We start from the raw sequence: 57,671 nt of genomic DNA on the forward strand, positions 1-57,671 counted from the left end.
TCAGACAAAATGGATTTGATAAAATAACTGAAAATAAAATTGCATTAAAGAAATAAACGGTTATTTCATTTATCTTTTCATAAATAATCATTATATCCCACTGCTGTTCGAAGTTTAGCGATAGCGTAACTTCGAACTTTTAATGAAAAGTAGGGATTGTATCCCCGGTATAATTTAAAAGTTTATCCATTGAAGAAAGGTCTTTCAAGGATTACGGGAATTTTTTTCTCAACGCTCTCTCTCAGGTGTTTATGAGTATCTGAATCAAAAAAGGAAAAAAGGTCGAAAAATTCAAAAGCAAATTGCTATTTTGGACTCGTATTTAATCATGAAAACTGATTGTGTAACTAACTAACTTTCTGGTAGTAACAAATCTATGCGCAAAATTATCTCAATTTAACAAAATGATACCAGTAAAAAAGGACATTAAAGAGATCGCAGAACTTTTAGATTGTGGAGAAATCTGCTTTTATCACAAAATCAATGGAACTATTGAACATCACCCAGACCCTAATAGTGATTTTTTCGAACAGGACATGTGGAAAGAAACAATGGAAAAAATAGAATCTGAATATTGTAACTATCTTCGGTTTGAAAAAATGGATTCTAGAAAGGCTTTTAGTGTGATGGAAAACTTCACAAACTGCTTAAATGACCAAGAATTTCAAAACAGATTACTTAAGCTCCTATCCCAACCTCAACCATTCAGAAATTTCAAATGGACAATAGAAAACTCAGATTATCGTCAACAATGGTTCGATTTTAAAGCTCAAGCTTATGTTGAATGGGTAAATGAACAAATAATCGAAAATGACTAATATCTACTGTACAATCAAACTTGAAAAGTTAATTGGTAAAGGCTTAATATCCACAGAAGAAATTTCACCATCTCCAATAGGTAATTGGAATGCTAACCTTTTTTCTCTTAATGGAAGAAAGTGCATGATATTAATGAATGACATTTCATATTACTCTTTGATCTTTCTTGACATTCTAAAAAAGGATTTAATCAATTTTCAAGAACTTTTTTACCATAGATTAGTCGACCAATTTAACTATGACAACTTGAATTTCTCAACAGACCTCTCGCCTACCCTCTTAAATACTTGCAAACCTAATTTTATTCGAACGAATAATAACCGCAAAGTTCTTGGTACTATGAATGAATTTATTCATGATATTAAATACTTGTTTCACAATGAATACAACTCGAATCTAAAAAATATTGACATCAACGAATTAAACCATAATCTAACCAACAATCTTGTAGGAGCACTAAAACCGAAACAAGGAGATTTTGGTAAACCAATTGAAATAATGAATATACTATTACAAAATATGTCTGACAAGTTGTAGAAAGCATTGCGAGTTCAGCATATCTGTAGCTGAGTGAATCGTTTCATCTCTACGTTGTTAGAAGTTTAACGATAGCGTAACTTCGAACTTTTAATGAAATGAAGGGATTGTATCCCGATCTTTATAAAAAGTATCTATATTGAAAAAAGGTCTTTCCAGGATTACGGGAATTTTTTTCTCAACACTCAATCCCACTCTCACCTACACTGGCGCGCGTAGCGAAGCAATACGCGTGCCTATGATAACAGCTCCACCTTTAACAACCCCTTTTTATGATCACAATAATCTCTTGCTAAACTATACCAATAATTTTCAGCTTCGTCTACAATTTCAGCATTTACGGGATTGTCATGTATATAGTCAAGTTTTTGCTCCATAATTAAACTACTATCCAATTCTATGGGATGATTACCATCCATCCAGATTTTATAAGAAGCAATTCTTTTTAATTTACTTCCTGCACGTCTAAAAGCTTTTAACAACCATTCACTTCTGCTTTCATTTATCCTGCCTATTTCAGTTATTAACCGCTTATTACTAAACTTTTTAAAATCTCTCATTATAGCTGATAGACTTTCTCCATCTTTATTCACACTTATTATCATGTGGATATGACTTGGCATGATACAATAGGCATGAATTTTTAATCCTCGTTATTCTTGATAATAATTCAATGTATCCAAAAGAATATGTTTGTATTCTTTCCTGGTAAAAAGATCTATCCAATATACTATTGTACATGTAACAAAATAAATCCCTTCAGGATTATTAAATTTATACTTCTCAGACATTGGTTTTGGTTGGTCTATAGTTGATACTGGAAAAATAAATCAGCTAGAGATTATATCAAAACTAATAATGGATTGAAGTAGACTAAATTATAGTGGCCTATCCTATTTAACTGTCAACTTATTTTAGGACCATACATAATTTGTATAGCATGCGTTATGCTGAAAAAGCAACGCGCGCCAGTTGGCATCAGTTTTGGTTATGTAATAGTTGATACTGGAAAAATAGATCATATAGAGATTTTATCAAAATAAATAATGGATTGAAGTGAACTAAATTATAGTGGCCTATCCTATTAAACTGTCAACTTATTTTAGGACGATACAAAATGAAAAGGCCTAATTTGTGCAGCACGCGTTATGCTGAAAAAGCAACGCGCGCCATTTGCAAAAATCATAAGCAGTTATTTAATAAAAACCCTTTGTTTATAAGTGAAACAACATTATTTTGAATGGGATTGATAAATCATTGAATATAATCAACCAATGATTTATCTGAGATAAGTGTAATCACATTGCGCTTCTCCCTTTGTTTTGCTCAATAAACTTGTACTAAATTGAACTCAGACCAACAAAAACTCCTACGAAGCAAACTATTTCGTCATCTTGATGGAATTGTTATTTCTCCCACTGCCTATGCCTTAAAAAAACAGGGTATAACGGATTTTTTATTAGAAAAAAAGAAAGTAGAACTGAGCGAACTAACTACAAAATTCAGGGCAAATGAGGGGTATTTGAACGTAGCACTACGAGGACTTTGTTCTCAAGGATGGCTCACTCAAAAAATTGACAACCAGACCGATACTATAATCTATGAAACCAATGAAGCATCAGAAATAGCATTCAATTATTTTCATCTCTATGAAGATGTCACCGATTTATTGAAAATGACCGAAGATTACCATTCGCGGAAATTTGAAATCGAGCCATTTCTTAAACTGGAAAGCATTTACAAAAAGTACAAAACCAACTATGGGTTGGAATTGTCAAAAGATAAATTACGGAGAAAAATTGAGGACCAGATATTAACCCACATTGAAGGTGTAATTGTGGGGCCGACAATTGTAGGACTGGGTATTACAGGTATGTTTCATAAGTATTTTATGCAGTCGAGATTCAGCCCGGAAGAATTCCATAAAGACCATATTGAGTTTGACAGGCTGCTTGTAATATTAACTGACCTTGGATGGTTTGACAAAAAAAACAACACCTACTCGTTCACCAATGTTGGTTTATTCTTTGCAAAAAGAGCCACTGCATACGGTGTTACCGTTTCATACATCCCTACTCTAAGAAAACTGGACGATCTCATTTTTGGCGATCCATTGATCCTTAAAAATATTACCCCGGGATCTGAGGAAAAACATGTTGATAGAGAAATGAATATTTGGGGAAGTGGCGGGGCGCATAGCGCATATTTTAAAGTGTTGGATGAAATTGTCATTGACATTTTCAACAGACCAATCGAAGAACAGCCTGAAGGCATACTCGATATGGGTTGTGGAAATGGTGCATTTCTTCAGCATTTATTTTCTGTTATAGAAAGGCATACACTTAGAGGTACATTATTAGATGAATACCCTTTAAAAATAGTCGGTGTAGATTACAATGAAGCGGCTATAAAAGTTTCTAAAGCAAACCTTATTAATGCCGATATATGGGCAAAAATTATCTGGGGAGACATAGGAAACCCGGAACAATTGGCCACTGATTTAAAAGAAAATTACGAAATCGAACTGAGCGAATTACTCAATGTAAGAACCTTCCTGGATCATAACCGAATCTGGAATGAACCGCAAACTAAAACAACTAGAATTAGTTCATCGACCGGTGCGTATGCTTATGAAGGCAAAAGGATCAACAACAATTTAGTTGCAGAATCATTAAAGGAACACATTGAGAAATGGACTCCGTATGTAAAGAAGTTTGGGTTGTTACTCATTGAGCTACATACAGTGAATCCCGAGCTTGTTGCGCAAAATATTGGTAATACTGCAGCCACGGCATATGACTTAACCCATGGATACTCCGATCAATATATACTTGAAATAGATGAGTTCCTGGAGGTAGTTCAGGAAGCCGGTCTAATTCCGGATATGTACAAGTTCAGGAAATTTCCCAACACCGATTATGCCACCGTTTCGATTAGTTTATTAAAAGCAAAGGATTGAAAAGCCATCTTTCAAGTATATAGGACACTTTGAATTGTTAGGACACCTTGCATGGACTATTTAGACTCCTTTTCTGGCGCAAGAATCTTATTGTGCCTCAGCTCTAGTTTCTAAAATGACACAATTATTCCCATGGCCTGTCCCTTACCAGACAAAAATTATTTATCAAATTGCACAAGCTTTAAATCAGTAAATGGTTTGAATTTAACTAGATTGGACTTATTATTAGTTTATTAATAACACCAATTCACAAGCATACTTAGAAAAAAGTGCAATAGTTTCATGCTTATCTACCTATTGTAGTTCATTTTAAGAAATAAACCTTTTGTAATTAATATTTACCACAGTATGAAACAAGTTGTCTTAATTATATCATTTGCTATATTTCTCAGTTTTTTAACAAATTTGACTTACGGTCAGGCTAATGGAAATCAACTGTTAGATAGATGGGAGTTTTCCGAAAGTGAATTGAATTCAGCCCAATCGGACTACGCCAAAGGGAAAGGAATCAAGTTCTATCATTTCACATTTTTAAGCAATAATAAAAAAGTTAACGGATATCTGGCAGCCCCGGAAAATACAACCAACAATCCGACGATTTTGTGGAATGATGGCGGCAGCACAAAATACTTTCCATTCAATGCAGAACATGTACCACGGAAATTTGGCAAGTTGGTAGAAAGCGGATATGCTGTAATAGCCTGTAACTATAAAGACGAAAGCAACGGCGAAGTGAAGGATGAATTTGGCGGAGAGGACGTTGAACATGTGGTTAACCTTATTGATATACTCCATAGCTTTCCGGAAATCGATACCTCTGCGGTAGGAATGTTTGGATGGAGCAGAGGTGGGATGATGTCTTATATGACCTTGGTCAGGACCAACAAAGTTAAGGCGATGGTTGTAGGCGGAGCAATTTCTGATCTGTTTTTAAATGGCCAGAACCGACCTGATATGGAAATATATGTCTTTGCGGATTTAATGCCCGACTATAAAATCAGCCGTACGGCAGCATTAAACCGAAGGTCTGCCGTCAAATGGGCGGACCAGTTTCCCAAAGATGTTCCGATACTGATCTTGCATGGGACATCAGATTGGCGCGTAAGGGCTGAGCACTCTCTCCTACTTGCCCAGGAACTGAGCAAATATCGGGTGCCTTATCGTCTGATTTTATATGAAGGTGGTGATCATGGTATTTCAGAATACCGTGAAGAGCAGCAAACAGAAACCCTTGAATGGTTTAATCGCTTCCTAATCAGAAAGGAAAAATTACCTAATATGGAATTTCACGGAAGATAATTTAAAGACTCAGATGAAGGGCGTATTGATTGCAGGGTACTCTGTGTCCGTGGTACCCATGCTGTTCAAAGTTTAGCGCTAGCATAACTTCGAACTATTAATGAAAAGCAGGGATTGTATCCCGGTCTTTGTAAAAAGTATATCCATTGAAGAAAGGGCTTTTTAGGGTTACGGGATATTTTCACTTATTATTCACTCCCACTCTCACTCTCACTCTGTTTTTTCCTTCCCGTGCCCTATCCCCTGACAGGACACAAATTATTAATCAAATTTCACAAGCTATAAATCAATAAATGATTTGATTTCAGTTAAATCAGTCTTATTTTAGGGTTTTAATAGGATTTATTAACAACATAAGAACATCATAGTAATTATTGAATAATAGCAATAGAGTAATGCATATTCTTTGGTTAGATGTTATTTCTCAAAAAAAACATGGATTTCAAGAACAAATCATTCAAAACAAGCTTTATAGTCGGTTTCGTTTTCTGTAGTGTTGCAATTATATTTTTGCTTGTTGGGCTATCAGATTTAGGGATGGGTTTATTTTTCTTCTTGCCCTTAGCTATCGGAATAAGTTCAGGACTTTTACCCAATCTGAAGCAAGCAATTTGGGGTACACTTGCAAGTTTAGGACTGTTCTCTATATTTCTCATTGTTACCAACATTGAAGGTTTTATATGTGTATTACTTGCCCTTCCGATATTATTAATCTCCGCTTTGATAGGTTGGTTTATTGGCCGGCTATTTAGGAAAAAGAATAAGGATGAAACCAATTTAAAAGTAACTGTGCTACCTTTTTTGATATTTATAGCGGCAAGCTTTCTTGAATTATTCACGGGTAATCCTTTTGTGAAAAATGAAGTGAGTACAACATTTAAGATTAAAGGGACACCTGAGCAAGTTTACAATTCAATAATTCAAGTCGATACAGTAGATGTAGAAACCAATTTATTGCAGAAAGCAGGACTACCAATACCAAGAAAATGTATACTGACAGAAGAAAAGGTTGGCGGACTAAGGCTATGTGAGTTTGAAGAAGGAAGAATAGTGGAAACTATAACTGAGATTAAGAAAAATGAGCTATTAAGAATGGATGTAACAGAAAGTAAACTTGGAAGAGAACGCCATTGGTTGAAATTTCATGAAGACATTTATAACATTAACCCAATAAATGATGAATTGACACAAATCACCAGAACAACTAGTTATTCTTCAAATTTAAAGCCTAGAATATATTGGGAAATCATGGAGTCACTTACCATTAGAATAGAGCAAGATTTTGTTTTTAGAAATCTCGTAAAAGATGTCCGTAATCTGCAATGATCAATTATACAAAACTAATTTCAAGAACTTTTGGGTTGTTTAAAAACATACCTTTTTTACCAATATTAATTGATGAACAACTTAAAATTCTCACTCTTTTTACAAGACCAGGAGTGTTTTCAAGCATGATTGAATTAAATAAGTGGATTAAAACACTTGATAATATCAAAACTAAATACCATAAATATGGTGGGCTTGAATTTACTATCAATTCTAAAGAAATATGTCATATACATGGTGATGGCTTGGTTGATGTTAAGCTAAATACTATTTTAAAAGGTAGGTATTTATTAAAAGCAGGAGTTGAACCGCATCATGAACATCCGAAAAGTAATATGATAAGCTATCAATTAAAGAGTAATGACTCCCTGAAATTGATTAAAGCAATTATTTATGATGCATACAATATTAGATCATGCTCAGGGCACAAAAACTGAATCATGGTTTTTAATTACCGTGTAAATGTGCAGGTTTATAAAGTTTGTCCCCCTCGCGATATGGAGTTGATCGCTAACCTAACTTCATACTATCAATGAAAAGCAGAGATTGTATTCCGGTCTACTTTAAAAGTATATCCATTGAAGAAAGGTCTTTCAAGGATTAAGATAGATTGATTCATTATTAAATATGTGTTGTTGACTTTGCAACCGGTCTGACTAAACAAACAATCAGTTCATCCTTAAAAATCAACAATTCAGTATAATATTTTTCTTCATGCGAGAATTTTCTCTCACATTTACGAAGAACTTTTAACTTAAACTTATGACAACTAAAACTTTGAAATGGATCGGGAAAACACTTTTGATAAGTGTAATTATTTACACTTTAGTTTGTCTCGTTCTCATTTACTGGCCAATAGAAATTGAAAAAAATGTAATGAATTATGATTATAACTCCATAAATACCAACACAGAAGTTTCTCTTGGAACCGAACAATGGGTGAAAATGGAAGATGGTAAAGAGATTTTTTCAAGAGTTTATGAAAGTGATAGTAAAAATGTTGTGATCCTAATCCATGGCTCTGGTTCTGATAGTAGGTATTTAGCTAATTTGGCTAATGCAATAGCTGATCAAAATATTGGCACTGTAATAACGCCCGATATGAGAGGACATGGAAGAAACAATGGAGATAGAGGTGATATTGATTACATCGGACAACTTGATGACGACATCAATAAATTTATTCATTTTAGTAAGAAAGAACTAAATGCAGAAAAGGTCATTTTAGCTGGACATTCTTCCGGAGGTGGGTTTGTTTTGAATTTTATTGGAAATCAAAAAAACAGTAAGGTGGATAAGGCTATTTTAATTGCTCCGTTCTTAGGATATAAGGCACCGACAGTAAAACCCAATAGCGGAGGATGGGTTCAAGTAGCTTTAAAGAGAATAATCGGACTTTCAATGTTAAATAATCTTCACGTAAAAGCCTTAAATCATTTACCTGTATTGTTTTTTAATCTCCCTGATAATCTTAATGATAGCTTACAGGTTCAATCATATTCATACAATATGATTATGAATTTTGATTCAAAAGATTATCAACAAGAAATAAAAAACACAAATATCCCTTGTTTAGTAGTAGTCGGAGATGAAGACGAAAGTTTTTATCCTGAACAATTCCCGATAGTTTTTGAGCCGGCCAGGAATTTATTCCAGGTGGAAATTATTGAAAAACTAAAACATTTGGATATTGTGAAAAACGATAAAGTATTTGAATTAATTAAAGAGTGGGATTTAAAAAATTAAAGTTTGTGTGGTAGAATCTTACCTCTCCCTCCCCGGCTGTATGAAGTTATGCGCTAGCATAACTTCATACTTTAATGAAAAACTGGGATTGTATTCCGTTCTATTTAAAAAGTATATCCATTAAATAAAGTTTTTATGAGTCTTATTGGATGTTATTTCTCAACACTCACTCCCACTCTCACTCTGTTATTTCACCTGAATTTCGAAAAGATCTACTTGTGCGATTGTAATATTGTATTAACTTATATATTCGAATCCGTTCAAGTAACTTGACAACCAGCTATAAATCATAAAAAAGATTTGATTTTGACCAAAATAGCCTTATTATAGGTTTATAGTATGGATTTATTAACAATATAAAGCACCAAAACATAAACTGGATATGAACAATTGATTCGCACTTATCCATTCATTACGATTATTTCTCCTATTTTCAAGTTAAATAATCAATTTCTGATATTGTTACTCCTGAATTAATGAATATTAAACATGGGTATTATGTTTAAATCTCTGTTATTCAGATATTTGCGAATAATTTTATTCATTGTTATAAATCAATAAATTAAGGATTCAATATACAAAGCAAATACATTTATCAATCAAACCCAATATCAATTATCATGAAAGAAACCGATCAAGAAAATTGCAATTCAAAAGAACCACAAAAATCCTCGGTGAAGCCCTATAAAGAATGGCACAAAAATTTACCAGAAGGGGGACCTTATAAAGGAGCCCAGTTTGGTATCTTGTCTAAGCTCCATGGAACATGGGTCAACTGGAAAGACGGCCCCACTGGACTTCATACAACCCCTATGCCTTCACCAGGTACATCTTCAGAAACTGTCTTTGGTGTCTTCCACTTTAAATCTCAGGAGTACAGGGAACAACTTAAGTTTACACAGGTTAATGCACCAGTGCGTAACCGTGGTGGGTCTAATGAGCAGTTTAATGCCGCAGTAAAATATGAAACTGCCATTATTGATAATGAAAATCTTCTTCAGCATTTTGAAGATGGAATGTACCTCTGGTTGGGAGACAATCAAATGCCCTGGAGTGAAGAAAGCCCTACTCAACATCCACCAAATTTGTTTAAACATACCTCGGATGAAGAATCTGTAAAAGAAGATGGAGCTGAACCTGTAATGGGTCCGGGTGAACTTGGCCCTCAATTTATTCCTCCTTATCAAATATCTCGATCAGGAGTAATTCCACATGGAACTACCATTCACATCACAGGTAATGCTGCACAGACAGTGGAAGGTCAAGCTCCACATATTGCAGATCTTTGGGAGCCACAATATCTTTCAGTATCACCTACTATGGGGATAAAACCCGAAAAAGATCTAATTAAAGGATCACGTCAGAAGCCGGAATGGACAAAACTCCCTCGTGAGGATCAAAACCCTGATGGTGGTCCAAGAGAAAGTGGAGTAAACAGTGGTCGGGCTTACTTTGAAAAAATATTCAATTATGATAAGTCCGGTGCTAAATTCCCATATACTGTTCAACCGAACCTGAAGTTGATAGATGCCAACGAAAATGTTAAGTTCATTAAGTATAATTTGATTGAGCTGGATTCTTTTCATGACACAGGTCATCAAGGTGGTACAATTAACAATGTGATGATTAATCGGTATTGTAAGGTCACAAGAATGCGTCTTCGAATGTGGCTGGAAGAGGTTTACGATGATGAGTTTGGTGGAAATATCGATCAGCTTCAGTATGAGCAAATCGTAGACTTTGAATTTATGTTTGGGTCTGATGGTGGTACGACTAAATGGCCACATATCCAGGTTAATACCTTACGAAGGGAGAAGGATATTCCAAAAGATAGACTTTTACCTTCAATTATAATACCTAAACAACCGGATGATGAAGTAAGCGGAGGACCTGCTCCAATTGTTACTCCTATGGGACATTCAAAATAAATTAACTTTCTTATTTGTTACTTCCCGAACGGATCTTTTGTAACTATTCAAATAAATTGAAAGGGCTATCTATTATTTAGATAGCCCTCTCTTTTTATTATGATTTTATTTAATTAAATGATTTAAACTCCAGACTTTGTTTCCAGCAACAACTTTGATAACGTAAAGTCCACTTGGTAAAGCAGGTATTTTAAGCTCTGCAATACCATCCTCGCTATTTAGGGTTTCAGAATAACTTATTCCGCCTTCCATGCTGTGAATATACACTTTGGCTTCCTGAATATTATCCTTAAACCTTAGCTTGGCAACACTTCCTGCTGGTGAAGGATTCGGAAAGATCTGTAAATCTGATTCCAGACTTTGCGACTTCATTGTATTAGCATCTGATTCTGCAGACATCGAACCGAAACTACATGCACCTAATAGGTTCCATACTCCCCATTCTCCGGTCTGAGTTGGGTTCTCCCCTTGTGTCCACCATTTAGCTTCATATGTATTTCCTTCATATGATACCTTCATCCCTTGCGTGTAAATAGCTGATGCACTCCATTCTGGTTCTGAACAACTGACATTGCCTACAGTGATTTTCACTGATGCAGAAGATGTATTTCCCTCGTTATCAGTTGCAACCGCTCGAAGCTCATAGGCTCCATCTGCCATAGGTGTCCAGTTAGCACTATAAGGTGCTGTAGCATCTTCTACAATTAAGTTTTGACCGGCATAAAAGGCTACCTTTATTACACTACCGTCTGAATCACTGGCATTTGCTGAAATAGTCACGCTACTGCCAGATGCAAAATTAGCATCTGGTGAAGGTGAAGTAATGCTTACTGTCAAACCTGTACCACCGCCACCACAAGGCTTAATTACTTCATTGATTGCACTAAGCAAAGAGTACTGTCCTTCAGTATCCTGGCTTATTTCCCAGATCATAATTCCGCCTCCTTGCTGTGCCCCTAGTTCTGCCTTGGCTTTTATGGTGTTGATACCGTTGTAATAGACTCCATTAAAAACATCAGCATACGGATCGGCTCCTTCTGCCAATAAGGTCTTGTATGACTTCCAGGTTGGTCGACCATAAAATGGCACCCCAAGTATGGCTTTGTTTGCCGGTAAACCTCTGCCTAACCAATAGTTCATTGTTAATTCTGCATAGTTGTAAGGGGAATGGGCTGACCCGTTGCCTCCATCATAAGCCATCAGATTTAAAAAGTCTACATCATTAAACACACTATTTACTACTGCGTCTGCATTATAACCATAAGCGGCTACAGCAGCTGAAAGTTCCTTGCCTCTGGCATGGAGGGCAACAGCCATCTCGTGCATCAGTGTGGCAAAATTCGCAGGATTTTGCCCCCCGGCAGGATATTCCCAATCCATATCTACTCCATCAAGATCATAATTGTCTATAAGCGATAGTAAGTTATTGATGAAATTCTGACGGTAGGTAGCATTAGCTGCCATTGTTTCAAAATCAGTATTATTCAGGTCACTCCACCCTCCTACGGCTATAGCTACCTTTACACCATTCTGGTGGGCAAGAGTTACAATATCACGTAGCTTTTGTGGATCTTCTACTGCTGTTAATCCTCCTGTAGTGGTAGGACGAATAAAGGAGTACATGATATGGGTAAGCTTATTGTATTGAATAGCTTGAGCTGTACCAGACCAACTCGGCATATAACCAACTATACGCTTGCCGCCTACGCAAGGATCTGGATCTACAATCACATCGCTCTCAACCTTAATATTTATAGCTTCAGAGGTGGTAACAGCATCTTTATTATCAGTAGCGCGGGCCGTCAGACTGTAGTTGCCTTCTACAACGTTGGTCCAACTGTAAGAATAAGGAGCTGTGGTATCTTCTCCAAGTTTAGTGGTTCCGTTAAAGAACTCCACTTTAGAAATAGTACCGTCCGAATCATTAGCCGAGGCTGTTATGTTCACAGTGGCACCTTTCTTATAGGTAGCATTGTTTGCAGGTGAAGTCAGACTTACTGTAGGCGCCTGATTTCCATTACCACAAGGCCCAATCAATGCCCAGACTCCATATTCCGCAGACTGTGCAGGGTTTTCTCCCTGTGTCCACCATTTCGCTTCATAGATATTGCCATTATAAGATACACGATCTCCGCCATTATAAACCTTCGCTGATTCCCAGGTTGGTATGTTACATTCACTTCCCGAGTTTTCTTCTATCTTAACCATTACAGCTTCTGAAGTGGTCGAAGCTCCTTCATTATCTGTGGCTATTGCTGTCAGTGTGTAGTTTCCTGCTTTGACATTATTCCAGACATATGTATAGGGTGAGTTTGTTGCCTCACCAGCTAGTGATCCATCTATGAAAAACTTCACTCCAACTATGCTTCCGTCGCTATCGCTGGCTGATGCTATTATATTTATAGCACTTCCTTCTTTAATAATGGAATTATTGGCAGGAGAAGTGATACTTACCATTGGTGCAATATTATTGGTTGAATCACCAATCTTAATATTTACACTTGCTGAGGTCGCTGTAGCACCTTCATTATCAGTAGCCCTGGCAGAAATGCTATAGCTTCCATCTGCTAAATCTGTTACCGTAAAGTTATAAGGAGAGCTTGTGTCAGTGCCAACAATAGATCCATTTACAAGAAATTCAACCTTTGATACAGTACCATCACTATCGCTGGCACTAGCCTCAATGGTTACCGGACTGCCAGAAGGATAGGCTGTATTTTCTTCAGGGGATAATAAGGTTACAGTTGGTTTGCGGTTTCCGGTATTTCCATCTGCAAATACTTTGTTTATAGTATTTATTAAAGGTGCTTTAGTATTGGGACTGTAGACTAATTTCCCTCCATAGGTTGTGGTATTAGAAGCAAGATCCATCCAGTCGCCAGATACATGCCAAACAATTACACCACCCAGTTGCTCCTGGTTGATATACTTTGCTTTTTCGGTTATGGAACGTTCGTTGTCATAACTCAGAAAGAAATTACCTTTAGTTTTGTAAGGTACTTTTGCTTCATCATCCCAGTGTTCTTCCCAGTCACCAGTATTAGCAACTACGGCATTGTAATTCGGTGTTCCGTCCCATACATTTTTAGCCCAGTTTGTGAAATCGGCAGCCGTCATAACTGGTCCGTCAGGTTCAATAGTAGTCTGAACTTTTACGGTAGGCGCATTTAAGGCAGCAGGACCATTGGTCACAACTCCTCTACCATAGAATGCCATTCCAATGTTAATTTTATTTAGTGGAATATTAGTTGCTTTCATCGCCTGTGCAGCTGCGTCAATTGAAAAATTAGCATATTCAGCACCAGAATAATCGTATAACGGGGCGTTATGGCCTGCAATATTAGACCAACCTCCATTGAAGTCATAAGTCATGATGTTGTAATAATCCATTGATTGGTCAATTCTCGACCAGTCAAAGCCTACTAACTTAGCTGGATTTGCTGAAAAGCAAGAGGTAATAAGTTTATCAGGACCAATGGCAGCCCTGATTTCTTCTACCAAAATTGCAAAGTTTGTAAAATCTGCTGGCGTACCGGTGAAATTCATTCCCTCGTGGCCAGGATATTCCCAGTCCAGGTCAATCCCATCGAAGCCAAGGGCAATAAGCTTTTTACAGTCTTCGATGAACCTCGCTCTTTTTGCAGGATCTGCCGCCATTTCCGGGAAATGCTTACACATGCTCCACCCTCCAATAGAAGCCATTGCTTTAACTCCATTTTCTTTACACAAGGCGAGCATTCCCTTTGGTCCGCCCTCTTTATGAATTGATAGTGGAAATGCCCCTGACTCACCGGTTTCAATATTTGTCCATCCGCCATTGGCATTACGATAGCCTTGGTTATATGCGGGGCTCCCGTCAGAAATATGATAAAGAACCTCTAATTCTCCATATAAAATAAATTTGTCCCAGCTACTATAAATATCCTCATTAATCAGAGGGGCAGGTTGCTGAACAACACCGTCCTGATAAATGTTACGATTACGGTAGTCTCCACTGTGAATAGACCCGTCTACAGCAACGCCAAAAAATGAAAAATTAAGAATTGTATACTGTGAATAGTCTACATTCAATTGATTTTGGCTTCCTTTTGGAATGAGTCCGGGAATATCCTTCCAGGGGCCCCATTGGGTGAGATAACCGATTACCTGTTTGTTGTGGTCAGAAGTAGTGGCAGGTACCTGTGGGTTTACCTGTGCGCTGCTCAAATACGGAAAGAGCAGTACAATGAGTACAAATGCAGCCCGACTATACCAGGAAATTCTGCATAGTCTGCTTAAGCGATTTTTGATTGAAAAATGTTTCATTTTGATTGGTTAAAAGAATAATAATTAAATTATGATTAGGCAAAAGGATAAGCCTGATCATTTACAAGTATTTATATATAACTTTCCTTTTCGTGATAATCTGAAAACAGACTTCGGAGTCTGATATCAGGTGTTTTGGTATTTTTTAATTTGTGTGAAATGATAAAAAAATCCTAAGCATCAGATTTTATTTAGCTAAACGACATTGTTTTGTAGCTGTACGACAGGGTTTTAAGGTGCTTTAGGGATGGTTATTACTACAAGTTGGTTGTTATTTCGGATCCGGGTAAGTGAATTTGATAGGCGCTTTCGATATGGCAATCTTCTGTCTTATCTCCCACATTCGGGTAGGTTCTTATTTGTGCTAAAATGGTTTGTTCCCACCGTATCCTGTCTCCTATTCAGAACGCAAATCATTGTCAGGGCCCGTCAAGAGAAAGGTAATGGAATAAGATTTATAAGATTACGATTACATTTCGGCTACTAAACTATAAAAGTGGATATAAATCAATAAAAGATTTAATTATAACTAAATCAGCTTTATTTTAGGCTTTTAAATAGATTGATTAACGATTTAATACATCAACACTTTTGTAGGAGAAATAGAATCATACTAATCTCTTAATTACCAACCATATAGAAACCAACAGGATGAATAAAACGATTATAATACTACTATTTTTATTAATAGGGGTTAATCAATTAAAGTCACAAGATTCCGAACAAATTGTAATCGGCAGTAAACATTTACTCCACTCTAATATTTTGGATGAAGATAGAGAGTATTGGGTTAGTCTACCTGATTCTTACAATCAGGAAGAATCGTCTTACAAGAAATACCCATTGCTTATCGTGCTTGATGGGAATGTACACTTTATATCGATATCAGGAATGGTCAACTATATGAGTTCCGATTTATACCGGAGTTGGAAAATTCCGGAAATGATTGTAGTTGGTATTCGAAATGTTGACAGAAGACGAGATTACACTCCTGATAAAATTGTTACAGTAAGGGAGAATAATTCTGGTGGTGGAGAAAACTTTTTAAGCTTTCTGGAGGATGAATTGATTCCCGAGTTGGATCAAAAGTACAGAACAAACTCTTACCGAATCCTTTTTGGACATTCTTTGGGCGGATTATTGGCTACTCATGCCTATATGAAAGAAGAAACACTTTTTAATGCATTCATAGCCGTTGATCCAAGCTTTGGCACATGGGACGAAGAAACCATGGATAATAAGTTAGATACAGTGACAAGTCGATCTTTTGAAAGGTTTATTTATATGGCCACAGCAAACTGGGACAAAAGAAATATCAGAAATCGTGATCGTCATATAAGGTTATATGAGGCCTTGAATAGTAAATGTGAAGGTGAATTTCATGCAAAACTGGAATACTTTGAAAATGAAAACCATGCCTCTGTTCCACCAATAGCCTTTTATAATGGAATTTCAACCATTTTTGAGGGTTATGGAATTTCCTATCGCAATGTGGAAAGCATAGAAAAGTTAACTCAACATTTTGAGTCATTATCACAGAGACTTTCATGGAATTTTAGTCCACCGGAACATCTGGTAAATCAAATAGGTTATCGAATGTTACAAAGTAATAGTGAAATTGACAGATCCGGGGCATTAGCATTTTTTATCTTGAATACAGAAAATTTTCCAGATTCATTTAATGCTTTTGATAGCCTGGGAGAAGCTTATGAAGCTCTGGGTGATAATAAAAAAGCTGTCGAAAATTATAAAAAATCACTTGAGCTATATCCTGATAATGAACATGCCAAATTGAAAATAGAAAGCTTAGGCAATGGTGAATAATTATGAAAGGTAATATTGTGTGAGAATAATTTTAATGACTCCTTGTCAAGCTTTGATTCTAGTTGTTGCTGAAAACTTTATTTATGGTTATAATCAGGATTAATAAATCATATATAATTAAATGATTATCAGTTGATTATTTATGATTAATTTTAATTTAATTTTTAAGGATCGACTTAGGAATTACATTCAGTTTTTATTCTCGTTCAAATTCGAATTTAACATAGGAATCATCAAGATTTCCGTCATCATCTAAGTCAAAGAAATCTTCTATAGGTCCTCCGGAGATATATAATTCCCCATTATCCAGTGAGATTCCCAGATAGAAATAATCATCCTCGCCATCAACCTGGACTACCAGTAAATCTTCATCAAATCCAAGTTGCCCGGTATAGACTAATTCTGGTTCATTAGGGACTTCTATTTCCATCGTAAATCTCCCATTCGATTGAATATCCAGATATACTTCTCCCCCATTTGATATCACTTCAAATTCTGTGACTGGTCCTGAAGCAGCATTTTCAAATAATGCATAATATGCTTCCCAATTTCCTTCAATATCATCCATTGATAATTCTGTACCGACGAGTGAAAATCGATCATCTTCTTCATCGTCATTACAGGAAAATACCAAAAGACAAATCATTAATAATACTGCAGACTTTTTAATCATAATTATCTTTGTGGCTCTTTCCTAATTTACCTAATTTAGAATTATTCTAATATTTAATGATAATGTTTTGTTCTAATGTGGGGTGTTAATTGGTGAACTATCTTCCGGGAATGTCTAATTGAACTCTTCGGTTTTGTTATTTATCTTTTGCCGTATAAACATATTATAAGTTTTCCGGATAATATTTTTAAAAACATCAAATCTTTACTAAATACAAGCTAAGCTATTATTTAATCAATCAGGAATAACATGTATGCATAAAGAAAATCATGATAATCATTCGGAACATGACCATCAAAATCATCATGCCCATATGATTGAGGATTTCAAAAAGAGATTTTGGGTTTGTGTTGTGTTAACTCTGCCCGTTATGGTACTCGCTCCAATGATTCAGGATTTGCTTGGGTATTCCTTTACTTTCAAAGGAGACAGGTATATACAGTTTGGATTATCTTCAATAGTATTTTTCTATGGTGGCTGGCCTTTCTTAAAAGGAATGGTTGATGAAATAAAGGATAAATCTCCAGGCATGATGACCTTAATAGCATTGGCTATATCAGTTGCCTATTTTTATAGTAGTGCGGTGGTTTTCGGGCTTGAGGGCAAGATCTTTTTCTGGGAACTTGCCAGCCTTATTGTGATAATGCTTTTAGGGCATTGGATCGAAATGAAATCTGTGATGGGAGCATCTAATGCTCTGGAAGAGCTGGCTAAATTAATGCCATCTGAGGCAAGATTGGTAAAGGAAGGTGGTGAAACCAAGGATATAGAAATATCAGAGTTAAAAAATGGTGATATAATTTTAGTCAGACCCGGAGAGAAAGTGCCTGCTGATGGAGTAATAATTGAAGGTCAATCACATGTAAATGAGTCGATGATCACCGGTGAGTCTAAACCGGTGGCAAAATCTGTGGATGATGTTGTTATCGGTGGCTCCATCAATGATAATGGTTCTATTAAGGTTAAAGTAAAACATACTGGTGACGATTCTTATCTCTCTAAGGTAATCGGAATGGTTAATGATGCTCAACAAACGAAATCTAAAACCCAAAATCTGGCAAACCGGGCTGCAGGCTGGTTGTTTTATATTGCCTTAGGCTCTGGAATAATTACCTTAATAGCCTGGTTATCCTTAGGAAAAGAATTCGATTATTCCCTGGAGCGAATGGTGACTGTTATGATTATTTCTTGTCCTCATGCCCTGGGACTGGCTGTACCCCTGGTCGTTGCAATAAGTACAGCTATGAGTGCTAAAAAAGGACTACTTATTAGAAATAGAACTGCCTTTGAGAACTCTAGGAAAATCACAACGATAATTTTTGATAAAACTGGCACCTTAACTAAAGGTGAATTCGGTGTGACTAGAATCAAAAGTCTGGATGACTCTTTAACTGAGGATGATATATTGAGAATTGCTGCTTCTGTTGAAAGTAATTCCGAACACCCAATTGCAGCTGGAATTGTTAAAAAGGCAAAGGAAAAGGAACTGGAACTTTCTGAACCAAAAGACTTTGAGAATATTACCGGAAAGGGAATGCAGGCTAAATTAGATGGTAAAAAAATTGAAATTGTAAGTCCTGGTTATCTTAAAGAAAAGGATATCGAAATTCCGGAAGGATCATTTAAGAATGAATCTGAAACTGTAGTGTTCCTGTTATCTGAACAATCATTGAAGGGATTTATAGCTCTCGCTGATGAAATAAGGGAAGACTCTTTTGAAGCTGTCAAGACATTAAAAGAAAGAGGATTAAAAGTAGTAATGGCTACCGGAGATAATGAGAAGGTTGCAAAGGCTGTAAGTGAAGAACTGGATTTGAATGATTATTACGCTGAAGTTCTTCCTGAAGACAAACAAAAAATTGTAAAGGATCTTCAAAACGATGGTGAATTTGTTGCAATGACAGGCGACGGAGTTAATGATGCCCCTGCTCTGGCTCAGGCTGATGTAGGTATTGCTGTTGGCTCGGGTACTGATGTAGCAGCAGAAACTGCAGATATTGTCCTTGTTAATAGCAACCCGAAAGATATTGCCAACATTATTATATTTGGTACTGCCACTTATAAAAAAATTATGCAAAATATATGGTGGGCAGCAGGTTATAACATTGTTGCAGTTCCATTGGCAGCTGGTGTACTTGCAGGTGCCGGAATCATTTTAAGTCCTGCCATCGGAGCAGTTTTAATGAGTCTGAGTACAGTTATTGTAGCTATAAATGCTCAGTTATTGAAAAAAAGTATAAATTAAGGGATGGAAAATAAGCCTCTCCCCCAATTTATCAAAGATCAAATTCCTTCGGGTATCGAAAGCAAGTATATTGATGTCGATGGATTTAGCATTCATTATCTGGAAAAAGGAAAAGGAATACCTGTATTTATGATGCATGGAAACCCTACATGGAGCTTTCTTTATAGAAATATAATGAATGAGCTTGATCCTGAGATATATCATTGTATTGCTCCTGATTTACCAGGACTTGGATTTTCTTCAAAACCTGATAGCCCAAATTTCCATACTCTTGGAAATCATCAAAATATCATTACTTCATTTTTGAATAAGGTTATTGACCAGGATTTTATTTTTGTTGGTCAGGATTGGGGCGGGCCGATAGGTTTGCTGGCATCAATGAATAATAAATTTAAAATGAAAGGAATGGTTTTACTAAATACAATGATAAGACCTCCTAAGAAAGACTTTAAGCCAACCCTTTTTCATTCATTTAGTCGTATTCCCTTATTAAGTGATGTGGTTTTTAGGGTTGCGGGGTTTCCCCAGAAGTATTTAGGCATGGTACAAGGCGATAAGAAATCAATAAAGGGAGAAGTTTCGAAGGCATACTCGTGGCCATTGAAAGATTTAAACTCTAATCAGGCTCCACTATTATTATCTAGGATGGTTCCAAATAACCATGATCACCCAAGTGTTAAATATTTGAAAATGACAGAGGAGTTTGCATCTGCATATACCGGACCGGTATCAATTTTCTGGGGAAAGAAAGATCCAGTATTAGGTCGTTTAAGTTCTGCACATCATAATTTAATGCCACATGCTAAACTAACCATTACTGATGGTGGACATTTCATTCAGGAGGAATACCCAAAGCTTATCGCTGAAGAAATCAAATCTTTAAAAATTTAAGATATTGACCATCACAAAATAATCGTGTAGATTATATAAACTTCAAAATGAATGTGAATGTCAATAGATGCAATTATTACATTAGTTGTAATTGTTATTGCCCTAATTCTTTTTGTAAAAGAGGTATTTCAGATTGATCTGGTTGCTCTAGGGTTAATTGTGGTATTAGTTCTTTCAGGAGTTATTACTGTTGAACAAGGACTTGCTGGGTTTTCTAATGAAGCTACCCTAACAGTCGCGGCCATGTTCGTTTTGAGCAGCGCTCTAATTAAAACGCAGGTAATTAACTACATAGGCCCATTATTGACAAAAACCTTGGATAGAAGTTATAAAGCAGGGATGTTGGGCTTAGGTGCTTTTGTTGCCGGACTGTCAGCATTTGTAAATAATACTCCAATTGTAGCCACATTAATTCCTTTAGTAAGTACTACGGCACGTAACCTGAAAGTTTCACCTTCAAGATTTTTAATGCCTCTATCCTATTTTGCCATTTTTGGAGGAACATGTACCCTAATCGGAACCTCAACCAATCTTTTAGTAAAAGGAATGGCTACAGAACGAGGAATTGATGAGATATCAATGTTTACTTTTACCCCTTTTGGTATCATCCTTTTTATTGCCGGGACTACTTATTTGGTATTATTTGGTAAGAAAATTATTCCGGAACGTAGTTCTCCCGATGAATTAAAAGATCAGGAGGGTGTAAAAAGGTTTTTGGCTGAGGTTAGGACTAAATCAAAGCCAGAAGAAGAGTCAAAAATGATATCAAATGTATTTGAAAATGAAGAAATTAAAGTCAAGATTTTAAAACGGGGTGATCAGGTATTTGAAAATCCTGACCCGCATATGAAATTACAGAAGGATGATGAGTTGTTGATTGAAGGAAATCTTAAGAGAATCAGAAGCCTCGTCGAGAGGGACTATTTTAGTATTACAGATTCTTTTGATGAAAAACAATTTCCGGATGAAGAAACCCGGTTAGTTGAGATAGTCCTGCTTTCAAATTCTTCAATTATAGGTAAAAGGCTATCTGACGTTGACTTTTTATTTCATTACGATTCAGAAGTAATAGCAATAAGGCAAAGAGGTAAAAAGCAGCTTTCCAATCTAAAGGAGATCAAACTAAAGGCAGGAGATATTCTGGTATTGCTTACCAATAAAAAGGGCTATGAATTAATTCAACAAAGTCAGACTCATGTTAATCAACCTTTTATTTCTCTTAGGGTTGAACAGGTTAATAGTATTAATAAAAAGGATATCCTTATTGTAACTCTTGTGATACTTATTGTGATTTTATTAGCTTCTTTTGGACTGGTATCTGTGGTGATTGCTGCCTTTGGAGGAATTATTGCATTAAACCTGATGGGTATTATAAATATGGCAGATGTTTACAGATCAATAGACTGGAAAGTAATCTTTTTATTAGCAGGGTCATTGAGCCTGGGAGAAGCCATGAGTTCCAGCGGACTATCTAATATAATAGGTGAAAAGTTTGAACTAATAGTTTCTAGTTACGGAGGTCCGGTAATGCTTGTCGGGTTATTTTATCTAACAACAGTTTTATTAACAGAAATGGTGAGTAATAATGCTTCTGCTGCATTAATGGTTCCAATTGCCTTTTCTGTTGCAGAAAGTATGGAGGTTAATGTTTTGCCATTGCTCCTTACAATTGCTTTCGCTGGAAGTGCCAGCTTTATGACTCCGGTAGGATACCAAACAAATACGATGATTTATAGTGCAGGAAACTACTATTTTAGAGATTTTACTAAAGCGGGTGCTCCATTAAGTATATTGTTTTGGATTTTGGCAATGATTTTTATTCCTCTGATTTATCCATTTCATTAAGTTTTTCAAACTCAGCCCGGTCATAAAATCGACTAAGTTTTTTTTGTAGTACTGCGTACCTTAAAAACCCAAATGTAATCAGAACTGCACTTATTCCGAATAACAGATATGCCATCCATTTTAGGGTTTCAAGATTTTCTATTTTTAATATACCTATACCCGCAATAGTTAGATAAAGCCCCGTCCTTATGTAAGCAAAGAAGGTTCTTTCATTCGCCAGAGTAGTTCTTTCCAGTGCCAAAAAGTCCCTGAGTATTATTTTTTCCCTTACTTCGAAATTACTTGTTAATCTTCTGAATCGTTTTTTCATATTAGAACTTAAGTATTTTGAATTAACATAAAAAATTATTCCTGAGTATAATAAATAAATAATAAATGTGTGTAATCTGATAATACAATTAATTATATTAATAGTGCATATTGTCTTTCGCCATAAATTGTAACCTATGAAAAGAATAATTATACTATCGATATTTTTGTTATGTAGTTTTGTAGCAAATGAATTGAATGCCCAAATTCGAATTAATGGATATGCAGGCTATGTTTTTAAAGATAAGGTCGATTCTTACTATTCTAATAATGCATATTTTGAAGGCAAGATTCAGGATGGTTTAAGATGGGGCGTGGGAGTTGAATACAATGTCCCTGATTTAATGGCTATTGAGCTTCAATATAAAAGGCAGGAAACGAATTCACCCACTTATTACAAAGACAATAAGTTCGGGTCTGAAATACAGTTCACTGATTTCGATGTTAATATTAATTGGATAATGGTTAATGCAACCAGGTATTTTCCGGTTTCAGAGCTTGTCGAACCATTTTTCGGTGTTGGAGTTGGAGCCGGAATTTTTGATATCACCAATCCTGATAATGGGCGGTCTGATTCAGCAACTAAATTTTCCTGGCAATTCAGAGGTGGAACCAACCTCTGGTTAAGTTCAAATATAGGATTGAGGCTTCAGGCTTCCTTATTTTCTGCTACACAGGCATTTGGAGGTGGATTATATTTTGGAACCGGAGGTATTGGTGGTGGTGTAAATAACTATTCTTCTATGTATCAATTTGGGTTTGATGGTGGTTTGGTACTAAAACTTGGTAATTAATTGTGTAAGAAATCTCCACAGCGATAACAATGTATTGCATCATCTGTATGTCCTTCTGCACTGCATGATGGACACGAATCTGTATTTGTAGAAACATGTTTTGCCTGCCCCGACATTTCTGCTGTTACAATTCCTGTAGGAACTGCGATTATACCGTACCCTAATATCATAATTAGTGTTGCTATTCCTTGCCCTAGAGGAGTTTGAGGAGCAATATCTCCATATCCCACAGTTGTAAGCGTAACTACTGCCCAATATATACTTTTAGGAATACTTGTAAATCCATTTTCCCCTCCTTCTACCATATACATTAATGTACCAAGAATCACTACCAGAATAAATACTCCTCCTACAAAAACGATGATTTTAGGTCTGCTAGCTTTTAACGCACCTGTGAGCTGCGAGGCCTCTCCCAGAAACCTGACCATTTTCAATACTCTGAACACTCTTAACAATCTTATGCTCCTAAGTATTAAGAAGCCTTGCGCTCCCGATATAAATAGCCCTATATATGATGGAAGGATTGATAAAAGGTCAATTATTCCGAAAAAGCTTGTAGCATATTTAAGGGGCTTTTTGACTGACCATAACCTTGCTACATATTCAATTGTAAATAGAATCGTAAAAAACCATTCTATTTTATATAATTCACTACCATGTTCTTGCTTGATTTCTGAAACTGTTTCAAGCATTACAACTACAATGCTTAATAGAATTGCAATCAAAAGTACAACATCAAAAAACTTACCCCAGAAGGTATCTGCCTCAAAAATTATTTCATGAGCCTTTTTTCTGAAAGAGCTCCAATGATCATCTGCTTCAAGGTTATCATCTTTAGAAGTATTTTTATTCATAGGTTTTATTTTATAGAATTTAAAAATAAAACAATTCATTTTTTAAACATAATATCAGGAGCATTAACTAATTTAAGCATTAATCATACGAAATATGGATATCAAACCTATCGATACAATTCAAAATGCGTACGACAATGCTTTTCAGGTAAAAGTTGATATCAAAAGCCTCAATGCAATTATATTTTCTGATTTACATAGAGGGACAGGTGATAAAGCTGATGATTTCAGATTTGCCAGTCATACTTATCAACAAGCTCTGGAGCATTATAATTCTTTAAATGCTACCTTGGTTTTACTGGGCGATATTGAAGAGTTATGGGAAAATGATATTAAAGATGTATTACATAGTTATCAGAATATTGCTGAGTTGGAGATGAATTTTGAGAAAGATAACCGGTATTTGAGATTGTATGGGAATCATGATTCTGACTGGAAAAACCAGGATTTATGTAAAAAGCATTTAAAGTTATTTGATCCGGTATATGAGGCTGTCAGAGTCATAGTCACTGGTAATGATATTGAATTAGGTGAGATCTTGCTTATTCATGGGCATCAGGGCTCGACTTTTAGTGATGAATATGCCAGAATTAGTAAATTTTTTGTCAGGTATTGCTGGAAGTATTTTCAGAAAATCTTTAACAAACCGCTAAGTACTCCGGCAACAAGTACTCGAATGCGTTCGAAGCATGACGAAAAGTATTATAACTGGGCAAAAAATCATGGAGATAATATTATAGTAATTACAGGGCATTCCCATGAGCCAGTTTTTAATTCCCTAACTTATGCCGATCAATTAAAAGTTGATTTGGCCAGATTTGAAAAGAAGGTTTTCGAGGGAGGAATGTCAGATGAAAAGGCAGTTGAATTAGAAGAAATAAAGAAGCGGATGGCAACTTTGAAAAAGCATGATGCTACCGAATTAAACCCTGAAGGACATGCTATCCCTTGTTATTTTAACTCAGGTTGCTGTTCATATAGTGATGGCCGAATTACTGGTATTGAGTTTGCCGATCAGGAAATAAGATTAGTAAAGTGGGAAGCCGGAGCCAAACGGACTGTTATTAGAAAAGAAAGGTTAAAAAAGGTATTTGAATTATTAGCATTAGGCGAAAGGTCATTAGTTTGAAATTAATGACCTTCCTCCTATTAAAATTATTTTACAATTTTTTGATTTGTGATTTCTTGATCTGACACTATTTTTACAAGATAAATACCTTTCTTCCAATCACCAGTGTAAATTTCAGCCATAGTACCCTGATTAGGTATTTCATAGATGAATTCACCGGTTTCATTAAAAATCTGAATTTGATTGTATTTTGTATTTATCATTAACCAGTCTTTAAATGGGTTAGGAAAAATAGTTACTTGTTCTCTGTGAAAACTGATGCGTTGTATGCTAAATTCTTCATAATCACCATTGAAGTCCACTTGCTTGAGGCGATAATAAAATGTTCCTGAATTATCCGGTTTGTCAGTATATGAATAATTTACAATGTTAGTTGTATTTCCATTTCCTGCCACCTGACCAACACTATACCAATTAGTACCATCCTTTGATCTTAGAATTTCAAAGTAATCATTGTTTTTTTCATTAACCGTAGCCCAGGTTAGATAAACTTCATCTTCATTAATATCAATCTCAAATGAAATCAATTCAACAGGAAGAATGGTTATCATTTCATCAACATAGGCATGTAAACCAGGGTTATTCGCTAATAAGTCATTTTCATCTCCTTCCTCTCCTACCTGAGTAAAGGTTCCTGTATTACCATAAGTATAGGAATCTCCTGAATCTGTACCCCAATCAAAGCCTCCAACATCTCCTTTTACTACAACTTCACCAGAATTATAAATAGCGCTAAACCAAGAAGTACTTGCATTTCCCAGAACAACTAATAACCCATTATTTTGGACGGTTGAAAAATAATCCACATATAAATCTCCATTAATTACTAAGGTATCTTCCGGATTGATAACCAAACTACTATTGCTTAAGTAAAAGTCTCTTTCTGCAATAGTGGTACCATTTATTATGGTAGTATTATTTGTAAGTGATAAAAGATTACCCGTAATACTTCCTGGTATACCGGTAACCCAATGAGAAGGATCTTCCCAATTTCCTTTCTGATCATTTACAGTTGTTTGTCCTTTGGTTGAAAAAGTAAACAGAATTAATGGTAAAAGTATTAAAAATCTACAAAGCATAGTGTAAAAAATTATAATCTGTACTTGTTAATACTCAAAATGGAATTTGGTAACCCACTTATAGATTAAAAAATACATTCTCTCGATTACTAATGCCTAATCATAGATTAAATACTTAAATACCAGTAATTATGTAAATAATAATATTGTCTAGGGCTATTTATTTTATTTTGGCTAAGAACTTATCTATTGCAAACTTGGTCCAATATGCATATTGGTCAGGATTATTATTCATGTCATTTTTAATATCATCAATATGAATCCATTTAAATGAAGCAACCTCATCAGGGTTAGGAATAGGATCATTATTATATCGGCCTAAATAAACATGGTCAAACTCATATTCTGTAAGACCATTACCAAATTCAGTTTTATAAATGAAATCAAATATTTTTTCTAAGTGACAGTCAAATCCCATTTCCTCCTGTAATCGGCGATGAATAGTGATTTCCTGATCCTCCCCTTTAATTGGATGGCTGCAACATGTATTTGCCCATAAACCAGCACTGTGATACTTATGTAACGCTCTTTGTTGAAGAAGAAGTTCATTTTTATCATTCAAAACGAATATAGAAAAAGCTCTATGTAGTAAACCTTCTTTGTGAATAGGCATTTTTTCGCCATAGCCCACAATTTCATCCTTTTCGTTAACTACTATTAATTGATCTTCCATTATAGTTTTATTGTCTTAAAAAAAATTGCCATATCAATTACTTTACAATATCCATAATTGTTTTGTTAATGACCATATTTATTTTATTGATATTAAAGATTAGATATAATTTCATCTATTATAATCTGTTAATTGCAATATTAATTTTTACAATAAATAGTAAAGAAAATTTAAGTGATGAGAAAAATGTTTACCCAGTGATTATTAATTATATAAGTCAAAATTCTTGATAATTCTTCAAAAAATGCAATTAAATAATTTTTTATTTATAAATAATACCCGTATAATTGTACTATAAATGGAAAAAATAAAATTTATCAATTTAAATCATTTCTAACCTTATGAAAACCCACAAGTCAAAATTAGGCTTTTTATCACTAATGATGATTGGACTATCAATCGTCATATTGCAAAGCTGTAGTGATGGAGAGCAGGTTAAGCCCCTGAAAGGAAAGCAAAATGCAGGTAAATCAATGAATTATGATCTAATGGATTATGAAGTTGATGCACCGGCAGCATGTAAAGAAGTTTGTTTGGTAGCGGGACAACATATGTTGGCCGGTACAGTTCAAGTTGCATATGAAGGTGGAAACCTTTATGTAACATATAATGTAACTCAGCCTGGAGTTTATTTAGAAGAAATTCATTTAGATTTATTTAATAGTGTTGAAGAATTCAAAGCTGCTAAGAAAATTTCTGGTGGTGGAGCAATCCCTGGAAAGTTTGAATTCAAGAAGTCATGGAGTGCAGAAAGCATGGTAACATCTTACACAGCTGTTATTCCTTCTTCATATGTTGATATGTTTGGAGATTGCTTTTTCGTAGCTACTCACGCTGCTCTTTCTAACGGAGAAACTGCTTGGGGTGGTGTTTGTGATGAGTCAGATAAAGGTGTTACTCTTGATGGTGCTAAGCAGTTCCCTGGAGCAAACTGGGGTGTGTTCTTTGAATTCTGTAAAGAAGAGTGTGAAGATCCGACAATTGACTTCACTTATGCTTGGGAAGACTTATTAGATAATGCGAATGATGCAGACTACAATGACCTTGTTGTTCAGTCAGCAATAATCAGAACTGCTTCAGAGTTAAAAATCACTTTGTTTGCAGCTGCCAGAGGTGCTTCTCTTGATCATAGTTTCAGATTTATGATTCCTGCTCAGGGTGTAGTAAGTATTTTGGGAGCATATGATTATGAATTGGTTGGTGATAAATATATGGTAACAGTATTTGAAAATACAACTGATGCAATTCCTGGTGATCCATTTGCTAACACTGTAAGTGCTGACGGATGTTATCCTGGTGCTAGTATGATGATTACTATATCAACTGACGATACATTCAATTTCAATCCTGCAGCACCTTATGATCCATTCTTAAGAGTTTATAACTGGGGATATGAAGCTGCTCCGGATGTATTCTATGATCTGTATATCTGGGAATTACCAGGTAATCAGCATGCGGCTAATACATGGATTGCTTCAAATGGAAAAGAGTATCCAAATGGTATTTTAATTCCATTTGATTGGAAATGGCCTGAAGAAGGACAAATGATTATGGGCCCATACGCAGATTTCATGTCTATCACTGATGGATGGAATCCTAACTGGGCTGATAACCTGACTGATGTTAACTTGACATTTGACAGAACAGTTTGCGGACTATAAGATTTTTATAACCAATTTGAAGCCCGGCAATTTTTGTCGGGCTTTTTTATTGATATCTTGGTTTATATCATAAAGAAATTGGAATTTTATTAACTAATGAGTTTTGGACTCGTTTACCAATTAAAATATTATCTAATGGACGAGAATTTTATTAAAAATCTATTTAATGAACATCGAGAGGCTGCTGAATGCCCCTCACCAAAAGCCGTTAAGGACTTTTTTGTTTCATTAATGGGGTTTTTATTTCCGGAATATGCACATCAAGAAATTAGAGACTATGATCAGTTTCGTTCTTATGCTGAAGATTTGCGCAAATCATTTCAGGACATAATGGATAGAAATAAGGGGTTGTGTATCGATGAAGGAATTGATGTTTCGGATGAGTTTTTTGATTCGTTGGCTGATATAAAAGGTAAATTAGAGAAGGATATTAAGGCTATGTATCTTGGCGATCCGGCAGCAAATAGTTATACGGAGGTAGTTCGGACATACCCGGGGTTTTATGCAATTGCAGCACATCGTATAGCACATCGATTGAATGAATTAAAAGTTAAGTTGATTCCAAGAATAATCTCTGAACATGCCCATAGTGTCACCGGAATAGATATTCATCCGGGAGCAAAAATTGGAGACTTTTTCTGTATTGACCACGGTACTGGTATTGTAATTGGAGAAACAACGGTAATTGGTAATAGAGTAAAAATATATCAAGGTGTTACACTTGGTGCTTTAAGCGTTGATAAAAAGCTGGCTAAATTAAAGCGACACCCAACTATTGAAGATAATGTGATTATTTATGCTGGAGCTACGATCTTAGGAGGTGACACTGTAATAGGAAAAGATTCTGTTATTGGAGGAAATGTATGGTTAACTAAATCAGTGGCAGAAAATTCAAAGGTTTACTATAAAGCAAAAATGACAAATAGTGAAGGAGGTCATGATATGATAACCTTTAAGTCATAAATAGTTTTTGATAACTTCTGAAATAAAAAGAGACACTGATAAAGTGTCCCTTTTTATTTTTTTTGTAGTAACTATTTTACCTTCATTAGATTTCCATCAGTACTAAAAAACAGTTTTTTATGTTTTTTACCTTTCTCGATGTTAACCTGAATATATTCCTTTCCATGATCATGCCTTTTAACACGATAGAATTCATCAGAGACAATTGTATAGCCCTCAAATTTACCTGAAGTGGCCTGATTAACAATATCTTGTGGTAAAGGGAATTGTTCCGTGAAAACTTTTGACTCAATTAATTTTCCATCTTTATCATATAGTGCATAAATGTAGCTATCATCATTAGGGCTTTCAAGCTTTACAGTATAATGGTCGGGACCTTCTTCATCCATCATATAGTGATCTTCTTCAAGGGTCCAATGAGTGTTGATATGATCAGCTCGCGCTAAATGATAACTAACTACCTGGCTATTTGGAAAGTCCCTTTTTACTGCAGCCACAATATGCTCAGGAGTATTTCCTTCAGGAACCTCTTCAGCATTGATCATGATAGACTGGGTGTTTTGACCATAGACTACCATTACCAAAAGAGAAAAGATTATTGTCAATAACTTTTTCATAATAAATAAAATTTTTGTTTTGAAATTGTTCGATCTTTTGTGTTGTCTTTATTAATGACTAATCATCAGTCATTTGTATTATTAATTTAATAATAATTAATCTTATTAAATCAATATTGTTTAAATAAATTGGTAAAATTTTACCTAAAAAATATGTTACGGTTGTGAGTATGTGTTTTATTATTGATAGATAATAGAATATTACCTATTTCAGGGTATTTTTAAGATAACTATTTAGTCTATTATTAATGAAATACTCCCACCCTTGTTTGCAGCTTTCTATTTTAAACTCTGGAATTTCAGATGGGAAAGAATCCAAACCCCGATGAGTTAATGTTAATGAGCATGCCTTATTTTTTGTTGTGAGGTAAAATATCACCATACTTTTTCCAGGGTATTCCTCATAACTCCAATCTAAAACAATCTTTTCTTCAGGAATTACATCAATGATTTTCCAGACATGTGTAAAGGTACGTGTATCTGATTGAACAGGAAACTTAGTCTTAAAACCTATTTCAGGCTTAAAATCAGGGATGTTTTCAAAAAACCACTTTACCATTTGTTCATGCTTAGTGATTACATCCCATAATTCTGATTTGGAGCAATTAAACTCTTGGCTTACTTCTACTATTTGTGGTTCAGATTTCATGCTTTTGAGTTTTAATTGGCAATATAAATTTCAGGATTGCCCTCTACCCTGCCTTTTTTAAATCTTTCTGTTGTAATTTTAACAGGATCATAAATAGAGTCTTTTTCGACGTAATAATAAATGTGCCTCAAATAAAGGTGTGAACTATCTTCAAAGCTCATAGGTGGATAAACAACCCATCCATCAGACTTATTATTTTTAGTCATTTCATGAGCATGTTCATAGGCTTTTTGATGAGATACATCTATCAATATCATAGAATCATAGTTTTCCAAACTACTAATATAAAGTTTATTAATCTCCAGCTTTTCTGATTTTAAATGATTGATTGTTTTGTTAACTGCAACATTAATAATTGAATCAGGAGAAGTAAATCCCATTAGTTTAGGAGATTTTATTTCAACTATATTAGATTCATTAATAGAATCACTATTACAAGCAGAAAATATAAGAGTAAATAATATAATAATGGTTAGTGATAGATAAATAGACTTATTCATAGTTGGTTTTTAATAGACCTCTTTAAATTAGGTGATTTTTTTGCTTAATGAAAGAATCATATTGTGCATTGGAAGATGATATTAACCGCAACATCTTTTATATTTCTTACCACTATTACATGGGCATGGACTATTTCTGCCAATATTTTGATTTGGAATATCTAAATTTCTCTCAGACATATCATGCATAAATATCATTTCGAGTTTTTTATAAAGCTTGGGGTGCTTCTTTTCCATTAATTTTGGTCTCTCAAAGAAGTATTCTGAAGCAACAGAAAAAAACTCAGCATTATTTGTTCCGCCATAAGGATTTATGTCAGATTTCCTGTCTTCAATTTCTCCAATTTTCTTATTTATCAGATCTAACCATGGAATAGTATATTGTTTGTCTAGTAATAATGAAGGAACACCGTCTATTACTCCATCAGCCTTGTCAATTAAATGAATGAATTCATGGATAGCAGTATTTTTTTTATCTGATTCATTTTCAAAGCCAGTGATTAAGGCATTTCTGGATAGAATCATTTTCCCTTCCATATATCCTGTTCCTACCATTCCAAGAATTCTACGATCACCTCCTTCTGTATTAAAATCATGATCAAAGCTATTCGGATAAAGTAAAACCTCTTCAATATTTGGGTATTGCCAGTTTTTAAATGAAAATACCGGAATTATTGCACTTGCGGCTATCAGAATTCTATCTATTAATTCAACCTTAGTTTTGACACCGGTTATTTTACATGATGATAAAAAGTCGTAAACTCTTACTTCGAAGTTAGTTTTTTCCTGGGCTGAAAGAGCATTGTAGAAAGCAACATTTTTCTTTAGAATGCTTTTCCATTCATCAGGAATCAGAATTGCTTTTTTTGCCTTCCTCCCTGCTGTGTTTTTGTTTTTATTCAAGATCAAACCAATAAGGATGATCATGATTACTACAATAAAAATTGCCATTGTAAATATGCTCTATAATAAAGGCCTTTAAATTTTATTTATAATGCTTTCTCAAAAAAGTTAATTCATGAGAAATGTCAAGGTTGTCATGCAGATCTTTCTTGATTATGACATTGATATTGTACTTAATGTTGTATAAATCCAGAACTTCATTTAATTCCTCTCTCTTCTTTTCTGCAACTTTAATTCCTTGAATATATTTATTTAACGGGCCAGAAGCTAATGGTAGCACTCCTATACCAACGGCAATTACTATAATGGGAACAGTCGATAAAACACCTTTATCAAAAATATAGACTCCTAGATAAATTCCAGTTCCAATAAAGGCAATACTTACAACTAAAAAGAAGATAAAATTTCCAATTGATAATGATTTCGATCTTTTTACGAGTTCATATTCGGTATTAATTTCCTTTATTGTATTATCAAGTTTTTCATCAAATTTGATTTCAGGGCATTTCTTTTGAAAAGAAGGTTCCTGGTCTGTTAATTTACATTTTGTACCAGTATTTATATCATATTGACGATTTTCACAAAGTTGACAGTGTTTTGATAAATTCATATAGTAAATGAAAAAAATATTGATTTAACATCTTTCGATAAATTCCAAAAATTGCTCTAAAATATTTAAAAGAAGCAGCTCTTGCAAATCATAATATGAGATATTAATAGTAAGAAACTATTAAGTAACCTATTTGAATATTTATTACTAGTTTGAAAACTATAATTCTTAAGCTATTTTCGTGAATATGGAACTTTTTTAATAAGGCTAAATGCTGGTTAATATTTAGTGCATTTAATCCGGTGTAATTCAACTATGGAACCAATAATTTATCTGTTTATATTCATAATTGGCTTAACCTCTTATAAGGGGTTTACTGATTATTCTTATCAGCAAAAGTATGTATTTGATATTGATAGAATCTTAATCAACAAGGAGTACTATAGGATACTTAGTTCTGGTTTTTTACATGGAGACTGGTTTCATCTTGGGTTTAACATGATTGCACTTTCCTCTTTTGGATCTTATGCAATATTTGCGTTTGGACTGTCGGGTTTCTTGCTAATCTATTTTGCAGGATTGATCGGTGGCAATTTACTTGCTCTTTTTGTTCATAGAAATCACGGCGATTATAAAGCTCTTGGTGCTTCAGGTGCTATTTATGCTGTAGTGTTTTCAACAATTGTTATTGATCCATTTTCTGAAATATCTTTTATAATAATACCCTTTGGTTTTGATTCCTGGCTCATGGGATTATTATTTGTGATTTTTTCTATCTGGGGAATAAAAAAACAAAAAGGAAATATAGGTCATGAAGCTCATTTGGGAGGTGCAATAGTTGGGATGATAATTCCTGTACTACTTATTCCTTCGGTTTTTATTGATAATTTATGGGTTTATGGTCTTTTAGGCATTCCTGCTCTGGGGTTTGTGTTATATATCATTAAACACCCTACATTTTTATTGTATGAATCATTTGGGATTCCAATACGGCAACCATCAAAAGTTGCTGAAATAAGTAACCAGGAACAAATTGATTTTTTATTGGATAAGATTAGTGATAAAGGATATAGTAGTCTATCTGAAAAGGAAAAAGAGAGGTTGAAGGAATTATCTAAATAGTTAAGTATTTAAAAGGATTTGTAATTAGGATCATTTTTACCATCCTTTACCTGATGTAATACTAGAACTAAATACTTGTGAAACTAAATTGGTTTAATAAGTAATGATAAATCAAAACACTCTCCTCGCCTTTTCGTAACATTACTAAAACTATCAATACCGATAAAAATGAACATCGAACATCTTGTTGGAAATACTCCTTTAGTTGAAATAAGACATCTCAATAAAAATAAAAATGTTAAAGTTTATTGTAAGCTTGAGGGTCAGAATCCCGGTGGCTCTGTAAAAGATCGGGCTGCCTTCGGTATGATCTCTGAAGCACTTAAGCGTGGAGATATTAAGCCAGGAGATAAATTGGTCGAGGCAACTTCAGGTAACACTGGAATCGCTCTGGCTATGATCGCAACGTTGAAGGGTTTGAATTTGACCTTGATCATGCCTGATAACAGCACTGAAGAGCGAGTTAAAACGATGAAAGCTTATGGTGCCGAAGTTATCCTAACTCCTGCTGAAAAGACTATAGAATATTCCAGAACTCTTGCTGAAGAAATGGCTGAAAAGGAAGGGTATTATATTCTAAACCAGTTTGGAAATCCGGATAATTATAAAATGCACCAGCGTACTACCGGTCCTGAGATCTGGCGTGATACTTACGGTAAGATAACTCACTTTGTGTCTGCAATGGGTACCACTGGTACAATTATGGGGGTATCAAGATATTTAAAGGAGGTTAATCCCGAGGTGCAAATTGTTGGAACCCAACCAAAAGATGGCTCTAGTATCCCCGGAATCCGGCGTTGGTCTCCGGAATTTTTACCAAAAATTTATGATGCTAACCGAGTTGACAGAATCATTGATGTAAGCCAGGAAGAAGCTACTCAAATGACAAGACTTATGGCTCAGAAAGAAGGGATTCTTGCCGGAATGAGTAGTGGTGGTGCACTACATGCCGCACTGAAACTTGCAGAAGAGTTAGATGAAGGGGTGATCGTATGTATTACTTGTGACCGTGGTGATCGATATTTGAGCTCTGAATTGTTTGAATAAAATATAAAAGCCTCTATTGAGGCTTTTTTTAATCTTCTAATATTCCACTAAACCAGGAATAGACTATAGTTAAAATCAATAATGCTGAAATTGATTTACCAGCTTCACCGTTTAATACAAATGCATTAATAACCTCGAAAGCCCCTAAGCCTATAAAAGCTAAAACGATACCAATATTTATTATTGATTTGATTGTGTTGCTGATGGTGTCAATTTTATAAATAGGAATAGTTGCCAGCATTATTGAAAATCCTAAAACTAAAAAAGAAGTGTCTATAGTGAAACCCGCAGTCAAACTTACTATTGCTATTAAATAGAGACCAGCATTGATAATAGCTGAAACATATGTTTTCTTCTCAAGCAGGTTTCTGGCATATTTATCTATTAGTAAAATCACATCTGAAACGGGTCCAATAAACCATGTGCTAAATATTAAAACCAAATAAAATGGAATTAATACAGGAACTACCTGAACAATTACAACTAATCCAATTAGAAATGCAATTCGCACACCTTTTGATAATGTCGATAGCCATATTTGGTATTTCAGAATCCATCTATATAAGAAATTCGATGACTTTACAGCCTCAAGCATTCCGCTTTTCGCTACTTCACTAGTTGGATCTATCATTAAAGCAGTGGCATAATGTTCCTTTGCTTTTTTATAGTTTCCTTTGGCTAGTTCCTGATAACCTGCATTTACATGGGCGAAATCATTTTCAGGATTTTGTTCTAGAAGTCCATCGATATGATTTTTAGCAATATCTTTCTTTCCGGTAATGTTATATATTAGAGCTAATAAATTACGGCATTCTTCATTTTCAGCATCAAGTTCAAGCCCTTTTAAAGCGGATTTTTCTGCTTCTTTATACTTCTTTTGCTTAAATAATATAGCAGTAAGAAGGCTGAAATAATGTGAGTGAGGGAATTGTTGAATTGATTCTCTAATATAATGCTCAGCCTCGCTAAAATCAGACTGATTGTATTTTATTTGAGCCTTTATGAACAGGAAGTAATCCTCTTCAGGGTTTTCTGATATTGCTTTATTGATTAAATCAATTGCTCCCTTATAATTTTCTTTATTGTTATATATTCTGGCCTTAAGAGCATATAAATATGGATCGTCAGAACCTTCATGGAATGCCTGTTCAATTTTATTGAGTGCATGATCATATTTTTCATTAATAATTAGCGTCTCAATGGTATCAAGGGTGTCGTTATAATACATAGTTTAAAAAATGTTATAGGTTGAGATATTCTTTTACATCATCATATAATCCTGATGCATTCGAATATAAAACATAATTTTTAGCTGTAGCTAACCATTCTGCTGTTGAAGGACGGACTTTCTTAATTGACTGCAATAAATCATTTGTGGTAATTTTTTCTATCTTTCCACTACGCATTGAAACTCTAAGTTTCTCTTCAATAGCAATATCTAAAACTGCCTGAATATCTGCACCACTAAATTTGTCAGTTTTTTTAGCCAGTTTTTCATAGTCAAGTGCTTCCACAGGCTTTTCAGCAGTCATTATCTTAAAAATCTCTATTCTTGCCGCTAAGTCAGGTGGTGGAATAAAGATCACTCTGTCAAATCTTCCTGGTCTTAAAAACGCTGAGTCCATATGCCAAGGTGCATTTGTTGCTCCTAATACCAATAGCCCTTCGTTATCTGTATCAACGCCATCAAGCTCCTTTAAGAATTGGTTGATGACATTTCTTCCGGCAGAATTTTTAAGGTCGTTCCGTTTACTTCCAAGAGCGTCAATCTCATCGATAAACATCACACATGGATTATGTTTTCGGCATATTTCAAACCTCTGGTGCAGGTTTTTTTCACTATTGCCAATGTACATATCCATGATGTCGTCGAGATCAATATTCATAAACTTGGAATCAATCTCACCAGCAGTGGCTCTGGCTAAAAAAGTCTTACCACAACCCGGAGGTCCATACATCAGGATTCCCCCTCCTGCTTTTTTACCAAAAGCTTTAAACAGATCAGGGTTTTGTAATGGCTGGATTATCTTAATGCTAATCTCATCTTTAACATTTTGCATTCCTCCAACTTTTGAGAAATTGGAATCAGGTTTTTCAAGGAATGCATCGAAAGATGAACCATCATGCTCAGGTTCTTCAACTGTGATTTTCAATTGTGATTCAATAACTTCATCTCTATAATCAGGAAGCTTTAATTGGAAAGCTTGATACTGATCAACAGCATCTCCAATTTGCCCGTTATTGATTAACAATTGTAGATAGACCTCTATAAGGTCAGTGTTAAGTTCATTTTCGAGAAGCTCTTCACAAATTAATATACCGGGATAGTTATTCTCCAAATTCAAATAGCATTTTGCTAAAAGCAGTTTGGTGTCGAATTCGTCAACTTGTGAGAGTATGATTTTAAGATGCTCTTTTGCATTTTCATAATCTTTCAAGCCAAAATACCCATTTGCGATTTGCTTTCTTAATATCACATTATCGGGAGAAACTTTTAGAGCTTCTTCTAATGCATTGACTGTGTCCTTATTCACTTCGTTGAAAGAAAAAAATGTTATTAAAATATTCCGGTATTGTATAAGTTGCTGTCGAGATTAGATAATATCTTAAGATTTCTTAACCATCATTCCACCAGCGATCAACGCAACCACTGCTCCTCCAAACATCATATATGCTGTAGTTGTTCCTTCTTTGTTTGAAGATGAAATTTCAAGGTCTCCAATAGAAAGTGATCCGGTAGATTCTTCATATTTATTGTAACCAGTATATAAAAGGACTAATCCAATTACGATAAGCACTACTCCGATAATTTTTTTCATATCTTTATTTTTAAAATTTGATCTTCAATAGAAAGTCAAAACTAACTAAGTATTTATTTATCTCAAATTAAAATTTTACCAGAAATATAACAAATGGGGTTTCACCACGAAAAGTACTATTACCTGATTACATTACAATATCTTGGATTCCGTTATCATGGCTGGGCCAGGCAACCAGGTGTTAAAACTGTTCAGGAGCAGGTAGAAAAAACTCTGAATTTTATCTTTCCGGATGTGAAATTTAAAGTCCTTGCCGCGGGAAGAACGGATTCTATGGTGTCAGCAACTGGTGCAGCTTTTGAACTTTTTATAAATGAAAAACTTAATATTGATCAATTCTTGAGTGATTTCAATATCAATTTACCGCCTGATATTCGAGCAATTGATGTTAAACCAGTATCACCTAAGTTTAATGTTATCCATCATGCTGAAGAAAAGGAGTATCACTATTTATTTTGTACTGGAGTGAAACCTCACCCCTTCTCAGCGGCTCATATGGCCTATTTTCCTGAATTAAAAAATGTTGAATTGATGAAAGAAGCAGCTCAATTTTTTAAAGGAGAACATGATTTCATGAATTTCTGTCATAGTTCAGTGGCACAAGGTGATACAGTTCGGAAAATTGATGAAATCATTCTTGAAGATAATACCGTTTATACTGCTAATTTCTTTCCGGAGCAATCATGGATTATCAAAATCAGGGGAAAAGGGTTTATGAGATACCAGATTAGAATGATGGTTGGAGCGCTTGCTTTACTTGGTATGGAAAAGATTAGCCTTGATGAATTTAAAGGATACCTTGATTTAACTGAAACTAATCATAAAAGGTATGTTGCTCCTTCATCAGGATTGAATTTATATGAAATATCATTTGATCAGGAAAAGTTAAATTAGTTCTAGATTTTGAAACTATTAGCGCTTATTCCATGTTGATTTAAGTAACTTAAATTATCACTCTAAACACTACAACAAATGAAATTTATCAATTTAGCTAACAATGATAAAATGCCAATCGTAGGTCTGGGAACCTGGAAATCAGCTCCGGGTGAAGTTTACGATGCTGTTGTGTCAGCGGTAAAAATGGGTTACAGGCATATTGATTGTGCGGCGATTTATCAAAATGAAAAGGAGATTGGTAATGCCTTCAAATATTTATTTGATAATGGAATAGTAAAACGAGAGGATCTTTGGATAACGAGTAAACTCTGGAATAATGCTCATAAAAAAGATAATGTAATTCCTGCTCTTAAACAAACTCTTGCTGATCTTCAATTAGATTATTTGGATCTCTACTTGATTCATTGGCCAGTTGTTTTGAAAGATGGAATTGTCTTTCCGGAGAAAGGCGATGATTTTGCTTCCTTAAATGAGGTGCCTTTGACTGAAACCTGGAATGGTATGGAACTGGCATTGGAAAGTGGTTTAACAAAACACATTGGCGTTTCTAATTTTAATTCGACTAAGCTTAAGGAGGTCTTATCTGTTGCAAAACATAAACCTGAAATGAATCAAGTGGAACTTCATCCCCTTTTACCTCAGAATGAACTGATTTCTTTCTGCAAAGAAAATGATATTAATATGACAGCCTATTCTCCTTTAGGATCAAGAGATCGTGCTGTTCAGATGAAGAAAGATGATGAGCCAAATATGTTTCAGCACCCTGTTTTAAAAGAGGTTGCGGAGGAATTGGGAATACCTGTGCCTCAATTAATGATTGCCTGGGCTGTAAACAGGGGGACTGTTGTTATTCCAAAATCAACTAACCCTGAGCATATGAAAACTAACCTTGAAGCTGCCGATATTCAAATCTCTGAAGAGTTGATGAATAAAATTAATTCAATTGGTGATAGCTATAGATATGTTGACGGATCCTTCTGGACCATGGAGGGAAGTCCTTATGAAATGACAGACCTTTGGGAAATGGTTTGAATTAAATAATGTAAATATTAATTTAACCCGGAATCTAAGTTCCGGGTTTTAATTTTTTAATATGAAAACAAAAGAATGTCCTTCTTGTGCAATGGATATTGATGAAAAGGCTGATATCTGCCCGATTTGCAAATATGAATTTCCAAAGCAATCCCCAATAATCAAATATGTGGCAATAGTACTTGCCATTTTGCTTATTCTGATGTGGGTTATATTCTAGACTGCTTCTGTCCTTAATACCTCCAATGGAGAACTCTTTGTAGCACTTCTTGAATTTAATACACCAATCAGGATTATTAAACTTGAAATAATCAGGAAAACCAGAATTATTGGTAAAACTGAAATATTGAAATCTGTTTCAAAACTGAAATATGATAATAACCATGTCGCAAGAATAGCAATTAATACTCCTGTAAATGCAGACAGACTTCCCAGGATCAAGTACTCAGTAAATACTATTCCCCTGACTTGTTTTTTGTTTGCCCCGATCGTTCTTAAAAGCACATTTTCTCTGAGTCGCTGATCTTTTGATGATCTGATTGAAGAATAAAGTACCATAACACCTGTCAAAATACACAGCCAGGCCATAAAATATACTATATATGATATTTTGTCTACTATATTTTCAAGAGTGTTAATAATCAGATTAAGATCGATAATTGAAATATTTGGAAACGTTTTGGATACCATGTTCCTGAAGTTTGCTGTTTCTTCAGGAGTTTCTGCTCGTGTTAATAAAACATGGAATTTTGGAGCATTTTCTAATACTCCCTCAGGAAATACAACCAGAAAGTTTGTTTGCATTCTCTGCCAGTCGACCTTTCTTAAACTTCCAACTACAGTCTCCACATAAGCACCTTGAACGTTGAAAGTAAGTTTGTCTCCTACCTCGACTTTCATGTCTTCAGCTATTCGTTCATCAAGAGAAATTTTAACAGGATCACCTTTTTTAACTATTCCTGTAAACTCACCTTCAACAACTTCCTCGCTATTTATCAAATGGTCACGGTAAGTCACTCTGTACTCCCTGTTTAATACCCAGTCCTTTATTCCAGAAGCTGTGTCCTTTTCGATATCGACTATTGGTCTGTCTTTTATGCTATGTAACTTTATTGTAACGATAGGAACCGAATTAATTATCGGAAGACCATTTTCTTTGGTCATTGTTTCCAAAGAGTCTAATTGACTGGTTTGAATGTCAATAGCTACAATACTTGGACGTTCACCACTTGTTGCTCCGTTAACTTTACTGATCAGCAAGTCCTGGGTTAAATATATAGTGCAAAGTAATGCTGTTCCTAAGCCTGCAGACATGATTAAAGCAGTAGTCTGATTATTTGGTCTGAATAAATTTGCAAGTCCTTGACGCCAGATGAAAGATGATCTTTTTGGGAAGAATCTTTTAATCAGGAAAATAATGCCTTGAGCCACCAACCATAAAATCCCAAATGAAATCATAATAGCCATGGTGAAAATAATAGCTCTTACGGCTGATCCCATTTGATAAAATGTAAAAAGGAATACAAATAATATTAGTAAAAAATATAATAAATAATGGATTTTAGGAATTTTCGTTGGTTGAATAAACGAACGTATCGCTTGTAATGGTGAAACGTGTTTAGACTTTATTAATGGAATCATTGCAAATAATAATGTCACAATTACCCCGGTTGCTATTCCCGCAAATATTGAAGGAATATGAATTTCCATAGCAATATCTATCGGGATGAAGTCCTTTATAATCAATGGTAAAAAGGATTGCAGAAGTACTCCCAGTAATGTGCCAACCAAAGAACCAATAAATGCAACAGAGAGGATCTGGATCAAATAAATTTGCATTGTAGTTCTACCTGTAGCTCCTAAGCATCTCAATATTGCAGTTTGATTATTCTTCTCTTTCAGATATGAATGAATTGAAGAACCAACACCCAGGCACCCTAAAAGTAGTGCAATGAAAGCTGTCAGGTTAAGAAATCCCCCTAAGTCATTAAACGCTTCGCCCAGTTCTTGCTTTCTCTCTTCCACATCATCATAACCTACGTCGAGCTTATCTAGTCTGGGCTTAATTAAATCAGTAAAAAGATTGTAGTCAAAACCCTTTGGATATTTTAAGTATACTTTATATGTGATCCTAGAACCAAACTTTATTAAGCCGGTACTTTCTAATTCTGACATTGGAATATAAACAGGTGGAGCTATGGAACTCTGGAAATCAGATTGCCCCGGAACCTTAGTAATGGCTGCCGAGATTTTAAATTCCCTGCTACCTACTCTTACCATATCTCCAGGTTGAGCTTTAAACTGTTTCATTAAAGATTGTTCAGCTAAAGCAGTTTTTTCTGAATTATAAGATCTACCCATACCCATTGGAGAAGTTTCTATTTCTCCATAAAAGGGAAAAGTATTTTCAACCGCCCTGATATTAACTAGTCTTGAGTCTCCGGTTTTTGGAAAGTATGCCATGGAAGCAAACCTTATTTCCTCACTTATTTCCATACCCAGAGAATCAGCAAGATGAAATACATCTTCCGGGACTTTACTATTTCGAGATGTTACTTCAATGTCAGCACCCAGCATAGCTTTGGCCTCATCGTTTACCTGCTTTTGTAATGATGCACTAAAAGAGTTAATTGCCACAAGCGCTGCAATGCCCAGAATAATACCATTTACAATAAGAATTAACTTACCAATTGACCTTTTTCCATCTCTGTAGGCCATTAGCACTTTCCATTTTAATGACTTGTTACCTGGTTTGATCATGCTATCTGAGTCATTTTATCTGATACAATGCTACCGCCTTTCATTTCAAGAATTCTATCGGCTTTGTTTGCTAATGTTTGATCATGAGTAACAGTTACGAGAGTTGTTCCCTGTTCGGTATTCATCTGAAAGATCAGATCTTCAATTTTCTTACCGGTTTCAATATCAAGATTACCAGTTGGCTCATCAGCAAATAATATTTTAGGTTCGTTAGAAAAAGCTCTGGCAATAGCTACACGCTGTTGCTCACCACCCGAAAGCTGAGAAGGATAATGAGATGCACGATCTGCCAGCCCTACCCTGTCAAGCCATTCCATAGCAGTTTCAAGGGCATGTTTTTTTCCTAATAACTCTAAAGGAATGGCCACATTTTCTAGTGCAGTTATTGATTGTATAAGGTTAAAGCTTTGAAATACGAAACCTACCTCTCTATTACGAAGTTCAGCTCGTTGATCTTCTGTCATTTCATTTATTATATAGCCATCGAGCTCGATAATACCTTCAGTAACAGAATCGAGTCCTGCACATAGACCCAAAAGTGTTGTTTTACCACTACCACTTGGACCAATAATAGCACAGCTACTACCCTTTTTAATTGTGAAATTTATATCGTGAAGGATAGTCAGGGCATGATCTCCTGAATTATACACTTTCTTCAGCTTTTGAACTCTTAATATATCAGTCATGTGCGATAATCTACGATTTATATTAACTTGATAATCTAAATATATCAATCATACTTTTAACCACTTATTAATATTAGTTGTTTGGAGAATATAGTTCATAAATGGTATTCAGGAGTTATGAATAAACTCATGATAATAATATTGATTGGATTTATAACCGGATGTGCCGGTGAAAGTTCAAATCAAAAACAAGGCAAAAATTCTGAGGAAGAGAAAAGTGAATCCGAAGTAATGGAAAAGGATAAAAAATTAAGTTCAATTCTTTTTTTTGGAAATAGTTTAACTGCCGGGCTTGGCGTAGGTTCCGATGAATCTTTTCCATCTGTTACTGGTAAATTATTAGATTCATTAGGTTATAAATATGCTATAATTAATGCCGGAATCAGTGGAGAAACTACTGCTTCTGGTCTTTCGAGAATAGAATGGGTATTAGATAACTCTCATTTTGATATTTTCGTACTTGAATTAGGTGCAAATGATGGTTTAAGAGGTATTCCGGTAAATGAAACTTATCGAAACCTGACAGAGATAATCAGAAAGGTGAAGTCTTCAGCTCCTCATGCTAAGATTTTACTAACCGGTATGATGGTTCCTCCAAATATGGGGCCTGAATACAGTGCTGCTTTTCGAAGTGTTTTTGGAAGAGTGTCAGAAGAACAAAATGTCACTTTACTTCCATTTTTATTAGAAAATGTAGCTGGAATAGATAGCCTTAATCAGGAAGATGGAATTCATCCTAATGTGAAAGGCCATCGTATTACTGCAGAGAACGTAACAAGGATTCTTACTGAAAAAGTTCTTTGACTCCCTGGTCCTTAATCCCATTACCAACATGAAAAATTTACAATATTCAATTATATCAGCTTTTACTGATAATAAAGATTATAAAGGAAATACAACCGCAGTGGTTCATGTAACAGTACCACTCAAAAGTGAAGAGATGCAGGAATATGCTCGGATATTAAACCAGCCTGCGACAACCTTTATCTATCATGATGAATTTAACGAAGAGTATCATCTGAGATGGTTTGCTCCTGATGCTGAAATTGATTTGTGTGGACATGGCTCGTTTGGTGCCATTCCTTTTTTATTGGATGAACCAGGAAAAGTTGAGTTAAATTTTGCTGGAGGAATTATTAATGGTGAAAAGTATTTAAATAACGAATGCTCAATTGATCTCGATACAATTGAATCTGAGCGTGATCAACCTCCAAAGGGATTGGAAGATGCTCTAGGTGTTAAAATTGAAAGTTATTTTAAAACTAACAACAAGCATATCGTTGTTTTAGAATCAGAACGAAAGGTTGCAAAGATGAAGCCTGATTTTGAACAACTCAAAAAAATTAAGGTTTTCGGTTATGCTGTTACTGCACCCGGAGACGAAGTAGATTTTGTCAGTAGAACAATAGTGCCTCATGTCCAGGCATTAGAAGATCAGGCCACTGGGTCCTCACATGCAGCCTTATTTCCATTCTGGGCTAAAAACTTAAAGAAAGAGTCATTAACAGCTATTCAAGTTAGTCAAAGAGGTGGTTTTTTTAAGGGTGAAGTTAATGATGGCCGGGTTCTTATCAGATCTGGTTATAGATTATATTCTGAAGGGAACCTTAAAGAATTATAGTTTTGATTCTTTGTTGATTTTATTCTGAAGAAATAACCTGATTATTGTTATGACTAACAATGCCCATGGAGCACCATGCAATACCAGATCAAACCAATCTATTAGTTGCATACCAACTGCCCCTCCGGCAATCCATTTCAATTTTCCAATAATATGAGGTTCAGACGAAAAAGGAGCCAGGCCTAATGTCAGCGAAAGAACGATTGGTATAAATAGTGATTTTAATTTATTTGTGTCCATGGTATTGATAAGGTTTGTTTTGATTAAAATGATAGTTTAGAATTATATTGAAATTCGTCATGTTGACCCTGTTTATTTCATATGCTAATTCAGTATTATTTGAAGCATCAAACTTTCTTGTTAATAATAATCTTGTTTCCATTCCTTCAAGAAAGCCTGTGAAATGGTATTGGAAATCAATTACCCCTTGATAAAATGAAGGTAAACCATACCTGTTTTTTGTAGCGTCTGACGGAGAAGGAATATCAAAATATCCTGCACTGGTACGAAGATTAATTTTGTGAGATATTTTAAACTCTGAAGCTATATAATAAACATTTGCATCAGCAATTCCCTCAAGTCTCTCTCTGGGCATGGTAGTATACATTTTCTCTTTGCCGTATTCTCTTGGAATCAGGTATTGCCCTTTATTACCAATTCTTGAGTATGCTATTTTTATAATTCCATTAGTAAGTTTATACCCAGCCATTGTTGAGATATATGATGCTGAGTGGTCATGCTCATGATAAAATTCTTCGAAAGATTTGCTTTGAACGCTTTTTTGATGAAAAAGCTGTAACCCTAGTTTGAATTGCTTGTTATCATATTCAGAAATAAACAATGAGTTATTGATTAAATTTTCAAAATAAAAATCCCACAGTTCAGCCCTGAAACTGTTGTGCTTAATTCCAATTTTACCATAAATAACCCCCTTAGAATCAGGTCTTAAACCTTCATTTTCTTCATGAGAATTTTTGTTGTATAGCCCTATTGTTTCGGTAGTTTTATACCATTCTACCGTAGACCGTGGTGAGAATCGATAAATATAACCACCCTCCCAATTAATAGATTTATCAGGATTATAATATTCATATACTATTCCCTCAAAAAGGTTTGGACGCATTCGACTGTCCTGTGCATTCAAAATAGGAGTTTCCAGAAACTGCTTTCCAAATGTTATTTCATGATGATTATTTGAATAGGTAATATAAAGTTCCTCAAGTCTGTCTAGATCGTGTTTATTATCTCTATGTTCAATATCAAATAGTCCTATTTCATACCTGTTGTATATACCAGTTAGAGGATCTGGGGTATTTAAATTTGATGAAGTGATATTATGAATAATAAAACCACTTATTACTGCTTTTACACCTTTAAAGCTGGCAGTCTCATAACCTACTCCTAGCCCTGTACCTAATGCATGATAATCAGATAGCTCGCCATTATTATTGGTATGCATAAAATAGGTGCGAAAATGACCCTTGATTTTTCCTTTTGAAAAATAGTCACTAAGTGATTTTAGTTCCTCATCTTTTTGATTGATGGTGTCAGATTCATGTTGTCCGTAAATAATGAAGGGTAATAACAAAAAGATTAAGAATGCTGATCTCATCGCATTTTTTTTATTGCAATGATCACCCTTTAATCATTTTATTTCTGTGCGTTTAGTTACACTGCTTTAATAACTGGATTCATTTAGCTTGGTTTTTCCACGGTAAGTCCAATATATCAGAGTTGTATAAGCAATTACAAAAGGCATTCCCCAAATAGCAACAAAAAACATTGTTCGTAAAGTGTATTGACTACTTGATCCGTTATAGATATCAAGGTTATTTAAAGGGTCTATTGAAGAAATAATCATGTTTGGAAATATACCAAGCGCAAAAAGCATTATTAATGCACCCATTGTACAGGCAGAACTTAAAAAAGCACTGATATATTTATCTTTGCTTAGCATCCGGGGAATATTCATAATACTCAGGATATTAAGAAGAACGACAGTCCAGGCTATGATTGAGATAGCAAATTGATGTTCTTCGATTAGTTCATGTTTAGTCCCGGGTAATTCAACATTTCCAAAACTAAAGTTTGCAATCATTTCTGGCTTTTCAAATAAAGTAAGAGCAGTTAAAGGGATAAATAGAATGACAAATAACCCGAAAGCTTTATATGCTAACTTTTTAATTTGCAATTGGAGCTTACCTTCAGTTTTAATTGTTAAGTATATCGCTCCATGCATTGCAAACATTACAACATTAAATATTCCGGTTAAAAATGTATATGGTGTGATTAAGTCAAGAAATGAACCAACATAAATCTTTTCCTGATCTAGCGCCATTCCAATTATAATGTTTCCAATTGCAATACCGAAAAGTAATGCAGCAACAACTGAACCGGCACTAAAAGCTATATCCCAATTCTTGCGCCATCTTTTACTTTCTTCTTTACTTCGAAATTCAATGCTGACTGCCCTGAATATCAGAGCAATTAAAAGAAGCATAAAAGGTAGATAAAAGCCTGAAAATGCTGTGGCATATACTTCAGGAAATGCAGCAAATAATGCTCCACCAGCTGTTATTAACCATACTTCATTACCATCCCAGACCGGGCCGATAGAGTTTAATAAAATTCTTCTGTCATGATCTCCCTTTGAAAATAGATAAAGAATACCAACACCAAGATCAAATCCATCGAGAATAGCATATCCCATTAATAAGACTCCGACAATTACATACCAGATAACATTAAAATCCATGGCTTATAAATTTGAAATGGTTTCAGCAATATTTTCTTCACTTTGGTAACCTGCTTCCGGAGAATGATGGTCTTCAGGCCCATGTTTTATTTCTTTATCAAGGACATATAACCAGACAAAGAACAAAAGAATGTAAACGATAAAAAAGAGTACCAAAGAGATGATTACTTCTTCAGCCGACACAGATTTTGAAAGTCCATCTCTGGTTCGTAATAGCCCCTGGACAATCCACGGTTGGCGACCCCTTTCAGCTGAAACCCACCCGAACTGGTTTGCAATTACTGGCAGGATGACACTAATCATAAATATTTTCAACATCAGTCTATTTGTAAATAGTCTCTTCCGGAAATAAAGTACCCAGCTGAACAATGTCAGAGCAATAAAAAGCATTCCTAGGCCAACCATTATATGATAAGACTGAAAAACCATTGCTGTTGGTGGCCAGTCTTCTTCCGGAATGGTGTTTAACCCTTTAACTTCAGCATTAACATCACCATGGATCAAAAAGCTCAACATACCAGGAATTTTAATACCATAGGTCTTCTTTGTATCCGGATCGGTATAACCAACAATGTACAGCGGGGCGTTAGTTTGAGATTCATAAAGGCCTTCGTAAGCTGCAAGTTTTGCAGGTTGGTATTCTGCAACTACTTTGCCATGTTCATGACCAATAACTAATTGCGACAGAGAGGCAATGGTAGCAATAATAAGAGCAATAGTTAAAGACCGTTTGGCAAATTCAACGTATTTATTTTTTAACAGATAGTAGGCTGAAACACTAATTACAAGAAAGCTACCTTGGATAAAAGCTCCAACTAAGACATGACTAAACCTAACCATAGCTGATGGGTTAAAAACCATTAACCAGAAATCGGTTATTACTGCTCTCATTTGACCATTAAACTCAACTAATTCATAAGCTACTGGGGTTTGTTGCCAGCTATTTGCAACCACAATCCAGAATGCTGACATCATTGACCCAAGAGATACCATGATCGTTGAAAATAAATGGACTCCAGGTTTCACCCTGTTCCAACCAAAAAGTAGTATTGCCAAAAAGCCTGATTCAAGAAAGAATGCAAATATCCCTTCTGCGGCTAATGGAGAGCCAAAAATATCACCAACAAACCTGGAATATTGTGCCCAGTTTGTTCCAAACTCAAATTCCATTACAATTCCGGAAGCCACGCCGACTGAAAAATTTGCAGCAAAAATCTTTATCCAGAATCTGGTTATTTTTTCATAGACTTTGTCTCTGGTTATTATATACTTAGATTCAAAGATTACCAGCAACAGCCCCACTCCTATACTAAATGGAGGGAAGATATAATGGAACATTATTGTGAAGGCAAATTGCAACCGGGATAAAAATTCTACGTCAGAAAACATATTGGTTATTTATGATAGATTTTAAATGTGCCCAAAATAAAAAACAGGCCTAAGCCTGCTTTCATCCATTTATTTATAGATAGATTAAATAATTCGATATGATCGACGGGTAGCCTGTTAAATATTGCGAAGATTGTTGAACAACATATCACCAAAAGAAACAATTTTTTATGGCTACCTGAGTTTCTCATAATCCTTATTTTGAATACTCAATTTAGCTATCAATAATTCATTTTCACCATATTATTTTATAAAAAATATTTAGATCAGAGCTGATTTTTTTTCATTTAGTTTCTTTAAATCCGGGATTACAATTTTGAAAGTAGCGCCACCACCTGACGTATCTAATACCTTGATATCACCTTTTATTTTATCTATCAAAAGTTTTACAATTGACAAGCCCAAACCTGTTGAGCTTTCTCCTGCCGTAGGTGTTGCAGATAATCTTTTGAATTTTTGAAAGATCAGCTTTTTATCATCTTCAGAAAAGCCCTGTCCATGATCCGCAATGGTTAATTCAATATCATCATTACCATGAAGGTAAATATCTATCTGAGAATTTTTTGGCGAAAATTTGATAGCATTGCTTAATATGTTATCAATAATTCTCCTGATATATGCCCTGTCAGAATTGAACAAATTTAGTTTACTATCAATGGCATAATTTAGGTCAATATTTTTAGAAGAAGCCTCACTCTGATATTCTGAAACCTTTTCTACAATTAGGGCTAATGGATCAAATGTGTCTATATTTACAGAGTCAGTGTTAGCTTCCAGGTTATTCAAAAAGCAAAGTTCTTCAATTAGATTTCTCCCCTGTTCTGTGATGCTCTGAATTCTTGAAATGATATCTTTTTGATCTTCATTTAATTCTGTGTAGTTCAAAATATCATTCAAGCCTTTAATTTTATTTAATGGAGATTTAAGGTCGTGAGCAACTATAGCCATCAGACTTTCTAATTCCTCATTCTGTGCCTGAACCTTTTTATTCTTTATAATTAACTGGTCATGCTGATTCGTAATCTTGTGGTTGGATTTGATCAATGCATTATTCATTTTCTCAATTTCTGATTTTTGTCTGGCAATTAACCTGTTTTTTCTATGCACAACATAGCTGATAATTATAAAAGAGAATAGAATAATCGACAATCCAATTATATAAATATTTCTTGAGTTAATCTTTTGTTTACTAAGTTCTTCCTCTGCTTTTAAAGCATTTAGCTGTTCTCCATGAATCTTGTTCTGGAAAATGGCCTCATTCATTGCCATTTCCTCAGTTTTTTTTGCCGAAAGTAAGCTGTCACTTAATAAACTATATTTTTTGTAATTACTTAGTGCTTCTGTAGTATTGTTAAGGGCTTCATGAACTCTGGTTAATTCTTGATAGGTATCCATCATTTTTTCAGGGTCATTTAAAACCTGATATCTGGTCAGTACCTCATTAAACTGTTCAAGTGCTTTTTTGTATTTTCCTGTTTTGTAATTAATAACTGCTAGCTCATACAAATTTTGAGCTATTCTGTATTTATCATTTGATTCAATTGACCAATTGAGTGATTCAGTTATTAGTTTTTCAGCTTTTTCATATTTTCCATCTGCAGATAATATTGAGCCTAAATTGTGAATGGTACCATATTTTATGTATTCATATTCAACGTTTGTCTGTCTAAAAACAGAATCTAACAGAACATAAGCCTCAGAAGTATTACCCAAAAATTTATGCATTATGGCAAGGTTATTTGCTGAAATTAGATATTGAATATCACTACCTGTTTTAGATGATAATTCATAATTCAACAGATAATACTTCAATGCATTCTCATAAAATCCTGCTCTTTTATAAAAAATTCCCAATGAATTATATCCATTTATCATTCTTGTAGTATCATTCTCTAAGACAACAGTGCCAAGTGCATCTAGTAGAGTGTCAGTTGCCATTTTAAATTGCCCCAACCTGTCATAAACAATACTTTTTAATCTTTTAAGCTCAAACCTTTGCTTATAATTTCGAGAAAGTTTTTCAAGTGCTAACCCTTCATCATAATAATTAATTGCTTCATTAAATTTTGTATCATATTGAGATAAATAGCCTAATTCTATTTTAAACTCAATTATGAAAAAAGTGTCTTTATTCACCTTCGCCAATGAATCGCCAAGAAATGCTAAGTTATATTGTTCCTCAGAGGTTGCCCCCTGGTAGGTTCGTAACTCATCAATAATTGATTGAAGTGAATCCTCGGATATAAATCTATCTTCAGATTTTTGACCTATTATCGCATGGCTTGATAAGGATAAGATCAAAAGTATAAATAGAATATTATGTTTTAAAAACATTGGTCGAAAGATAAATGAAGCTGAAATATAATAGAATTTAAGTTTATGACATAAAAAAAGCCGGTAATCATTTACCGGCTTTAAAGTATTTTAACTTAAGATTAATTAATTCCGTAAAGCACTTTTGCTCTACTTTCATAACTATCTCCTTCCATCCAATATGGAGTGTAATCTGAATTTGCAATCATTGCTGCAGTACCTACAAATGTTTTCCAGTATTTAGCCAGGTAGTTGTAGTTTAAAGAACTAGCCTCGTCAGCAGGATTGTGATAATATCTGAATATTTCCTGATTAAAACTCTTCATTCCAGGAGCCATATTAATACATGGCACTCCTTTTCTGGCAAATGAAGCATTGTCAGATCTATCGAATAAGTTTTGTTCCGGAGCAGGATCGTCACCAACTTCAATGCCAAAAGCATTTGCTGAATTGTATATGTAATTTTTGATATTCGTACGATTCAAACCAATAATAGTCACTTTGGTTGTATCGTTATACCCAGCTCCATCAGCATTTAAATTAAATACTGTTTTATTTAACGGAACAACAGGGTGGTCAGCATACCAAATACTTCCAAGCAATCCCATTTCTTCTGCAGTAAATGCAATTAAAAGGACAGATCTTTTTGGAGGGTATTTAGAGAAGTATTTTGCAGCATTCATGATTCCTGCAACACCAAGTGCATTATCTCTTGCTCCATTATAAATTGAATCCCCCTCAATTGCTCTTCCTATCCCCAAATGATCATAATGAGCAGAAACTACAACATACTGATCTTTTAGAGAAGGATCTGTCCCTTCGATTTTACCAATAAGGTTATAAGCATTAATTGATTTGGAATTGCTATAAACTTTTATCGACGCATTAGAATCAACCCCTTGTTTTAATTCAGACATCATCGCATGCATTGTATTATTATCATAGTTTAACCATGCATAAGGGAAATTTTCATTTCCATTATCTAATACAATTTGCTTTTTGTTTAGGTTTCTGATGATAATCGGCCAAGGAACAACTTCTGATTTATACAATTCAATTAATCCTATACCACCATGTTTTTTAACAAGTTCAATTTTTTTACTACTTGCTTCAAGCATGGCCATAGGATGCTGTTTATCTTCTGATCCAGCCCATGAAAGTACTATTTTGCCACTAATTTCAATGGCTTCTATTTCTTTTTCTGAACCATAACCTACGAAGGCAATTCCTGAATTATAAGTCCCATTTCCTGAAAAGTATAATAATTGCTCACCTTGGGTGTACGTAGATTCATCAATTTGGAAAACTGATAACGTATCACCAGGATTTGATTCTTTTAAACCAACAGCTTGCTTAAAAGTGTTGTCATCTCCCATTGGTTTAACACCAAGTGATTTCCAATAAGATGTAATCATGTTAGCTGCAGAATCAATACCTGCACTACCTGTACCTCTACCACCAAAATCATCTGAAGCCAGTTTGTATATCCATTCTTCTGATTGCTTTTCAGATACTGTAGAGTTAACTGACTTTGCAATTTGGTCGGCTACTTCTGTTTGAGCAAAACCAGAGACAGTTAATAATAAAAAAATACAGATCAGTTTATATCGGTTATTCATACTTATTTATTTGTTTTTTTCCTTTGACCAGCTGTCTTTTAATGTTACAGTCCTATTAAATATAAGATTGCCTTCGCTTGAATCAGGATCTACACAGAAATATCCCAGACGTTCAAATTGAACTGTAGTGCCAGGCTTCAAGTCTTTTACAGATGGCTCTATTTTAGCACCTTTAATAGTATTTAAACTATCAGGATTTAAAAATTCCTTAAAGTCTTTTTCTTTATCGTTAGCAGGAGCTTCAACTTTAAATAATCGGTCATATTGATTAACAGTGATGTCTAATGCACTTGGTGCATGAACCCACCCTAATGTTCCTTTAGGTTTTAACCCACTAGTATCTTGTCCTGATTTACTATTTACATGATAAGTACAATAAATCTCTTCAATCTCGCCGGTTTCCTCGTTCTTTTTATAGTCATCACATGTAATTATGTAAGCATATTTCAGTCTAACATCTCTTCCAGGGCCAAGTCTGAAGAATTTTCTTGGAGGATCTTCCATAAAGTCTTCTCTGTCAATGTAAATTTCTCTACCAAATGGCAGAAGTCTTTTTCCAGCAGAGTCATCTTCAGGGTTATTAATAGCTGGAAGCTCTTCTGTTTCTCCTTCAGGATAATTCGTGATGATTACCTTTACAGGGTTCAAAACTCCCATTACTCTATTGGCCTTTTTGTTTAGATCTTCTCTAACACTATGCTCAAGCAGAGCAATATCTATAATGCCATCTCTTTTTGCAACTCCAATTGTTTCACAGAAATTCCGAATAGCTTCAGGTGTATAACCTCTCCTTCTCATACCACTAATTGTTGGCATACGTGGATCGTCCCATCCGGAAACATAATCACCTTCTACCAGTTCGAGAAGCTTACGCTTACTCATTACTGTATAATTAAGGTTTAATCGAGCAAACTCTATTTGTTGTGGATGGAATACTTCAAGTTCCTCAAGTATCCAGTCGTACAAAGGCCTGTGAACTTCAAATTCTAAAGTACACAAACTATGTGTAATACCTTCAATGCTATCAGAAAGACAATGTGCAAAGTCATACATTGGGTAAATTGACCAGGTGTCACCAGTTCTATGATGATGAACCTTACGAATTCTGTATAAAGCAGGATCGCGCATATGCATATTCGGACTAGACATATCGATCTTTGCTCGAAGAATCTTTTCACCATCTTTGAAGTCACCATTTTTCATACCTTCGAATAAGGCAAGGTTTTCTTCCAAAGATCTGTTGCGGTAAGGGCTTTCTTTACCAGGAACTGTTGGAGTACCTCTGGTTTCTGCAATTTCTTCCACAGACTGGTCATCAACATATGCTTTTCCCTTTTTAATTAGCTGAACAGCATAGTCATATAATTGATCAAAATAATCAGAAGCATAAAACTCACGATCTTCCCAGTCGAACCCTAACCATTTTACATCAGCCCTTATAGCATCAACATACTCTGTTGACTCTTTTAAAGGGTTAGTATCGTCAAATCGTAAATTGGTTTTTCCCTGGTAATCTTTTGCAACACCGAAGTTCAGACATATCGATTTTGCATGACCAATATGCAGGTAACCATTTGGCTCAGGTGGAAATCGGGTATGGACTTTATTATCGTACCTTCCGGTCGAATTATCGTGATTTATCCTTTGCTCAATAAAGTTGAGTGACTTTTTTTTCTTATCTCCCTCGTTTGTAGACATAAATGCAAATATTTCTTGACTGATAACTGTGCGAAAATACGCATAGCTTATTAAAAAGGAGATAAAATTATGCTAAATTTTGAAATGGAAGGGATTAAAAAAAACAAAGGTTTTCCGATAGGGGAAAACCTTTAAAGTCATTGTGGTGGTATTCCACTTATCCAATCACTTCTTTCCCCTCTGTTTTCTTCTCGATCTTAATGTCCTGAACTTTTTCAACAGGTGCATTAGTATCTGCATAGGTTGGACAAGTATAATAACCGCATGAGGTTAACCCAAATGAAATTAAAAGTGAAAGCGCAAAAATCTTTTTCATAAAAAATTAATTAGGTTTAAAAAGTAATAGTCAAAGCAAGTATATCCTTCTTTCCTCATGCACAATTACTGGTACAAAGAAACCTGTAAATGAAATGACCCACCAGCCTCTTTATAGAATTACCTTACATTAGTACAATAATCCGGCATACGCAAAAAAGAGCATTGAGGGTATCTGTTTGAACAATTAAATTTTTATAGATATGACTTTTCCTGTAGTGAACAGTAATAAACTTATTTGGGTAAAAAAAATGATTAAAAAATATGTTTTATTATTACACCAAGGGTTACCAGACTAATTACTAAAACGGCTTATACTTTGGTTTCTCCTCTCCTTCTTTTACAAAGATTAAAGCTGCCGAGTTAATGCAATATCTTAATCCTGTTGGCGCTGGCCCATCATTAAATACATGTCCCAAATGGCTTCCTGATCTGGCGTCAAGCACTTCAATTCGATGCATACCATGACTCAAGTCTTCTCTGTAAACCACAGCATCTTCATGTATTGGTTTAGTAAATGAAGGCCAACCGCAGCCACTGTCAAATTTATCTGAAGAATCAAATAAAGGATCTAAAGTTGCAGCGCTGTAATAGATTCCCTTTTCAACTGTTGTTTCATACTCTCCGGTATAAGGCCTTTCTGTTCCTGCCTGTCTACATATAAAATATCTTGTTGGGCCCAATCTTTCATGCCATTCATTATCATCAATGGTGATTTCAAATTTATGATCCCTTTCAATAAAATTCATTTTAACTTTTTCCATGTCCAAATAACTTATTTTGTTAGCGTATTGTTGCAATATTGTTAATATCCGACCGCATTAATTAATAATATATTGTTCTAAAACGTTTGCGTAAAATTTTCATTTGTTCTTTAATAAAAAAGCACTTTTATTATTACTATCTTGTATCAGTCATAATATAATTTACTTATAAATACCCAGCCAATCAATGAAAAATTACCAGGGACAAAGCCGTGTCATCATTGAATCAGTTTCTCCTGAAATAAACAATGGCCAGTTTTATGCTAAGGCAATTGAAGATAAGAAGTTTAGAGTGGAATGTGACTTATTTGGTGACGGACACGATGTAGTTAATGGAGCATTACTTTATAAACCATCTAATTCAAAAACGTGGAAGGAAATTCCGCTTAATCATATAATTAATGATAGATGGTATGCAGAATTCATTCCAAAGAAACAGGGCATATATAATTTTAAAATAGAAGGATGGGTAGATCATCAATTAAATTGGCGATACGAATTAAAGAGGAAAGTTGATGCCGGACAAATTGTAGATGTTGAGCTTCTTGATGGGATTAAATACTTGAAAGACCTGTTAAAAAGGGTGTCGAAATCAGAGAAAACATATCTTCTTTCAGGAGTTGATTTATTCGAAAAAGGAAGTATCAAAGAAACGATTGACTATGCCTTAGGAAATAAATTGATTGGTATTTTTAACAAATATCCGAGAAAGGATTTTAAAACAACCTATGACAATGATTTAACTGTATACGTAGATCGTAAAAAGGCATTATTTAGTTCCTGGTATGAATTTTTCCCAAGGTCTGCCGGTAATGAATCAGGAAAGCACGGTACTTTTAAAGATTGTATTGAAAGGCTTCCATATGTTGCCGAATTAGGATTTGATGTTCTCTACTTCCCTCCTGTGCACCCTATAGGAATGCCACACCGTAAAGGGAAAAATAATACAGTCGTAGCTAAGCCGGATGATGTTGGTAGTCCCTGGGCTATTGGCGGTGAAAATGGTGGCCATAAAGTGATTCATCCCGACTTAGGCACATTTGAAGATTTTAAAAGCCTGATTAATCATGCCAAAGAGCTTGGTATTGAGGTTGCGATGGATTATGCTTTACAATGTGCACCGGATCATCCCTATGTTAAAGAGCATCCGGACTGGTTTAAATGGAGAGCTGATGGTACGGTTCAATATGCTGAAAATCCACCAAAAAAGTATCAAGATATACTACCCATAAACTTTGAGACTAAAGATTGGAAGAACTTATGGAAAGAACTTCATTCAATCCTTGAATTCTGGATAGAAGCTGGTGTAACTATTTTTCGTGTGGATAATCCACATACCAAGCCATATAAATTCTGGCATTGGGTTATTTATGAAGTCAAAGCAAATCATCCTGACATAATTTTTCTTTCAGAGGCATTTACAAGACCAAAGGTTATGCATGAACTGGCTAAGGTCGGGTTTACCCAATCTTATTCATATTATACATGGAGAAATAGCCGGCATGAAATTGAGGAATATATGGATGAACTGGTTAATGGTGATGGGAAATATTATTTCAGACCGAATTTTTGGCCAAATACTCCGGATATAAACCCCTATTCCTTACAAAATGGTCATCCGGCCATGTTTATGTCAAGGTTTTTTATGGCTGCTACATTGTCTTCAAATTATGGAATTTACGGTCCCGTATTTGAAAATATGATTTTTGAAGCCTTTCCAGGTAAAGAAGAATATATGAATTCCGAAAAATATGAA

The 57,671-nt window shown here is 34.9% G+C and carries 51 protein-coding genes (1 of these 51 running past the window's edge); 24 read left to right on the forward strand and 27 right to left on the reverse strand.

Annotation, left to right across the window (positions count from 1 at the left end; all coding sequences use genetic code 11):
- Nucleotides 1–404 precede the first annotated feature (404 nt).
- Nucleotides 405–818 carry a hypothetical protein gene (locus HH304_RS06885; protein WP_169679469.1) on the forward strand — a complete coding sequence of 138 codons (414 nt, stop codon included), beginning with the start codon at nucleotides 405–407 and terminating at the stop codon, nucleotides 816–818.
- Entirely contained in the window at nucleotides 811–1,356 is a 546-nt protein-coding gene (locus tag HH304_RS06890) for a DUF6933 domain-containing protein (RefSeq protein WP_169679472.1), read from the forward strand. Before HH304_RS06885 ends, HH304_RS06890 begins: the two co-directional genes overlap by 8 nt.
- Before the next feature lie 236 nt (nucleotides 1,357–1,592).
- Here the strand turns inward: HH304_RS06890 and HH304_RS06895 are convergent, their stop codons facing one another.
- Both HH304_RS06895 and HH304_RS06900 read right to left on the reverse strand, forming a co-directional pair.
- Nucleotides 1,593–1,997 (reverse strand): transposase, encoded by a 405-nt coding sequence (locus HH304_RS06895; RefSeq protein WP_333908749.1) that lies wholly within the window; start codon nucleotides 1,995–1,997, stop codon nucleotides 1,593–1,595.
- A 12-nt stretch (nucleotides 1,998–2,009) separates the two neighbouring features.
- Complete coding sequence (locus HH304_RS06900) at nucleotides 2,010–2,147, reverse strand: hypothetical protein (RefSeq protein ID WP_169679476.1); 138 nt, start codon at nucleotides 2,145–2,147, stop codon at nucleotides 2,010–2,012.
- 554 nt (nucleotides 2,148–2,701) lie between these two features.
- On the opposite strand from HH304_RS06900, the gene HH304_RS06905 reads away from it, so the two are divergent.
- The 6 genes from HH304_RS06905 (at nucleotide 2,702) to HH304_RS06930 (ending at nucleotide 10,614) form a co-directional block, all read left to right on the forward strand.
- Complete coding sequence (locus HH304_RS06905; RefSeq protein WP_169679478.1) at nucleotides 2,702–4,315, forward strand: class I SAM-dependent methyltransferase; 1,614 nt, start codon at nucleotides 2,702–2,704, stop codon at nucleotides 4,313–4,315.
- Between the two features lie 348 nt (nucleotides 4,316–4,663).
- Nucleotides 4,664–5,614 (forward strand): alpha/beta hydrolase family protein, encoded by a 951-nt coding sequence (locus HH304_RS06910; protein WP_169679480.1) that lies wholly within the window; start codon nucleotides 4,664–4,666, stop codon nucleotides 5,612–5,614.
- 435 nt (nucleotides 5,615–6,049) lie between these two features.
- A complete protein-coding gene (locus tag HH304_RS06915) occupies nucleotides 6,050–6,940 on the forward strand; it encodes a polyketide cyclase (protein WP_169679482.1) in 891 nt (296 codons plus the stop codon).
- A complete protein-coding gene (locus HH304_RS06920) occupies nucleotides 6,937–7,377 on the forward strand; it encodes a luciferase domain-containing protein (protein WP_169679484.1) in 441 nt (146 codons plus the stop codon). Before HH304_RS06915 ends, HH304_RS06920 begins: the two co-directional genes overlap by 4 nt.
- Before the next feature lie 325 nt (nucleotides 7,378–7,702).
- Complete coding sequence (locus tag HH304_RS06925) at nucleotides 7,703–8,686, forward strand: alpha/beta hydrolase (RefSeq protein ID WP_169679486.1); 984 nt, start codon at nucleotides 7,703–7,705, stop codon at nucleotides 8,684–8,686.
- Between the two features lie 620 nt (nucleotides 8,687–9,306).
- Nucleotides 9,307–10,614: a peroxidase, FMP-type gene (locus tag HH304_RS06930; protein ID WP_169679488.1), complete on the forward strand. Its 1,308-nt coding sequence runs from the start codon at nucleotides 9,307–9,309 to the stop codon at nucleotides 10,612–10,614.
- 105 nt (nucleotides 10,615–10,719) lie between these two features.
- Here the strand turns inward: HH304_RS06930 and HH304_RS06935 are convergent, their stop codons facing one another.
- A complete protein-coding gene (locus tag HH304_RS06935) occupies nucleotides 10,720–14,919 on the reverse strand; it encodes a glycosyl hydrolase family 18 protein (RefSeq protein ID WP_169679490.1) in 4,200 nt (1,399 codons plus the stop codon).
- A 651-nt stretch (nucleotides 14,920–15,570) separates the two neighbouring features.
- On the opposite strand from HH304_RS06935, the gene HH304_RS06940 reads away from it, so the two are divergent.
- Nucleotides 15,571–16,743, forward strand: coding sequence for an alpha/beta hydrolase-fold protein (locus HH304_RS06940; protein ID WP_169679492.1), 1,173 nt, complete (start codon nucleotides 15,571–15,573; stop codon nucleotides 16,741–16,743).
- A gap of 196 nt (nucleotides 16,744–16,939) precedes the next feature.
- Here HH304_RS06940 and HH304_RS06945 read toward each other — a convergent pair whose 3' ends face one another.
- Complete coding sequence (locus HH304_RS06945) at nucleotides 16,940–17,416, reverse strand: hypothetical protein (RefSeq protein WP_169679494.1); 477 nt, start codon at nucleotides 17,414–17,416, stop codon at nucleotides 16,940–16,942.
- Between the two features lie 253 nt (nucleotides 17,417–17,669).
- Here HH304_RS06945 and HH304_RS06950 point away from each other — a divergent pair, with 253 nt between their 5' ends.
- From HH304_RS06950 to HH304_RS06960, 3 genes are read left to right on the forward strand one after another with little or no spacing between them, the layout of a single operon-like run.
- Nucleotides 17,670–19,661 (forward strand): heavy metal translocating P-type ATPase, encoded by a 1,992-nt coding sequence (locus tag HH304_RS06950; protein ID WP_169679496.1) that lies wholly within the window; start codon nucleotides 17,670–17,672, stop codon nucleotides 19,659–19,661.
- Between the two features lie 3 nt (nucleotides 19,662–19,664).
- On the forward strand, nucleotides 19,665–20,552 hold the full coding sequence (locus HH304_RS06955; RefSeq protein ID WP_169679498.1) for an alpha/beta fold hydrolase: 888 nt from the start codon (nucleotides 19,665–19,667) through the stop codon (nucleotides 20,550–20,552).
- Between the two features lie 57 nt (nucleotides 20,553–20,609).
- Nucleotides 20,610–22,397, forward strand: a complete 1,788-nt coding sequence (locus tag HH304_RS06960; protein WP_169679500.1) for an SLC13 family permease — start codon at nucleotides 20,610–20,612, stop codon at nucleotides 22,395–22,397.
- On the opposite strand, the gene HH304_RS06965 is transcribed toward HH304_RS06960, so the two are convergent.
- Nucleotides 22,369–22,707: a DUF202 domain-containing protein gene (locus HH304_RS06965; protein ID WP_169679502.1), complete on the reverse strand. Its 339-nt coding sequence runs from the start codon at nucleotides 22,705–22,707 to the stop codon at nucleotides 22,369–22,371. The genes HH304_RS06960 and HH304_RS06965 overlap by 29 nt on opposite strands.
- Before the next feature lie 136 nt (nucleotides 22,708–22,843).
- Here HH304_RS06965 and HH304_RS06970 point away from each other — a divergent pair, with 136 nt between their 5' ends.
- Nucleotides 22,844–23,500, forward strand: coding sequence for an outer membrane beta-barrel protein (locus HH304_RS06970; protein ID WP_169679504.1), 657 nt, complete (start codon nucleotides 22,844–22,846; stop codon nucleotides 23,498–23,500).
- Here the strand turns inward: HH304_RS06970 and HH304_RS06975 are convergent.
- Nucleotides 23,497–24,354, reverse strand: a complete 858-nt coding sequence (locus HH304_RS06975) for an ion transporter (RefSeq protein WP_169679506.1) — start codon at nucleotides 24,352–24,354, stop codon at nucleotides 23,497–23,499. The genes HH304_RS06970 and HH304_RS06975 overlap by 4 nt on opposite strands.
- A 94-nt stretch (nucleotides 24,355–24,448) precedes the next feature.
- Here HH304_RS06975 and HH304_RS06980 point away from each other — a divergent pair, with 94 nt between their 5' ends.
- Complete coding sequence (locus HH304_RS06980; protein ID WP_169679508.1) at nucleotides 24,449–25,483, forward strand: metallophosphoesterase family protein; 1,035 nt, start codon at nucleotides 24,449–24,451, stop codon at nucleotides 25,481–25,483.
- Between the two features lie 26 nt (nucleotides 25,484–25,509).
- On the opposite strand, the gene HH304_RS06985 is transcribed toward HH304_RS06980, so the two are convergent.
- Together HH304_RS06985 and idi are read right to left on the reverse strand one after the other, a co-directional pair.
- Nucleotides 25,510–26,562 (reverse strand): T9SS type A sorting domain-containing protein, encoded by a 1,053-nt coding sequence (locus HH304_RS06985; protein WP_169679510.1) that lies wholly within the window; start codon nucleotides 26,560–26,562, stop codon nucleotides 25,510–25,512.
- Between the two features lie 160 nt (nucleotides 26,563–26,722).
- Nucleotides 26,723–27,235, reverse strand: a complete 513-nt coding sequence (idi, locus tag HH304_RS06990) for an isopentenyl-diphosphate Delta-isomerase (RefSeq protein ID WP_169679512.1) — start codon at nucleotides 27,233–27,235, stop codon at nucleotides 26,723–26,725.
- Nucleotides 27,236–27,576: 341 nt separating this feature from the next.
- Between idi and HH304_RS06995 the strand changes: the two genes are divergently transcribed.
- Both HH304_RS06995 and epsC read left to right on the forward strand, forming a co-directional pair.
- A complete protein-coding gene (locus tag HH304_RS06995) occupies nucleotides 27,577–28,896 on the forward strand; it encodes an LruC domain-containing protein (protein WP_169679514.1) in 1,320 nt (439 codons plus the stop codon).
- A gap of 135 nt (nucleotides 28,897–29,031) precedes the next feature.
- Entirely contained in the window at nucleotides 29,032–29,859 is an 828-nt protein-coding gene (gene epsC / locus HH304_RS07000; protein WP_169679516.1) for a serine O-acetyltransferase EpsC, read from the forward strand.
- A 71-nt stretch (nucleotides 29,860–29,930) separates the two neighbouring features.
- Here epsC and HH304_RS07005 read toward each other — a convergent pair whose 3' ends face one another.
- From HH304_RS07005 to HH304_RS07025, 5 genes are all read right to left on the reverse strand, one after another.
- Nucleotides 29,931–30,476 carry a hypothetical protein gene (locus HH304_RS07005; RefSeq protein WP_169679518.1) on the reverse strand — a complete coding sequence of 182 codons (546 nt, stop codon included), beginning with the start codon at nucleotides 30,474–30,476 and terminating at the stop codon, nucleotides 29,931–29,933.
- Nucleotides 30,477–30,681: 205 nt separating this feature from the next.
- A complete protein-coding gene (locus HH304_RS07010) occupies nucleotides 30,682–31,125 on the reverse strand; it encodes an SRPBCC family protein (protein WP_169679520.1) in 444 nt (147 codons plus the stop codon).
- Nucleotides 31,126–31,136: 11 nt separating this feature from the next.
- Nucleotides 31,137–31,625 (reverse strand): hypothetical protein, encoded by a 489-nt coding sequence (locus HH304_RS07015; protein ID WP_169679522.1) that lies wholly within the window; start codon nucleotides 31,623–31,625, stop codon nucleotides 31,137–31,139.
- Between the two features lie 81 nt (nucleotides 31,626–31,706).
- Complete coding sequence (locus HH304_RS07020; RefSeq protein ID WP_169679524.1) at nucleotides 31,707–32,576, reverse strand: zinc-dependent peptidase; 870 nt, start codon at nucleotides 32,574–32,576, stop codon at nucleotides 31,707–31,709.
- A 34-nt stretch (nucleotides 32,577–32,610) separates the two neighbouring features.
- Nucleotides 32,611–33,138, reverse strand: a complete 528-nt coding sequence (locus HH304_RS07025; protein WP_169679526.1) for a hypothetical protein — start codon at nucleotides 33,136–33,138, stop codon at nucleotides 32,611–32,613.
- A gap of 255 nt (nucleotides 33,139–33,393) precedes the next feature.
- Between HH304_RS07025 and HH304_RS07030 the strand changes: the two genes are divergently transcribed.
- Nucleotides 33,394–34,200, forward strand: a complete 807-nt coding sequence (locus HH304_RS07030) for a rhomboid family protein (RefSeq protein ID WP_169679528.1) — start codon at nucleotides 33,394–33,396, stop codon at nucleotides 34,198–34,200.
- A 168-nt stretch (nucleotides 34,201–34,368) separates the two neighbouring features.
- Complete coding sequence (gene cysM / locus HH304_RS07035) at nucleotides 34,369–35,247, forward strand: cysteine synthase CysM (protein ID WP_169679530.1); 879 nt, start codon at nucleotides 34,369–34,371, stop codon at nucleotides 35,245–35,247.
- A gap of 28 nt (nucleotides 35,248–35,275) precedes the next feature.
- Here the strand turns inward: cysM and HH304_RS07040 are convergent, their stop codons facing one another.
- From HH304_RS07040 to HH304_RS07050, 3 genes are all read right to left on the reverse strand, one after another.
- Nucleotides 35,276–36,475 (reverse strand): tetratricopeptide repeat protein, encoded by a 1,200-nt coding sequence (locus HH304_RS07040; protein WP_169679532.1) that lies wholly within the window; start codon nucleotides 36,473–36,475, stop codon nucleotides 35,276–35,278.
- A gap of 13 nt (nucleotides 36,476–36,488) precedes the next feature.
- Nucleotides 36,489–37,781, reverse strand: coding sequence for an AAA family ATPase (locus HH304_RS21390; protein WP_169679534.1), 1,293 nt, complete (start codon nucleotides 37,779–37,781; stop codon nucleotides 36,489–36,491).
- 72 nt (nucleotides 37,782–37,853) lie between these two features.
- Nucleotides 37,854–38,066: a DUF3185 family protein gene (locus HH304_RS07050; RefSeq protein WP_169679536.1), complete on the reverse strand. Its 213-nt coding sequence runs from the start codon at nucleotides 38,064–38,066 to the stop codon at nucleotides 37,854–37,856.
- Nucleotides 38,067–38,159: 93 nt separating this feature from the next.
- Here HH304_RS07050 and truA point away from each other — a divergent pair, with 93 nt between their 5' ends.
- The 3 genes from truA (at nucleotide 38,160) to HH304_RS21215 (ending at nucleotide 40,215) form a co-directional block, all read left to right on the forward strand.
- Nucleotides 38,160–38,960 (forward strand): tRNA pseudouridine(38-40) synthase TruA, encoded by an 801-nt coding sequence (gene truA / locus HH304_RS07055; protein WP_169679538.1) that lies wholly within the window; start codon nucleotides 38,160–38,162, stop codon nucleotides 38,958–38,960.
- A 78-nt stretch (nucleotides 38,961–39,038) separates the two neighbouring features.
- Complete coding sequence (locus HH304_RS07060) at nucleotides 39,039–39,995, forward strand: aldo/keto reductase (RefSeq protein WP_169679540.1); 957 nt, start codon at nucleotides 39,039–39,041, stop codon at nucleotides 39,993–39,995.
- 61 nt (nucleotides 39,996–40,056) lie between these two features.
- A complete protein-coding gene (locus HH304_RS21215; RefSeq protein ID WP_271711536.1) occupies nucleotides 40,057–40,215 on the forward strand; it encodes a hypothetical protein in 159 nt (52 codons plus the stop codon).
- Here HH304_RS21215 and HH304_RS07065 read toward each other — a convergent pair.
- Both HH304_RS07065 and HH304_RS07070 read right to left on the reverse strand, forming a co-directional pair.
- On the reverse strand, nucleotides 40,212–42,755 hold the full coding sequence (locus HH304_RS07065; protein WP_169679542.1) for an ABC transporter permease: 2,544 nt from the start codon (nucleotides 42,753–42,755) through the stop codon (nucleotides 40,212–40,214). The genes HH304_RS21215 and HH304_RS07065 overlap by 4 nt on opposite strands.
- Nucleotides 42,752–43,441: an ABC transporter ATP-binding protein gene (locus tag HH304_RS07070; RefSeq protein ID WP_169679544.1), complete on the reverse strand. Its 690-nt coding sequence runs from the start codon at nucleotides 43,439–43,441 to the stop codon at nucleotides 42,752–42,754. Before HH304_RS07070 ends, HH304_RS07065 begins: the two co-directional genes overlap by 4 nt.
- 129 nt (nucleotides 43,442–43,570) lie before the next feature.
- On the opposite strand from HH304_RS07070, the gene HH304_RS07075 reads away from it, so the two are divergent.
- Entirely contained in the window at nucleotides 43,571–44,245 is a 675-nt protein-coding gene (locus HH304_RS07075) for an arylesterase (RefSeq protein ID WP_169679545.1), read from the forward strand.
- A 28-nt stretch (nucleotides 44,246–44,273) separates the two neighbouring features.
- A complete protein-coding gene (locus HH304_RS07080) occupies nucleotides 44,274–45,062 on the forward strand; it encodes a PhzF family phenazine biosynthesis protein (RefSeq protein ID WP_169679547.1) in 789 nt (262 codons plus the stop codon).
- On the opposite strand, the gene HH304_RS07085 is transcribed toward HH304_RS07080, so the two are convergent.
- The 9 genes from HH304_RS07085 to msrB form a co-directional block, all read right to left on the reverse strand.
- Complete coding sequence (locus HH304_RS07085) at nucleotides 45,057–45,302, reverse strand: hypothetical protein (RefSeq protein WP_169679549.1); 246 nt, start codon at nucleotides 45,300–45,302, stop codon at nucleotides 45,057–45,059. The two genes, HH304_RS07080 and HH304_RS07085, sit on opposite strands and share 6 nt — an antisense overlap.
- Complete coding sequence (locus HH304_RS07090; RefSeq protein WP_169679551.1) at nucleotides 45,289–46,674, reverse strand: hypothetical protein; 1,386 nt, start codon at nucleotides 46,672–46,674, stop codon at nucleotides 45,289–45,291. Before HH304_RS07090 ends, HH304_RS07085 begins: the two co-directional genes overlap by 14 nt.
- Before the next feature lie 66 nt (nucleotides 46,675–46,740).
- Nucleotides 46,741–47,817 carry a cytochrome d ubiquinol oxidase subunit II gene (gene cydB / locus HH304_RS07095; RefSeq protein WP_169679553.1) on the reverse strand — a complete coding sequence of 359 codons (1,077 nt, stop codon included), beginning with the start codon at nucleotides 47,815–47,817 and terminating at the stop codon, nucleotides 46,741–46,743.
- Nucleotides 47,818–47,820: 3 nt separating this feature from the next.
- A complete protein-coding gene (locus HH304_RS07100; protein WP_408631353.1) occupies nucleotides 47,821–49,155 on the reverse strand; it encodes a cytochrome ubiquinol oxidase subunit I in 1,335 nt (444 codons plus the stop codon).
- Nucleotides 49,156–49,467: 312 nt separating this feature from the next.
- Entirely contained in the window at nucleotides 49,468–51,540 is a 2,073-nt protein-coding gene (locus tag HH304_RS07105) for a tetratricopeptide repeat-containing sensor histidine kinase (RefSeq protein ID WP_169679557.1), read from the reverse strand.
- A 101-nt stretch (nucleotides 51,541–51,641) separates the two neighbouring features.
- On the reverse strand, nucleotides 51,642–53,138 hold the full coding sequence (locus tag HH304_RS07110; RefSeq protein ID WP_169679559.1) for a M28 family peptidase: 1,497 nt from the start codon (nucleotides 53,136–53,138) through the stop codon (nucleotides 51,642–51,644).
- 6 nt (nucleotides 53,139–53,144) lie between these two features.
- A complete protein-coding gene (locus HH304_RS07115; protein WP_169679561.1) occupies nucleotides 53,145–54,836 on the reverse strand; it encodes a glutamine--tRNA ligase/YqeY domain fusion protein in 1,692 nt (563 codons plus the stop codon).
- 157 nt (nucleotides 54,837–54,993) lie between these two features.
- A complete protein-coding gene (locus tag HH304_RS07120) occupies nucleotides 54,994–55,152 on the reverse strand; it encodes a hypothetical protein (protein ID WP_169679563.1) in 159 nt (52 codons plus the stop codon).
- A 301-nt stretch (nucleotides 55,153–55,453) separates the two neighbouring features.
- On the reverse strand, nucleotides 55,454–55,915 hold the full coding sequence (msrB, locus tag HH304_RS07125; protein ID WP_271711537.1) for a peptide-methionine (R)-S-oxide reductase MsrB: 462 nt from the start codon (nucleotides 55,913–55,915) through the stop codon (nucleotides 55,454–55,456).
- A gap of 187 nt (nucleotides 55,916–56,102) precedes the next feature.
- On the opposite strand from msrB, the gene HH304_RS07130 reads away from it, so the two are divergent.
- Nucleotides 56,103–57,671: the 5' portion of an alpha-1,4-glucan--maltose-1-phosphate maltosyltransferase gene (locus HH304_RS07130; RefSeq protein WP_169679565.1), read on the forward strand. 381 nt of this gene lie beyond the right edge of the window; the window shows 1,569 of its 1,950 coding nt (coding positions 1–1,569); it begins with the start codon at nucleotides 56,103–56,105; the stop codon falls past the right edge of the window.

The organism is Marinigracilibium pacificum, assembly GCF_012926615.1.
In the GTDB taxonomy this organism is placed as follows: domain Bacteria; phylum Bacteroidota; class Bacteroidia; order Cytophagales; family Cyclobacteriaceae; genus Mangrovivirga; species Mangrovivirga pacifica.

Coding starts and splice junctions, on each gene's coding strand:
- HH304_RS07075 (WP_169679545.1), top strand. CDS start 43,571: ATGATAATAATATTGATTGGATTTATAACCGGATGTGCCGGTGAAAGT.
- HH304_RS06885 (WP_169679469.1), top strand. CDS start 405: ATGATACCAGTAAAAAAGGACATTAAAGAGATCGCAGAACTTTTAGAT.
- HH304_RS07050 (WP_169679536.1), bottom strand. CDS start 38,066: ATGAAAAAAATTATCGGAGTAGTGCTTATCGTAATTGGATTAGTCCTT.
- HH304_RS06910 (WP_169679480.1), top strand. CDS start 4,664: ATGAAACAAGTTGTCTTAATTATATCATTTGCTATATTTCTCAGTTTT.
- HH304_RS07115 (WP_169679561.1), bottom strand. CDS start 54,836: ATGTCTACAAACGAGGGAGATAAGAAAAAAAAGTCACTCAACTTTATT.
- HH304_RS07110 (WP_169679559.1), bottom strand. CDS start 53,138: ATGAATAACCGATATAAACTGATCTGTATTTTTTTATTATTAACTGTC.
- HH304_RS06960 (WP_169679500.1), top strand. CDS start 20,610: ATGTCAATAGATGCAATTATTACATTAGTTGTAATTGTTATTGCCCTA.
- HH304_RS07020 (WP_169679524.1), bottom strand. CDS start 32,576: ATGGCAATTTTTATTGTAGTAATCATGATCATCCTTATTGGTTTGATC.
- HH304_RS07005 (WP_169679518.1), bottom strand. CDS start 30,476: ATGAAAAAGTTATTGACAATAATCTTTTCTCTTTTGGTAATGGTAGTC.
- HH304_RS06995 (WP_169679514.1), top strand. CDS start 27,577: ATGAAAACCCACAAGTCAAAATTAGGCTTTTTATCACTAATGATGATT.
- cysM (WP_169679530.1), top strand. CDS start 34,369: ATGAACATCGAACATCTTGTTGGAAATACTCCTTTAGTTGAAATAAGA.
- HH304_RS06940 (WP_169679492.1), top strand. CDS start 15,571: ATGAATAAAACGATTATAATACTACTATTTTTATTAATAGGGGTTAAT.
- HH304_RS06980 (WP_169679508.1), top strand. CDS start 24,449: ATGGATATCAAACCTATCGATACAATTCAAAATGCGTACGACAATGCT.
- idi (WP_169679512.1), bottom strand. CDS start 27,235: ATGGAAGATCAATTAATAGTAGTTAACGAAAAGGATGAAATTGTGGGC.
- HH304_RS06935 (WP_169679490.1), bottom strand. CDS start 14,919: ATGAAACATTTTTCAATCAAAAATCGCTTAAGCAGACTATGCAGAATT.
- HH304_RS06950 (WP_169679496.1), top strand. CDS start 17,670: ATGCATAAAGAAAATCATGATAATCATTCGGAACATGACCATCAAAAT.
- HH304_RS06890 (WP_169679472.1), top strand. CDS start 811: ATGACTAATATCTACTGTACAATCAAACTTGAAAAGTTAATTGGTAAA.
- HH304_RS06945 (WP_169679494.1), bottom strand. CDS start 17,416: ATGATTAAAAAGTCTGCAGTATTATTAATGATTTGTCTTTTGGTATTT.
- HH304_RS07085 (WP_169679549.1), bottom strand. CDS start 45,302: ATGGACACAAATAAATTAAAATCACTATTTATACCAATCGTTCTTTCG.
- HH304_RS07040 (WP_169679532.1), bottom strand. CDS start 36,475: ATGTATTATAACGACACCCTTGATACCATTGAGACGCTAATTATTAAT.
- HH304_RS07015 (WP_169679522.1), bottom strand. CDS start 31,625: ATGAATAAGTCTATTTATCTATCACTAACCATTATTATATTATTTACT.
- HH304_RS07080 (WP_169679547.1), top strand. CDS start 44,274: ATGAAAAATTTACAATATTCAATTATATCAGCTTTTACTGATAATAAA.
- epsC (WP_169679516.1), top strand. CDS start 29,032: ATGGACGAGAATTTTATTAAAAATCTATTTAATGAACATCGAGAGGCT.
- msrB (WP_271711537.1), bottom strand. CDS start 55,915: ATGGAAAAAGTTAAAATGAATTTTATTGAAAGGGATCATAAATTTGAA.
- HH304_RS07065 (WP_169679542.1), bottom strand. CDS start 42,755: ATGATCAAACCAGGTAACAAGTCATTAAAATGGAAAGTGCTAATGGCC.
- HH304_RS06985 (WP_169679510.1), bottom strand. CDS start 26,562: ATGCTTTGTAGATTTTTAATACTTTTACCATTAATTCTGTTTACTTTT.
- HH304_RS06900 (WP_169679476.1), bottom strand. CDS start 2,147: ATGTCTGAGAAGTATAAATTTAATAATCCTGAAGGGATTTATTTTGTT.
- HH304_RS06965 (WP_169679502.1), bottom strand. CDS start 22,707: ATGAAAAAACGATTCAGAAGATTAACAAGTAATTTCGAAGTAAGGGAA.
- HH304_RS06955 (WP_169679498.1), top strand. CDS start 19,665: ATGGAAAATAAGCCTCTCCCCCAATTTATCAAAGATCAAATTCCTTCG.
- HH304_RS06930 (WP_169679488.1), top strand. CDS start 9,307: ATGAAAGAAACCGATCAAGAAAATTGCAATTCAAAAGAACCACAAAAA.
- HH304_RS07070 (WP_169679544.1), bottom strand. CDS start 43,441: ATGACTGATATATTAAGAGTTCAAAAGCTGAAGAAAGTGTATAATTCA.
- HH304_RS06920 (WP_169679484.1), top strand. CDS start 6,937: ATGATCAATTATACAAAACTAATTTCAAGAACTTTTGGGTTGTTTAAA.
- HH304_RS07030 (WP_169679528.1), top strand. CDS start 33,394: ATGGAACCAATAATTTATCTGTTTATATTCATAATTGGCTTAACCTCT.
- cydB (WP_169679553.1), bottom strand. CDS start 47,817: ATGGATTTTAATGTTATCTGGTATGTAATTGTCGGAGTCTTATTAATG.
- HH304_RS07105 (WP_169679557.1), bottom strand. CDS start 51,540: ATGTTTTTAAAACATAATATTCTATTTATACTTTTGATCTTATCCTTA.
- HH304_RS07010 (WP_169679520.1), bottom strand. CDS start 31,125: ATGAAATCTGAACCACAAATAGTAGAAGTAAGCCAAGAGTTTAATTGC.
- truA (WP_169679538.1), top strand. CDS start 38,160: ATGGGGTTTCACCACGAAAAGTACTATTACCTGATTACATTACAATAT.
- HH304_RS07060 (WP_169679540.1), top strand. CDS start 39,039: ATGAAATTTATCAATTTAGCTAACAATGATAAAATGCCAATCGTAGGT.
- HH304_RS06970 (WP_169679504.1), top strand. CDS start 22,844: ATGAAAAGAATAATTATACTATCGATATTTTTGTTATGTAGTTTTGTA.
- HH304_RS21215 (WP_271711536.1), top strand. CDS start 40,057: ATGAAAACAAAAGAATGTCCTTCTTGTGCAATGGATATTGATGAAAAG.
- HH304_RS06915 (WP_169679482.1), top strand. CDS start 6,050: ATGGATTTCAAGAACAAATCATTCAAAACAAGCTTTATAGTCGGTTTC.
- HH304_RS07025 (WP_169679526.1), bottom strand. CDS start 33,138: ATGAATTTATCAAAACACTGTCAACTTTGTGAAAATCGTCAATATGAT.
- HH304_RS07120 (WP_169679563.1), bottom strand. CDS start 55,152: ATGAAAAAGATTTTTGCGCTTTCACTTTTAATTTCATTTGGGTTAACC.
- HH304_RS06925 (WP_169679486.1), top strand. CDS start 7,703: ATGACAACTAAAACTTTGAAATGGATCGGGAAAACACTTTTGATAAGT.
- HH304_RS06975 (WP_169679506.1), bottom strand. CDS start 24,354: ATGAATAAAAATACTTCTAAAGATGATAACCTTGAAGCAGATGATCAT.
- HH304_RS07100 (WP_408631353.1), bottom strand. CDS start 49,155: ATGTTCCATTATATCTTCCCTCCATTTAGTATAGGAGTGGGGCTGTTG.
- HH304_RS07090 (WP_169679551.1), bottom strand. CDS start 46,674: ATGAGATCAGCATTCTTAATCTTTTTGTTATTACCCTTCATTATTTAC.